Origin of the sequence: Trichococcus ilyis (assembly GCF_900109135.1) — a bacterium.
In the GTDB taxonomy this organism is placed as follows: domain Bacteria; phylum Bacillota; class Bacilli; order Lactobacillales; family Aerococcaceae; genus Trichococcus; species Trichococcus ilyis.
Genome location: NZ_FNYT01000019.1, coordinates 1 through 57,671 on the forward strand (window position 1 = coordinate 1; position 57,671 = coordinate 57,671).

At 48.6% G+C, this 57,671-nt stretch carries 52 protein-coding genes and 1 pseudogene (1 of these 53 running past the window's edge); 47 read left to right on the top strand and 6 right to left on the bottom strand.

Annotation, left to right across the window (positions count from 1 at the left end):
• Positions 1–233 (top strand): hypothetical protein (locus BMX58_RS14855; protein ID WP_207501392.1); only part of this gene is annotated, 233 nt, incomplete at its 5' end.
• 112 nt (positions 234–345) lie between these two features.
• On the opposite strand, the gene BMX58_RS09480 is transcribed toward BMX58_RS14855, so the two are convergent.
• Positions 346–2,487, bottom strand: a complete 2,142-nt coding sequence (locus BMX58_RS09480) for an LTA synthase family protein (protein ID WP_068620950.1) — start codon at positions 2,485–2,487, stop codon at positions 346–348.
• 261 nt (positions 2,488–2,748) lie between these two features.
• On the opposite strand from BMX58_RS09480, the gene BMX58_RS09485 reads away from it, so the two are divergent.
• Complete coding sequence (locus tag BMX58_RS09485) at positions 2,749–3,402, top strand: VanZ family protein (RefSeq protein ID WP_068620952.1); 654 nt, start codon at positions 2,749–2,751, stop codon at positions 3,400–3,402.
• Positions 3,399–4,583, top strand: a complete 1,185-nt coding sequence (locus BMX58_RS09490) for a class I SAM-dependent rRNA methyltransferase (protein WP_068620954.1) — start codon at positions 3,399–3,401, stop codon at positions 4,581–4,583. The genes BMX58_RS09485 and BMX58_RS09490 overlap by 4 nt, the downstream gene beginning before the upstream one ends.
• A 61-nt stretch (positions 4,584–4,644) precedes the next feature.
• Here the strand turns inward: BMX58_RS09490 and BMX58_RS09495 are convergent, their stop codons facing one another.
• On the bottom strand, positions 4,645–5,913 hold the full coding sequence (locus tag BMX58_RS09495; protein ID WP_239420507.1) for a BaiN/RdsA family NAD(P)/FAD-dependent oxidoreductase: 1,269 nt from the start codon (positions 5,911–5,913) through the stop codon (positions 4,645–4,647).
• Between the two features lie 351 nt (positions 5,914–6,264).
• Between BMX58_RS09495 and BMX58_RS09500 the strand changes: the two genes are divergently transcribed.
• The 3 genes from BMX58_RS09500 (at position 6,265) to BMX58_RS09510 (ending at position 11,543) form a co-directional block, all read left to right on the top strand.
• Positions 6,265–6,792 (top strand): nitroreductase family protein, encoded by a 528-nt coding sequence (locus tag BMX58_RS09500; RefSeq protein WP_068620958.1) that lies wholly within the window; start codon positions 6,265–6,267, stop codon positions 6,790–6,792.
• Between the two features lie 221 nt (positions 6,793–7,013).
• A complete protein-coding gene (locus tag BMX58_RS09505) occupies positions 7,014–7,715 on the top strand; it encodes an ABC transporter ATP-binding protein (protein ID WP_068620960.1) in 702 nt (233 codons plus the stop codon).
• Between the two features lie 12 nt (positions 7,716–7,727).
• A complete protein-coding gene (locus BMX58_RS09510) occupies positions 7,728–11,543 on the top strand; it encodes an ABC transporter permease (RefSeq protein ID WP_068620962.1) in 3,816 nt (1,271 codons plus the stop codon).
• Positions 11,544–11,598: 55 nt separating this feature from the next.
• Here the strand turns inward: BMX58_RS09510 and BMX58_RS09515 are convergent, their stop codons facing one another.
• Complete coding sequence (locus BMX58_RS09515) at positions 11,599–12,105, bottom strand: FUSC family protein (RefSeq protein ID WP_068620964.1); 507 nt, start codon at positions 12,103–12,105, stop codon at positions 11,599–11,601.
• A 405-nt stretch (positions 12,106–12,510) separates the two neighbouring features.
• Here BMX58_RS09515 and BMX58_RS09520 point away from each other — a divergent pair, with 405 nt between their 5' ends.
• From BMX58_RS09520 to BMX58_RS09570, 11 genes are all read left to right on the top strand, one after another.
• Positions 12,511–13,659, top strand: coding sequence for an ABC transporter substrate-binding protein (locus BMX58_RS09520; RefSeq protein WP_068620966.1), 1,149 nt, complete (start codon positions 12,511–12,513; stop codon positions 13,657–13,659).
• A 211-nt stretch (positions 13,660–13,870) separates the two neighbouring features.
• Positions 13,871–14,749 carry a branched-chain amino acid ABC transporter permease gene (locus tag BMX58_RS09525; RefSeq protein ID WP_068620968.1) on the top strand — a complete coding sequence of 293 codons (879 nt, stop codon included), beginning with the start codon at positions 13,871–13,873 and terminating at the stop codon, positions 14,747–14,749.
• Between the two features lie 9 nt (positions 14,750–14,758).
• Positions 14,759–15,745 (top strand): branched-chain amino acid ABC transporter permease, encoded by a 987-nt coding sequence (locus BMX58_RS09530; protein WP_068621261.1) that lies wholly within the window; start codon positions 14,759–14,761, stop codon positions 15,743–15,745.
• Positions 15,745–16,518, top strand: a complete 774-nt coding sequence (locus BMX58_RS09535; protein WP_068620970.1) for an ABC transporter ATP-binding protein — start codon at positions 15,745–15,747, stop codon at positions 16,516–16,518. Before BMX58_RS09530 ends, BMX58_RS09535 begins: the two co-directional genes overlap by 1 nt.
• 37 nt (positions 16,519–16,555) lie before the next feature.
• On the top strand, positions 16,556–17,224 hold the full coding sequence (locus tag BMX58_RS09540) for an ABC transporter ATP-binding protein (protein ID WP_068621263.1): 669 nt from the start codon (positions 16,556–16,558) through the stop codon (positions 17,222–17,224).
• A gap of 4 nt (positions 17,225–17,228) precedes the next feature.
• Positions 17,229–17,882, top strand: a complete 654-nt coding sequence (locus tag BMX58_RS09545; protein ID WP_068620972.1) for a CBS domain-containing protein — start codon at positions 17,229–17,231, stop codon at positions 17,880–17,882.
• Between the two features lie 425 nt (positions 17,883–18,307).
• A complete protein-coding gene (locus BMX58_RS09550) occupies positions 18,308–18,844 on the top strand; it encodes a hypothetical protein (protein WP_068620974.1) in 537 nt (178 codons plus the stop codon).
• Positions 18,845–18,989: 145 nt separating this feature from the next.
• On the top strand, positions 18,990–19,841 hold the full coding sequence (locus BMX58_RS09555) for a M15 family metallopeptidase (protein ID WP_084253743.1): 852 nt from the start codon (positions 18,990–18,992) through the stop codon (positions 19,839–19,841).
• A 38-nt stretch (positions 19,842–19,879) separates the two neighbouring features.
• Positions 19,880–20,500, top strand: a complete 621-nt coding sequence (locus BMX58_RS09560) for a glycoside hydrolase family 73 protein (protein ID WP_068620976.1) — start codon at positions 19,880–19,882, stop codon at positions 20,498–20,500.
• A 211-nt stretch (positions 20,501–20,711) separates the two neighbouring features.
• Positions 20,712–21,842 carry a 5-(carboxyamino)imidazole ribonucleotide synthase gene (gene purK / locus BMX58_RS09565; RefSeq protein WP_068620978.1) on the top strand — a complete coding sequence of 377 codons (1,131 nt, stop codon included), beginning with the start codon at positions 20,712–20,714 and terminating at the stop codon, positions 21,840–21,842.
• A 45-nt stretch (positions 21,843–21,887) separates the two neighbouring features.
• Complete coding sequence (locus BMX58_RS09570; RefSeq protein ID WP_068620980.1) at positions 21,888–22,544, top strand: GntR family transcriptional regulator; 657 nt, start codon at positions 21,888–21,890, stop codon at positions 22,542–22,544.
• Positions 22,545–22,645: 101 nt separating this feature from the next.
• Here BMX58_RS09570 and BMX58_RS09575 read toward each other — a convergent pair whose 3' ends face one another.
• Complete coding sequence (locus BMX58_RS09575; protein WP_068620982.1) at positions 22,646–22,876, bottom strand: hypothetical protein; 231 nt, start codon at positions 22,874–22,876, stop codon at positions 22,646–22,648.
• 330 nt (positions 22,877–23,206) lie between these two features.
• Between BMX58_RS09575 and pcrA the strand changes: the two genes are divergently transcribed.
• The 8 genes from pcrA (at position 23,207) to BMX58_RS09615 (ending at position 34,319) form a co-directional block, all read left to right on the top strand.
• On the top strand, positions 23,207–25,495 hold the full coding sequence (gene pcrA, locus BMX58_RS09580; RefSeq protein ID WP_068620985.1) for a DNA helicase PcrA: 2,289 nt from the start codon (positions 23,207–23,209) through the stop codon (positions 25,493–25,495).
• A gap of 19 nt (positions 25,496–25,514) precedes the next feature.
• Positions 25,515–27,545 carry an NAD-dependent DNA ligase LigA gene (ligA, locus tag BMX58_RS09585; RefSeq protein WP_068620987.1) on the top strand — a complete coding sequence of 677 codons (2,031 nt, stop codon included), beginning with the start codon at positions 25,515–25,517 and terminating at the stop codon, positions 27,543–27,545.
• A complete protein-coding gene (locus BMX58_RS09590) occupies positions 27,538–28,671 on the top strand; it encodes a CamS family sex pheromone protein (protein WP_084253744.1) in 1,134 nt (377 codons plus the stop codon). Before ligA ends, BMX58_RS09590 begins: the two co-directional genes overlap by 8 nt.
• 170 nt (positions 28,672–28,841) lie before the next feature.
• Positions 28,842–29,147, top strand: coding sequence for an Asp-tRNA(Asn)/Glu-tRNA(Gln) amidotransferase subunit GatC (gatC, locus tag BMX58_RS09595; protein WP_068620989.1), 306 nt, complete (start codon positions 28,842–28,844; stop codon positions 29,145–29,147).
• Positions 29,144–30,598: an Asp-tRNA(Asn)/Glu-tRNA(Gln) amidotransferase subunit GatA gene (gene gatA, locus BMX58_RS09600; protein WP_068620991.1), complete on the top strand. Its 1,455-nt coding sequence runs from the start codon at positions 29,144–29,146 to the stop codon at positions 30,596–30,598. The genes gatC and gatA overlap by 4 nt, the downstream gene beginning before the upstream one ends.
• 12 nt (positions 30,599–30,610) lie before the next feature.
• Positions 30,611–32,041, top strand: coding sequence for an Asp-tRNA(Asn)/Glu-tRNA(Gln) amidotransferase subunit GatB (gene gatB, locus BMX58_RS09605; protein WP_068620993.1), 1,431 nt, complete (start codon positions 30,611–30,613; stop codon positions 32,039–32,041).
• Positions 32,042–32,442: 401 nt separating this feature from the next.
• Entirely contained in the window at positions 32,443–33,474 is a 1,032-nt protein-coding gene (locus BMX58_RS09610; RefSeq protein ID WP_068620995.1) for a diacylglycerol kinase, read from the top strand.
• Between the two features lie 434 nt (positions 33,475–33,908).
• The gene (locus BMX58_RS09615) at positions 33,909–34,319 is read left to right on the top strand and encodes a DUF6568 family protein (RefSeq protein ID WP_068620997.1); all 411 of its coding nucleotides are present in this window, start codon (positions 33,909–33,911) and stop codon (positions 34,317–34,319) included.
• Between the two features lie 79 nt (positions 34,320–34,398).
• On the opposite strand, the gene BMX58_RS09620 is transcribed toward BMX58_RS09615, so the two are convergent.
• Entirely contained in the window at positions 34,399–34,797 is a 399-nt protein-coding gene (locus BMX58_RS09620) for a VOC family protein (RefSeq protein ID WP_068620999.1), read from the bottom strand.
• A 220-nt stretch (positions 34,798–35,017) separates the two neighbouring features.
• On the opposite strand from BMX58_RS09620, the gene rlmD reads away from it, so the two are divergent.
• The 22 genes and pseudogenes from rlmD to BMX58_RS09735 all read left to right on the top strand — a co-directional run bounded on the left by rlmD (position 35,018) and on the right by BMX58_RS09735 (position 56,697).
• A complete protein-coding gene (rlmD, locus tag BMX58_RS09625) occupies positions 35,018–36,400 on the top strand; it encodes a 23S rRNA (uracil(1939)-C(5))-methyltransferase RlmD (RefSeq protein WP_068621001.1) in 1,383 nt (460 codons plus the stop codon).
• A 267-nt stretch (positions 36,401–36,667) separates the two neighbouring features.
• Positions 36,668–37,426, top strand: a complete 759-nt coding sequence (locus BMX58_RS09630; RefSeq protein ID WP_068621003.1) for an SAM-dependent methyltransferase — start codon at positions 36,668–36,670, stop codon at positions 37,424–37,426.
• Entirely contained in the window at positions 37,411–38,148 is a 738-nt protein-coding gene (locus BMX58_RS09635) for a DUF3784 domain-containing protein (protein WP_068621006.1), read from the top strand. The genes BMX58_RS09630 and BMX58_RS09635 overlap by 16 nt, the downstream gene beginning before the upstream one ends.
• Before the next feature lie 73 nt (positions 38,149–38,221).
• The gene (locus BMX58_RS09640; RefSeq protein ID WP_068621008.1) at positions 38,222–38,683 is read left to right on the top strand and encodes a DUF3788 family protein; all 462 of its coding nucleotides are present in this window, start codon (positions 38,222–38,224) and stop codon (positions 38,681–38,683) included.
• A gap of 56 nt (positions 38,684–38,739) precedes the next feature.
• Positions 38,740–39,186, top strand: a complete 447-nt coding sequence (locus BMX58_RS09645; RefSeq protein ID WP_131814067.1) for a hypothetical protein — start codon at positions 38,740–38,742, stop codon at positions 39,184–39,186.
• Complete coding sequence (locus tag BMX58_RS09650; protein WP_068621012.1) at positions 39,170–39,652, top strand: DUF7000 family protein; 483 nt, start codon at positions 39,170–39,172, stop codon at positions 39,650–39,652. Before BMX58_RS09645 ends, BMX58_RS09650 begins: the two co-directional genes overlap by 17 nt.
• Before the next feature lie 58 nt (positions 39,653–39,710).
• The gene (locus BMX58_RS09655) at positions 39,711–40,121 is read left to right on the top strand and encodes a PH domain-containing protein (protein WP_068621014.1); all 411 of its coding nucleotides are present in this window, start codon (positions 39,711–39,713) and stop codon (positions 40,119–40,121) included.
• A 104-nt stretch (positions 40,122–40,225) separates the two neighbouring features.
• Positions 40,226–40,966 carry a tRNA pseudouridine(38-40) synthase TruA gene (gene truA, locus BMX58_RS09660; RefSeq protein ID WP_068621016.1) on the top strand — a complete coding sequence of 247 codons (741 nt, stop codon included), beginning with the start codon at positions 40,226–40,228 and terminating at the stop codon, positions 40,964–40,966.
• 478 nt (positions 40,967–41,444) lie between these two features.
• Positions 41,445–41,921, top strand: coding sequence for a DUF2975 domain-containing protein (locus tag BMX58_RS09670; protein WP_068621020.1), 477 nt, complete (start codon positions 41,445–41,447; stop codon positions 41,919–41,921).
• 194 nt (positions 41,922–42,115) lie between these two features.
• Complete coding sequence (locus BMX58_RS09675) at positions 42,116–43,444, top strand: MATE family efflux transporter (RefSeq protein WP_068621022.1); 1,329 nt, start codon at positions 42,116–42,118, stop codon at positions 43,442–43,444.
• 256 nt (positions 43,445–43,700) lie between these two features.
• Complete coding sequence (gene pflB, locus BMX58_RS09680; protein ID WP_068621023.1) at positions 43,701–45,971, top strand: formate C-acetyltransferase; 2,271 nt, start codon at positions 43,701–43,703, stop codon at positions 45,969–45,971.
• 324 nt (positions 45,972–46,295) lie between these two features.
• Positions 46,296–46,754 carry a nuclear transport factor 2 family protein gene (locus BMX58_RS09685; protein WP_068621269.1) on the top strand — a complete coding sequence of 153 codons (459 nt, stop codon included), beginning with the start codon at positions 46,296–46,298 and terminating at the stop codon, positions 46,752–46,754.
• Positions 46,755–46,758: 4 nt separating this feature from the next.
• On the top strand, positions 46,759–47,721 hold the full coding sequence (locus BMX58_RS09690) for an SDR family NAD(P)-dependent oxidoreductase (RefSeq protein WP_068621271.1): 963 nt from the start codon (positions 46,759–46,761) through the stop codon (positions 47,719–47,721).
• Entirely contained in the window at positions 47,714–49,318 is a 1,605-nt protein-coding gene (locus tag BMX58_RS09695) for a phytoene desaturase family protein (protein WP_068621025.1), read from the top strand. Before BMX58_RS09690 ends, BMX58_RS09695 begins: the two co-directional genes overlap by 8 nt.
• A gap of 233 nt (positions 49,319–49,551) precedes the next feature.
• Entirely contained in the window at positions 49,552–50,523 is a 972-nt protein-coding gene (gene rsgA / locus BMX58_RS09700; protein ID WP_239420503.1) for a ribosome small subunit-dependent GTPase A, read from the top strand.
• Between the two features lie 19 nt (positions 50,524–50,542).
• The gene (locus tag BMX58_RS09705; protein WP_068621030.1) at positions 50,543–50,863 is read left to right on the top strand and encodes a DsrE/DsrF/TusD sulfur relay family protein; all 321 of its coding nucleotides are present in this window, start codon (positions 50,543–50,545) and stop codon (positions 50,861–50,863) included.
• A gap of 53 nt (positions 50,864–50,916) precedes the next feature.
• Entirely contained in the window at positions 50,917–51,084 is a 168-nt protein-coding gene (locus BMX58_RS14690; protein WP_157077218.1) for a hypothetical protein, read from the top strand.
• A gap of 20 nt (positions 51,085–51,104) precedes the next feature.
• Positions 51,105–52,784, top strand: a complete 1,680-nt coding sequence (locus tag BMX58_RS09715; protein WP_068621035.1) for an SWIM zinc finger family protein — start codon at positions 51,105–51,107, stop codon at positions 52,782–52,784.
• 278 nt (positions 52,785–53,062) lie between these two features.
• Positions 53,063–54,163 (top strand): IS200/IS605 family element RNA-guided endonuclease TnpB, encoded by a 1,101-nt coding sequence (gene tnpB / locus BMX58_RS09720; RefSeq protein ID WP_068621037.1) that lies wholly within the window; start codon positions 53,063–53,065, stop codon positions 54,161–54,163.
• A gap of 129 nt (positions 54,164–54,292) precedes the next feature.
• Positions 54,293–54,910 (top strand): annotated as a pseudogene (locus BMX58_RS09725) (family 1 glycosylhydrolase); the annotation flags it as partial.
• Positions 54,911–55,218: 308 nt separating this feature from the next.
• On the top strand, positions 55,219–55,830 hold the full coding sequence (locus BMX58_RS09730; RefSeq protein ID WP_068621039.1) for a hypothetical protein: 612 nt from the start codon (positions 55,219–55,221) through the stop codon (positions 55,828–55,830).
• Positions 55,831–55,884: 54 nt separating this feature from the next.
• A complete protein-coding gene (locus BMX58_RS09735; RefSeq protein WP_068621041.1) occupies positions 55,885–56,697 on the top strand; it encodes an ADP-ribosylglycohydrolase family protein in 813 nt (270 codons plus the stop codon).
• A gap of 275 nt (positions 56,698–56,972) precedes the next feature.
• Here the strand turns inward: BMX58_RS09735 and BMX58_RS09740 are convergent, their stop codons facing one another.
• Positions 56,973–57,671, bottom strand: partial view of a LysR family transcriptional regulator gene (locus BMX58_RS09740; protein WP_068621043.1) — the 3' portion only. 171 nt of this gene lie beyond the right edge of the window; 699 of the gene's 870 nt are visible here — the last part of the coding sequence; its start codon lies beyond the right edge, outside the window — the gene reads right to left on this strand; the stop codon is at positions 56,973–56,975.

The window sequence follows — 57,671 nt, forward strand, 5'->3', positions numbered from 1 at the left end:
CATCAAAACCTTTATCCGAAGGATTGAACAATGGCTGCATCGCAGAATCAGACAACTCATTCTTAAACGATGGAAAAGCTCCCGTACGAAAATTGACAGACTATCCAAGCTTGGTCTCGACAAAGATAGCGCAAAGCGCGTCGGATTCTCCAGAAAGAAACACTGGAGGCTCTCCAAAACGCCTGAAGTTCATCGGGCACTTACGACGAAAAGGCTCCACCATTGGGGCTTAATTTCATTAAGTCACCTGGCAGAGTCTGCTTACTCAAGATACTGAACCGCCGTGTACGGAACCGTACGCACGGTGGTGTGAGAGGTCGGAGCCTAAAGGCTCCTCCTACTCGATTATTCTTCTGTTTCTGGCTGTCCTGCTGCAGCTTCCGCGGCAGCGGCTTTGTTGGCCGGGAACTCTGGAGCATCCGTCCGATACAACGGAACGCTGGACACGCCATTGTTTGTGTAGTACAAGGAAGTGTTCAATTCGCCTAATTCTGCGATGTCCTCTTCCAGTTCGGCTGGAGAATCCACGAAACTGTGGAGGCTCTTGTCGACTGGGACGAATCCATCCGGCGTATAGAAGCGAAGCAAGTCGCCATTGATGATCTGATCCGAAATCGCCAGCTGTATTTCAGCTTCAGCCCGGATTTCGGCGACTTTTTGGATCACTTCTTCGGTCTGATAAGCAAGTGTGCCCGTTTGGGTGTGGTAGACATTGTTTCCTAAAATGGTGTATTCGCTTGTCACGATGCTGCCGTTACGGAAAGCCACGATTCCTTCATGTTCCGCTGACAACAGATCCTGCCCAAGTTGGACATAGGATGAGGTGTCGACACCCAAGAGGTGCATCACGGTAGGCAAGATATCGATCTGTCCGCCGTAAACGTCACTGATTTGGCCGGTGCCGGAACCCGGGTTGTGGATGATGAACGGAATCCGTTGCATCATGGCATCATCATAGGCACTCCATAAATCAGGATTCGCTCCGATCAGTGGAGCCAAGGTTTCGTTGCGTGAGCTGGAAATACCGAAGTGGTCGCCGTACAAAATGAAAATCGTGTTGTCGTAAAGCCCTGCGTCCTTCATGTATTGGAAGAATTCAGCCAAGGCTTGATCGGCATAATGGACGGTATTGAAATACCCGTCAATCGTTTCATCGCCGGTATCCAGAGCGAACGTGCTGTTCATCTCGTCTTCAGGGAACGGAAAGTGGTTCGAAACGGTTATGAACTTCGCATAGAAAGGCTGCGGCAATTGTTCTAGATATTGGGCCGATTCCTGGAAGAACAGCTTGTCCTTCAATCCGTACTCGACCGAATTTTCATCCGTCAGTGTATAACTGCTGTCAGCATCAAAGAAATAGTCGTAGCCGAAAGATTTGTAGACATTATCGCGATCCCAGAAAGAACCGACATTGCCGTGAAAAACAGCTGATGTATAGCCAAAAGTGTTGCTCAGTATGGCCGGGGCCGATTGGAACGTATTGTCGGCACCAATCTGGGTGAACGCGGATCCTTGCGGCAAGCCGAACAGGGAGTTGTCCAGCATCAATTCGGCATCACTTGTTTTTCCTTGCCCGGTCTGGTGGAAAATGTTGCTGTAGCTGTAGGAATCGTTGCTGTGGTACAGACTGTTCAGGAAAGGCGTCACTTCTGTCGTTGCGCCCGTTTCATCGGTAAGCGACAAGTCGATCAGGAATTGCTGCATACTTTCCAGATGGATGTATACGACGTTTTTGCCTTCCGCTTGTCCAAAAGTGGTTTCGTTCGGTTCAGCATAATGTTCAGCCAAGTAATCCAGGACGGTAGCCATATCCGAGCTGTCCGCGCTTGCGCGGACTTGGTTGGCTTGGGCAGTCTTGATGCCGTCATAAAGCGTGAAGACGTTGATGCCCAAGTATTTCACGATATAGTTGCGGTCGAAGGTTCTTGTCAGCAACTGAGGACGGCTGATTTCAGCAAGCCCCAGATTGGCGGCGAAAAGCGCAATCGAGGCGGCAACCGTCGCAAAGGCCCATCTTTTCTTGAAGATGCGTTCGTCGCGGTTCTTGCTGACGAATTTCTTGTAGACATAGACGAGGACGAAAGAATCGATCCAATAAAACAAGTCGATCGGCTGCATCATGGCGATGACGCCCGAGCCCAGGTTCTTGGTCGCATTGGCGGAGCCGAAAATGGTTTTGATCGTCAAAAAGTCCGTAAATTCACGGTAATAGACGATATTGGAGAACAAAAGAGTCGAATTCAGCAGGTATAGAGCAAGCAGGCTTCTGTAGCCCTTTTTGGGATTCTTGACGAAAAGCGAAATCCCCAGAATCAATAAGGTTGTGGCAATCGGATTGATGAAGAGGATCAGCTGTTGGAACCAGCCGTCCACGCCTAATGAGAAGGCTGTATGGTAAGCGAAATAGGTCTTCAGCCAAAAAAGGACGACGGCGAAGAGAAAGAATCCGAAACGTGTCTGCAGCAGTTTGGTCAGTTGTTGTTTCAAAAAAGAAACCTCCTATGATATCTTTGGAACACATGTAAAGTTCATGTGAATGTTTTAAGTTAGTGTGTCTTGTTTGTGAATTTTATGTAAAAAGAGCTAGTGTCATTATATTCTGAATGGTTTTGATAGTCAATCGAAGCACCGTAAAGATTTTCCTAAGTTTTTGTCAAGAACGGTTGCTTTTTTACGGATTTTTCGAGAAAATAGGTCTTTCAATGTATCTGGTCAAAGGAACGAAAGTGACAAAGGTGAGCATAGATTATGATATTTTTACAAGGGCTGTATGAGCGGGTGGCTGCTTCGTTGGAATCATCCATCAATCATTTTCCGCTTATACATTTAGTTTTCAAAAGCGTCGACAAGACGATTCTGTATTATTTGATTTGGCTGGTGCTGAGGGCGGCGTATCTGTTGCACAGACACCGTAAGACTGGCAAGAAAATCCCTTTATATAAGGAAGGCTTGCTCCATGCCCTCTTCGTTTATATCGTGCTGTTGCTGCAATTGACGGTTTTCCGCAATGAGGAGACTTTTTGGACAGTCGAGTACCACAAAATCGATTGGTCGGCCATCCACTGGTTGCCGTTTGTGGATACGATCAAACTCTTCTACGGGGATTCAGGTTTTTCGGCCTGGTACAACTCATGGGGGAATGTCGTCTGGTTTATGCCGTTAGGCTATATGGGCCCGTATCTGTTCGGGAAAAAATGCAGTTTCCGCAAAGTGGCAGCAGCCGGCTTTCTATTTTCCGGCATGATCGAGTTCCTCCAGCTGATTTTTCAGACCGGCGTGACGCATATCGACGATGTCTTCTTCAATACGCTGGGTGCCGTGATCGGCTACGGCATCTGGGTGTCATCAAAAAATTACAGAAGTGCAAAACGGATAATTGACTATAAAGGAAGAAAAATATGAAAAAGAAAACAATCACGCAACTAAGCGCAAAAAAAATCAAGGCAGGGAATCCTTTGCTGCAGCCGGAAGATTTTCCGAATGAGCTCAGTTTTGAGGAGGGCGAAATCGTCGAGCTGGTCGACTCCCGCCAAGCGTTCGTCGCCAAAGCCTATTTGGCCAAACAGAACAAAGGCGTAGGCTGGGTATTTTCGTTGAACAATGCGGATAATTTCAATGCGGCGTTCTTCAGACAGCAGTTCGAAAAAGCGAAACATGCCCGCTCAAATCTTCAGGCCGATCCGGAAACGACGGCTTATCGCCTATTCAATGCGGAAGGCGACGGCATCCCCGGTGTCACGATCGATCATTACGCTGGCTTTGCCGTGTTCTCTTGGTACAGTGAAGGTATTTTCCGTTACCAAACCGCCATCACCGCAGCCTTTCAGGCGATTTTTCCGGAAGTGAAAGGCATCTATGAAAAATTCCGTTACCAACGGAACGACGGCCTGATCAGCCGCTTCGTCAGTGGCGAAGCGGCCCCGGCGCCTCTGATCGTGAAGGAGAACGGCATCAACTATGCGACCTATCTGGACGACGGCTTGATGACGGGGATTTTCCTCGATCAGCGCGATGTTCGCGGCGCACTGACGGAGCGTTATGCGGCAGGCAAGCGGGTGCTGAATACCTTCAGCTACACCGGCGCCTTCTCGGTTGCGGCAGCCATGGGCGGGGCAATCGAAACAACGAGTGTCGATGTTGCGAACCGCTCATTGGAACGGACCAAAGAACAATTTGCCGTCAATGACTTGGATAACGAGAATCAGAAAATCTATGTCATGGATGTGTTCGATTTCATCCGCTACGCGATCCGCAAAGAATTGCAGTATGATGTGACCATCATCGATCCGCCGAGCTTTGCCCGCACCAAAAAGCGGACTTTCTCGGTCACGAAAGACTATACGCAATTGCTGGAGGAGCTGATCCAGATCACTGCACCGGGCGGTACGCTGATCGTCTCTTCAAACGCAGCCAACTACAAGGAAAAGAATTTCAAGCAGGACATCGCCCAAGCCTTCAAAAACAGCCGATGCGATTACCGTATCCTGGAAACCTTCCATCTGCCGAGCGATTTCGCGGTTCCGGCCGGCAGCAATACGAGCGATTACCTGAAAGTCTTCATCATCAGGAAACTAGCCAAATAAAAACAAGGAACGGAGCTGCCTCAAAATGAGGTGGCTCCGTTCCCTGTTTTTAGGAGTGCTGCTATTCTTGGATGTCCGCAGCGGCATGGTGCCCGGCAGCGTGCCCGGTCACAAAGGCCCCAGTGATGTTGTAGCCGCCCGTGTAGCCGTTGTAGTCGATCAGCTCACCGCAGAAATAAAGACCGCGCGTCAGTTTGCTTTCCATCGTCTTCGGATTGATTTCCTTCGTGGAGACGCCCCCGCCGGTGACGAAAGCTTTATCCAACGGATGCGTGCCGTTCACTTCGAAGGAGAAGTTTTTGCAGAAATCGGCGAAAGCCTTGATTTCTTTCGGCGTCAATTCCTTAAGGGCCTTTTGCGGATCGATGGCTGCCTGGCTGCAACCGAAAAGCAGATAGCGCTCCGGCATCAGATCTTTCCAGCCGTTTTTGACGCTCTTTTCCGCTTGATCCTTGACGAGCTTCTGCAGACGCTGCTCGACGGCGCCCAATGAAAGTTCCGGCAGGACATCCAGGGACATCGTGACGGTTTCGGATTTGTCGCGCTTCATCGTCTGATGGACAAACATTGAACAGCGCAAAGCGGCAGGTCCGGACACGCCGAAGTGCGTGAAGATCATGTCCATCTGGTGGGATACCACCGTTTTGCCTTTTTTGTTTTTGATGCTGAGGGCGACATTGCGCAAGGATAGTCCTTTCAGTTCGCTCGAGCGGATGAAGTCCGCATCGGACGTGATCGGTGCTTCGGTCGGGTACAGTTCCGTGATGGTATGTCCCGCAGCTTTGGCGAATTTATAGCCGTCGCCTTTGGATCCGGTGCGCGGCAAGGCTTTCCCGCCGGTCGCCAGGATAATCCGATCCGCCGGGAGGATTTCGCCATCTTCCAACTGAACACCGGCCACTTGCCCGTTTTCGATCAGGATGCGTGCCACTTTGATGTTGGTCCGGATCTGGACCTGCAGCCGTTTCAATTCCTCAATGAAGGTCTCAAGGATAGTCCTGGATTTGTCCGTGACAGGGAACATCCGGCCGTGATCCTCTTCTTTCAGGGCGACCCCGCGTTCGATAAAGAAGGTCATGATGTCGTATTGATTGAACTGGGTAAAACTGCTGTGCAGGAATTTTCCGTTCCCGGGAATGTGCCGGATGATTTCCTCTTCGGGACGGTTGTTGGTGACGTTGCAGCGCCCTCCGCCCGTCAAAAGCAATTTTTTCCCGAGACTGGGATTTTGTTCGAGGAGCGTCACTTCAGCCCCTGCTTCGGCTGCGGTGCAAGCCGCCATCAGGCCGCTTGAGCCTCCGCCGACAATGATGATGCGTGTTTTCATAATGATTTATTTTCTCCGTTCTTTTGCTGCACTTACTTTATCACAGATATGTCCATCTGCAAACGGCTTTCTTTCCAAAATGGTCACGAAAAAAATTGTTTTCCTTCATTAAATATTCAAAAATCATGGCTATACTGTATCCATACCCAAAGATAATCTTTTCTTTTTCCTCTTCTGCACCCGCAGAAGAACTCCTCCCTCCTGGACGGAAACGGGACCTGGATTGCTGAACAGCTAAGCAGCAATCCTGCAGAATGAATTTTGCTGCAGCTCCCGATTTCCGTTCATTTTTTTTGCCTCAGAGGGTATAATAGCCGTAGAGCACAGTTATTTTTGAGAAGTGAGGGAAATGAAATGGATTTTACGAAAGTGATGCACACAAGACAAACAACACGCAGCTTCCAGACGTTCAAGCTATCGCAAGGACAAGTGGAAATGATGCTGCAGGCCGGACAGAATGCGCCGATCAGCCGCGGCCGCTTTGAGGATTACCATATCACGGTCATAAAAAATTCGGAAATATTGGCAGCGATTACATCAGCGGCCAAGCAAGTGACGGGAGACAGCGACAAAGACCCATTGTACGGAGCGCCTGCCTTTTTCGTAGTTTCCGTCAAGGAACCGACTAACCCCGGCAACATCGCAAGCGCAGCAGCAATCATCGAAAATATGCACCTGCAGGCAACCGCAGAACTGTTGGGCAGCTGCGTTGTGATGGGCCTTATCAGGAACGGCACGTTGGCTGCAGAAGGGATCCGCGAAAAAATACAGATTCCGGAAGGCTTCACACCTGTGGCCGGACTGTTGGCGGGTTACCCGCACGGCTATCTGCATGAACGGCCGCGCACATTGGGAAAAATCGCCAGCAACATCGTGGATTAGAACGGTCCAGGCACTGAAAAACGACCTCAGGAGAAACATTCAGGTTTCCCGGGTCGTTTTTTGCATACCGTTCAGCGGCGGGCATGCTACACCATTCAGGAACCGGTTGCATATCCGCTCCCGTTTGTATACGATAGGAGTATCACGATAGGTAAATATAGTGCGGATAATTTTTCGCGAAGCTTCAAAATAAAATCGACCAAGAAATGAAGGGATGCATAATGGCTTACATTTCCTTAAAGAATGTCAGCAAATTCTACCAGATGGGCGAAACGCGGATCACAGCCAACGACAAGATCAGTTTCGACATCAATGAAGGGGAATTTGTCGTGATACTTGGGCCCAGTGGAGCCGGAAAATCCACAGTTCTGAATATTCTCGGCGGGATGGATGATGCCGACGAAGGCCACATCAGCATCGATGGGGTGGACATTTCCCAGTTCACTTCAAAAGCTTTGACGACCTACAGAAGGCGGGATGTCGGGTTCGTCTTCCAATTCTACAACCTGGTGCCTAACCTGACCGCGAAGGAGAATGTGGAGCTGGCCTCGCAGATCTCTCCGCATGCCCGCGATGCTGCCGAGGTTATGCGCGAAGTGGGACTGGGCGAACGCATGGACAATTTCCCGGCGCAGCTCTCCGGAGGCGAACAGCAGCGCGTGGCCATCGCCCGCGCCTTGGCGAAGCAGCCCAAGCTGTTGCTTTGCGATGAGCCGACCGGTGCGTTGGATTACGAAACGGGCAAACAAGTGCTCAAGTTGCTGCAGGACACGTGCCTCGATACCGGAACAACCGTCATCGTCATCACCCACAACCAAGCCATCGCAGCTATGGCGAACCGGATCATCGAGATCAACAATGCCAAAGTAAGAGCGATCCATGAGAATCCGCATCCGAAACCCGTATCAGAAATTGAATGGTAGGAGGGGGAGACGATGAAGAAGAAGGCGCTTTGGAAAGATATCTGGATAGAGATAGGCAAAAGTAAGGCGCGCTTTCTCGCGTTGTTGGCCATCATCACCTTGGGTGTGGCCTTTTTTGCCGGCATCAAAGCGGCGGGCCCGGACATGCTGGATACCGCCAACCGATATTATGAGGAAAAAAATCTGTATGATCTGAAAGTTTTGTCCACTTACGGATTGGAAGAAGCGGACATCGCCATTCTGGCGGAAACCGCCGATACGGCTGTCCATCCGATGCGGACGGTGGATATCGAAATGGAGGGCAGCGACTTCCTCGTGAAAGTCTTCCCGCTGCAGACGGGTGCCAATCCGGTCAATGCCTATGCGGTCGTCGAAGGCCGGCTGCCGCAGGAAAGCGGCGAAATCGCGCTGGATGCGAAACAAAATCTGATGGATACCTATCAGATCGGGGATAAGATCACCTTCCGCCATGAGTCCGCTGAAGGTCTCAGCGAGGAGGAAAAAGGAAACCGGATTGCCTTGAAAGAGCAGGAATATACCGTCGTCGGCTTTGTCGATTCGCCGATGTACATCGAAACGATGATGCGCGGCTCCACGAACGTCGGCAAAGGCAGCCTGGATGCTTTCGTAGTCGTGGCCGATGAGGATATACTCGGCAGCATCTACACGGAGGCTTACCTGACGATCGACCCAAAAGCGGCGGAAACGGGCTACACCGACAGCTATGATGAGCAGGTGGACAGCCTGGCCGACCAGGTGGAGCTCGCTTTGAACGGGAGGCCGATGGAGCGCATCAACGAAATCCGTGCTGAAGGCCAGCAGAAGATCAAAGACGCGGAGGATGACCTGCAGGAAGGGAAAGACAAACTGGCGGAAGCCGAACAGGAACTGCAGGATGCCCGCCAACAACTGGATGAGGGCATAGCAGACTATGAAGAAAATCGCCGATTGTTCCTGGAGGAGATCGCAGCGGCCGAGAACAGCTTAGCCGCTAGTCAAGCCGAAATCGATGCGGGCATGGCCGACTATCGCACAGGTCTGGCGACCTATCTTGAAAACAAAGCACTCTACGACGAGGCGAAAGCGGCCTGGGAGTCGCAAAAAGCCTCCTTGCAAGAGCAGAACGGTTCGGACGCTTCTTTGGAAATGTTGTTGGCGAGCCTGCCCGATACACCGGAAGGCAACGAAATCGCTGATTTGGCCCAAGCATTGCAGGATGGTCAAGCCGAAATTGAAGCGACACAAGCAGCACTGGAAGCCAAAGGAGTGGAACTGCAGGAACGGGCAACCGCCTTGGCGGCAAAAGGCGAAAAGTTGCTGGCTGAGCAGACGAGCCTGGAGAGCGACGGAGTGGCTTACCAGAATGAATTGGCCAGCTTCACAGCTGACTTGACAGCTTTCGCAACAGAAAATGCAGTCAAACAAGCGGATTTCGCCGCAAGGCAAGCAGCCATCGATGCCGAAAGAGCAGCTTTGGCAGGTTTGGATCAGGAGGCGGACCCGAGTGTGGCGGAACGCTTGGCGACATTGGAGGCTCAACAGACAGCTTTGGATGCGGAAGAAGCCAATCTGGCGCAGGCTGAAGCGGATATGGCGATTCGCCAAAGTGAACTGGAACAAGAGGGTGCTTCCTTAGCGAGCCGTCAAGAAAGCTTAGCGGCCGCAGCCGCCGCTTTTCAGACCGAACGGGCAGCTGAAGAGGCTGCGCTATCGGAAGAACAGCGCCTCTTGGAGGAAGCCGGCGCAGCATTGGCTGCCAAAGGGGAAGAATTGCTGGAACAGCAACAAGTGCTGGAAGAGAAGCTGACGGCATTCATGGCAAATGCCGAAGCCCAAATCGCAGCCGCGGACGCTCAGTTCGCCGAACAAGGGACAGCGCTGGAGAACGGCAGATTGGAATTGGCAGCGGCGTTGGCCCTACTGGAAGATGGCCAGGCGCAGATCGAGAATGGCCGGGCCCAATTGGCAAGCCAACGCGCGAGCGGTGAAGAGGCTTTGGCTGAAGCTTGGCAGGAAATCCAACAGGGTGAGGCAGACTATCAGGAGGGTTTGGCCACTTTTGCAGCCGAGCGAGCCGATGCAGAAATCGAGATAGCCGATGGAGAACGGCAGGTCGAGGAAGCGAAGCAAGCCTTGGCCGATCTGGTCGGACCGGTCTACTATGTGACCGATCGATCCAGTAATCCTGGGTATCAGGAATACCGCGACAATGCCGACCGCATCTCTGCCATCGCAGAGATTTTCCCGGTGTTTTTCTTCCTGATTGCGGCTTTGGTGAGCTTCACGACGATGGCCCGGATGGTGGATGAACAGCGCCAACAGATGGGGACGCTGAAAGGACTCGGTTACAGCGATTTCGACATCGCCAAAAAATATTTGATCTATGCAGCGATCGCCTGCATCGTGGGGACATCCCTCGGTCTTGTGGCCGGATACAACATCTTTCCGGCGGTCATCTTTGATGCGTATGGCTCCATGTACAGGCTGCCTTCCGTAAAGATCACCTATTACCTGTCCTATGCACTGATTTCCGTAGCCATCGCGCTGCTCTGCACCATCGGGCCTGCAGCATGGGCAGCCCATACGTCACTCCGGGAAAATCCGGCAGCGATGATGCGGCCGAAAGCGCCGAAGAACGGCAAACGGGTCCTCTTGGAACGCGTGACGTTCATTTGGGATCGCCTGAGCTTCAACTCGAAGATCACGGTCCGCAACTTGCTGCGCTACAAAGCGCGCAACCTGATGACGATATTGGGGGTGGCCGGCTGCACCGCTTTGATCTTGACCGGGTACGGCATCAAAAATTCCATATCGGGATTGGCGGACACGCAATTCAATGATGTGATGCGCTACAACGCAATCACAGCGCTCCGTCCGGAAGCGAGCGAGGAAGAGATCACCGCTTATGATGAGCTGATTGCGGAGACTCCTGAGATTACCGACCACCTCAAAGTTGTTCAGGAGAGCTACAAACTCGATAAAAAAGGGGTGAACCTTCAGAATGTCACTATTTTTGCTCCGCTGGAAACCGATAATCTTTCCGATTTCGTCAGCCTGCGTGACCGCAAAACGCAAGAACCAATCGCACTGACGGATGAGGGAGCCGTCATCTCGGAAAAATTGGCGAACTTGGCAGGCGTAGGACCAGGGGACAGCATCGAAATCCGCAATGATGAAATGCAGACCTATCAGGTGCCGATCGAGGCCGTTACCGAGAACTACGTCAATCATTACATTTACCTGACGCCGACCCTCTATGAAGAAATTTTCATCCAAAGCGCGGAACCGACAACAGACCTCTTGTTGTTTGATGAACCGGAAAGCTGGGAACGGGGCTTCGGATCCGAAGCGATGCGGGAAAAGGCTGTCGCCTTGGTGACGTTCATCAACTCCGTCGACCGCAGTTTCGCGGAAACGCTTGGAAGTCTGGACATCGTTACCTTGGTGTTGATCGTGTCGGCAGCGGCATTGGCTTTCGTGGTCCTGTACAGTCTGACGAATATCAATGTATCGGAACGGATCAGGGAACTTTCGACCATCAAAGTTTTGGGTTTCTATGATATGGAAGTGAGCCTGTACATCTACCGGGAGTCCTTGATTTTGACTTTGTTGGGCATCCTGTTCGGATTTGTGTTAGGGAAAATATTGAGTACAGTCGTGCTCAAAATGGTGGAAATCGACTTCATGATGTTCCCGCCGACGATCATGCCGATCAGTTACCTGTATTCAGGCCTGTTGTCGCTGCTTTTCTCGAGCATTGTCATGCTGATCATGCACCGCAAGCTGAAACAAGTGGACATGATCGAGGCACTGAAATCAGTGGAATAACAAAAGATGCAGGAAAGAGGTCGGGATTTTGTCCCGGTCTCTTTCCTGCAGATGCTCAGTTTTCGGAGGGTGTCTGGTCAGTTCCCGGCAACAGGTGGTTGACTCCGATGGCGATGGAAGTGCCGATTACGGTATCCAGGACCCGTTGAACGGCATAGGCGACTTTTTCGGTATCTTCTATATTATAGAAAACAACAAGGAAAGTCGCCGTGGCCCCGACGATAGCCGTTGACAGGTCCAAGATGTTGCAGACCGTGATCAGGATAATGATGGCGATGATCGTGCCGAATAAGTCCACGGAAAAATCCAGCCCCAGCAAATCCTTGACTGCGATCAAGGTGACTCCCAGGATGCCTGCCACAGTGTTGCCTCCGACACGGCGGATTCCATGATGGAAGGATTGCTTGCAATCTTCACGCAGCGCAAAGACTGCCGCCAATCCGGCCAGCATAGGAGAACCTCGGTCCAACAGCTTGAACAGCAGGACGCACAAGCCGACAGCGATGCCGGATTTGGTCGTACGCATGCCTACGCGGAACTTCTCCTTATCCAAATGCAACATAGTAAGTACTGCACTTCCTCTCGAAATGAAATAATATCTCAATCATAAGCATTTTTGGATTTTTATCAAGTCATTTTCGAATTATTGTGCAAATAATCCACCCGCATTTGCCGATTTGTCCAACGTGTATTACTGGAAAATGAGAGAAAAGGAACGGCCATTTTTGGACGAAAAATGGCGATGATCTGACAGGGTGTTTTCCCATAAATGTTGCAACGGCAGCCTTTTTTGGTAGGGTAAAAAAAGAACATTCGCTTTTTGCCAAAAAAGGGCAAAATTGGGTTGCTTAAATTGTCAGAATATTCTATACTAATGACATTAAATTTTAAGGAGAAGGATGAGGGACTTTTCTTTGAATTTGCAACAAATCATTAATATATAGTGAGATGGGGAGGAATATTTTAGATGAAAAAGAAAATATTGATGGGCTTGGCATCTGTATTCTTGCTTGGCGCATGCGGCAATGGTGCGACAACCGAAGAGAGCGATACAATCAAATTGGGTGGTAACTTCGAATTATCAGGCGGTGCCAGTGCATACGGCACACTGATGGATGAAGGGATCAAAATGGCTGTTGCGGAACAGAATGCTGCAGATGGCTTATTGGGCAAAGAGATTGAATATATATCTTACGATAACAAATCCGAGCCTTCAGAATCCACGTCGGTTGCGACGCGTTTGGCTACCGAAGATGGCGTCGTAGCGATCATGGGACCTGCTACAACAGGTGCGGCAAACGCACAATCACCGGCAGTCACAAGAGCGAAAGTACCGGCGATCCTTCCGGCTGCTACCGGCGATGCCGTAACGATGGATGGCGATTCTGTCTTGGAATACGTATTCCGCGTATGTTTCCAGGATTCTTTCCAAGGTAAAGCATTAGCTGAATTCGCCCAAACAGACTTGCAAGCCACAAAAGCAGTCATCTTGGTGGACAACTCGACTGACTACGCAATCGGCTTGGCTGATGCGTTCAAAGAAACTTTTAAAGGCGAAATCGTAGCCGAAGAAAACTTCACAGCCGGCGATACAGATTTCAAAGCGATCCTGACGAACATTGCGCAAATGGACTACGATGTCATCTTCTTGCCTGGCTACTATGAAGAAGGCGGACTGATCATCAAGCAAGCCCGCGAAATGGGCATCGCGCAACCGATCCTTGGACCGGATGGCTTCGCTAACTCAACATTGGTTGAATTGGCCGGTGCCGACAATGTCGATAACGTATTCTACGCGAGCCACTTCACTCCGAACAGTGAAGACCCTAAAGTACAAGAATTCTTGGCTGCTTTTGAAGCTGAGTACGGCAAACCTGCAGATTCGTTCGCAGCTTTGGCTTACGATGCTGCGCAATTGGTATTCGATGCAATCACGACTGCTGACAGCACAGATCCTCAAGCAATCACGGATGCTTTAGCGGCAACTGAAGATTTTGAAGGCGTGACGGGTACATTCTCATTCGATGAGAATCACAACCCTATCAAATCCGCTTTCGTTATTGAATTACAAGATGGTGTAGAGGTCGGCAACTCTGTTGTGGAACCAGCTAAATAATAGGCTGCTTTCAACAGTGCGGCTTTGAAACCTGAATAGACCGTTTGATTCTAAAGTAACACAATGAGGTGCTGGCAGAATTTGCTTAGCACCTCTCTTTATGTTGAAAAAAGAAACCCTCGTCGTGCGTGAATAATAGTAAACTATAACCGAACAATACAGTATAATGAAAGAAAGACTTCTGCGCAGCAGGAGAAAAGAGAGGTGTAAAATGGAAAATTTAGTTCAACAGATGATAAACGGGATATCGTTGGGAAGCATCTACGCTTTGATCGCGCTAGGGTACACCATGGTATACGGTGTCATCAAATTGATTAACTTTGCCCACGGGGATATTTATATGGTGGGCGCGTACCTTGGATATGCTTTGATCCAAAACGTTGGTCTCGGCCTTTTCCCATCCATCCTAATTTCGATGATTTTTTGTGCCATTTTAGGGGTGGTCATTGAAAAGATCGCCTACAAACCATTGCGCGGCGCCACCAGGGTAGCTACGCTGATCACAGCCATCGGGGTGTCCTATTTGTTGCAAAATGTCATGATCTATCTTATGGGACCTGAAGTGAAGGCCTTTCCGACGGCATTGAAGGTCCAAAACTGGACATTCGGCGGTGTGACGATCAACTCGCAGCAGATCCTGATTTTCCTGACGACGGTCATCCTGATGATTGCTCTGCAGGTCATCGTGAAATACACGAAGATGGGGAAGGCCATGCGTGCGGTCAGCACCGATCCTGAAGCGGCACAATTGATGGGGATCAACGTGGATAACGTCATCTCCTTCACGTTCGTGTTGGGCTCTTCTTTGGCAGGAGCGGCAGGCGTATTGGTCGGGATCTATTACAACTCGATTTCGCCATTGATGGGTGTGACACCGGGTCTGAAAGCTTTCGTTGCGGCCGTATTCGGCGGCATCGGCATCATTCCCGGGGCCATGGTCGGCGGTTACGTCATCGGGGTCATCGAGACGCTGGTCAGCGCCTATGGCGGATCGATGTTCAAAGATGCCGTCGTATATCTGATCCTGATCATCATCCTGATCGTAAAACCTTCCGGAATCTTCGGGAAAAATACAAAAGAGAAAGTGTAGGTGATAAAAATGAAACAATTCAATAAAACAAATCTAGGTTGGCTCATTCTTATCGCTGTGATGGCTGTCGTCTTGTTCGTCGGCGTCAGCACGAATGTCATTTCTCCGTTCTATCAGATCACTTTAGTGACCATCATGATCAACATCATCCTGGCGATCGGACTGAATCTGGTCATCGGCTTTTCCGGCCAGTTCTCCCTGGGGCATGCCGGTTTTATGGCGATCGGTGCATACAGCGGTGCCATCATCGGCGATAGGATCGAAGGCTTGGCCGGCTTCTTCGTCGGCTTGTTTGTGGGCATGATCATTTCGATCGTCGTGGCTTTGATCGTCGGTATCCCGACGCTCCGTCTGAAAGGCGACTACTTGGCGATCGCTACTTTGGGTGTTGCGGAAATCATCCGTATCCTGATCCTGAACATGGGCGAATTGACGAACGGCGCCCGCGGAATCAGCGGCATTTCATTCCCGTTCGAGTCGAACACCAGCTTCATCATGGTTTTGTTCCTGATTTTGATCGTGACGACCATCATCACTGTCAACTACATCAACAGCAGTCCAGGTCGTGCGACCATCGCCATCCGTGAAGATGAGATCGCGGCCGAATCGATGGGGGTAAATGCGACGACTTACAAAGTCATCGCCTTCATGATCGGTGCGGCAACAGCCAGCATCGCAGGCTCCATGTACGGCACTTATTTCAGCGTCATCAATCCGAGTGATTTCACTTTCCAAAAGTCGATCGACGTGCTGATCATCGTCGTGTTCGGCGGCATCGGCAGCGTAACCGGAACCGTCGTTGCGGCGGTTGTGCTGGGTGTCCTGAATACGTACCTGCAATCGTTCGGTGAATTGCGGATGATTTTCTACGCTCTGGCCATCATCGCCATCATGGTGTTCCGTCCAGGCGGTTTGTTGGGCAACCGTGAATTCACGATGTCCGGTTTGTTGAATCGTCTTGCGAAAAAAGATTCTGTCAAGAAGGAGGTCCAGTAATGAGCCTATTGGAAGTAAAAGAGTTGACCAAAAACTTCGGCGGTTTGGCCGCGGTTTCCAATGTCGATTTCACGATCGAAGAAAATGAATTGGTCGGTCTGATCGGCCCCAATGGTGCTGGCAAAACGACTTTCTTCAACCTGCTGACGGGCGTTTACGTTCCGACGGCAGGCACGATCGAATTGGAAATCGACAACAAAAAAGTGCTGCTGAACGGCAAGGCGCCGTATAAAATTACGGACCTCGGTTTGGCGCGTACTTTCCAGAACATCCGTCTCTTCAAGGAATTGACGGTCATCGACAATGTGCTGATCGCGATGCACAGCACCATGGGTGAGAATACTTTCCACAGTTTGCTGCGCACGCCGACTTACTACCGCAAGGAAGCGGAAATGCGCGAGAAGGCTCTGGAACTGTTGGCCATTTTCGAATTGGAAAAGAAATTTGATGTTTTGGCGAAAAATCTTCCTTACGGCGAGCAACGCCGCTTGGAAATCGTCCGTGCCCTGGCGACGAATCCGAAAATCCTCTTCCTGGATGAACCTGCAGCCGGCATGAACCCGCAAGAGACGGCGGAATTGACCGCTTTGATCCGCAAAATCCAAAAAGACTTCAAGATCACTGTCGTTCTGATCGAGCATGATATGTCCTTGGTCATGAATGTTTGCGAAAGAATCTATGTATTGGAATACGGCCGTCTGCTTGCCAAAGGAACGCCGGAAGAAATCCAAAAAAATCCAGCCGTAATCAAGGCTTATCTGGGAGGCGACTAACGTGCTGAAAGTAAAAAATCTATCCGTGCACTATGGCATGATCCAGGCCATCAAAGACATCAGCTTTGAAGTGAACGAAGGCGAAATCGTAACTTTGATCGGGGCCAACGGTGCTGGAAAATCCACCATTCTGCGGACGATTTCCGGATTGGTAAAACCGTCCTCGGGTGAAATCGAATATCTGGGAAACCCGATCCATAATGTGGCGACCAGAAAAATCGTTGAACAAGGGATCGCCCAAGTACCGGAAGGCCGCCATGTCTTCAAAGGCTTGACGGTCCAGGAAAACCTTGATCTGGGAAGCTTCACCCGCAAAGATAAGCAGAATCTTGCCGGCGATCTGGAGGCGGTATTCGAACGTTTCCCGATTCTGCGCGAAAGAAAAAATCAGGATGCAGCCACTTTGTCCGGCGGGGAGCAACAGATGTTGGCGATGGGACGCGCTTTGATGACAAAGCCGAAGCTGTTGCTTTTGGATGAGCCTTCGATGGGTCTAGCGCCTATTTTCATCAAGGAGATTTTCCATATCATCCAAGATATCCAGAAGCAAGGTACGACAATCCTTTTGATCGAGCAGAACGCCAACGTTGCGCTGCAGATCGCGAATCGAGGCTATGTATTGGAGACGGGAAATATCGTGTTGACCGGAACCGGGGAAGAATTATTAGCAAGTGACGAAGTTCAAAAAGCTTACTTAGGAGGCTAAAAAAATGGATGTACAAAGCTATATGTCAACGGATTTAGTAACGATTCAACCTTCAACAAAAATCATCGAAGCCTTGGATTTGATGAAGAAACACAATATCCATCGTCTGCCGGTCGTTCAGGGCGAGACCATCGTAGGCCTGATCACGGAAGGCATCATCGAGCGCAACACGCCTTCAACAATGACCAGCCTGGATATGCATGAAGTCAATTATCTGTTGAACAAAACGACAGTGGCCGATATCATGGAAAAACGCGTCGTGACGATCAATAAAGAAGCTTTGTTGGAGGAAGCAGCCGTGACGATGCGCGAGAATGGCATCAGCGTCTTGCCGGTAGTAGAACCAGGCAACCGCCTCATCGGCATCATCACCGAAAAGGACATCTTTTCCGCCTTCATCGATGTGCTGGGCTACTACACACCGGGCGTCCGTGTTGTCGTCAATATCCATGAAGACAAGAAAGGCGTGCTTGAAGACCTGACGGATATCTTCTCCGATGAGAACATCAATATCCAGCAAATCGCGACTTACCGCAAGATGGGCTACGTCCAAGTCGTCGTCCAGTTGGAAAGCAAAGACATCGACGGCATTCGTGCCCGACTGGAAGAGCACGGCTACGAGATCGGCTCCATCATCTACAAACCAGAAAGAGCATAGGATACGATGAATCCCGCTCTAGAAATCGAGCACTAAGAGGAAATCCCCACCGCGACCTGGTTTTGGTCGCGGCGGGGATTTTTGGGATTCAGAGTTCGACTAATAGTGTGTGATGAATCCCGCCCCGCGACCCAAAAGCTTAAAAATGAATCAACCGAGGGGCTGTCTCAATGAGACAGTCCCGTTTTTGTCGTTCTCCGGTGAGCGCTGCCTCAACGGAGGTAAGTCCGATTGTTGCCGCTATTCTCCGGTCGGCAGACCGTTCACCGGAGCTGAGGCCGGGCAATTCGCGCTTCTCCGGCCAACGGGTTCATTACGAAGAAGCGCTGTCTCATTTCAAGGCAACCTCGATTTTTTTAGCAAATGATTTCTTTTATCACGTAATAAGTGTATAATAAGAACATGAAAGATTGGAGGTTACACAGATGAATAATGCACTTATAACAATTGTCTTGTATACGATCAAAGAGCAATACGTCAGTGAAAAAGCTTTTTATGCCAATCAACTAGGGATCTCGCCACAGAGCTGGGATCGCTGGAAAAAAGGAGAGCATGGTTTAAAACCCGAGAACATGCAGATCATTTCCAAGCTGTTCACCGATTATGAATGGATGCTTGTCCAGAAGGTCTGCCGCAATGCCGAGATACTTCCTGAAGTAGCCGAAAATCCGGTGAGGGAATATCAATTCCTCAAGTACCAAGTCGCCAAAAAATGGATCGCGACCGAATTGGCCGATTTCAAATGGTACACCACCGAAGAGACTGTCCATGATTCCGAAACCCATAAACCGGCGATCACGACTTTACGGCTTGAGTGCAACTATGATTTCTGGAGCTACAAAGACATCATCGATCTGCGCCTGCCGAGCATCATCCGCCACCAGATCGATTCGAAAAAAATCAATCTGCTGGAATGGATCAATGAAAACACACCCGATACGATCGAAAAAATCATCGAATAACAAGATACAGAATGGGAAGCCGAGATGAAACTATCTTGGCTTTTCGCGCGTTTCAGACAGAAGGCTTACTTTTTAGGTGTGGATTACTCTCGGGATATGCTAAAATGGGCATAGCAAAAAATTAGATACCAAAAGAGGTCAGAAGATGGAAACGAAAAAAAAATGCTCCAAAAATCCTAGGAAGTACGCACAGAAGTTGCGTTTTCTCGCGGGACTCTTGTTGGCTATGCTCGTTTTCACAGGCTGCACAACCGGGGACGATGAAGCCTTAAGCAAGCAAGAGCATGCGATGACGAGCGACTCTTCCGAAGCCTCGCAAACTTCTTCAGAGGATACTCAAACAGAAGTCGCGTCCAAAGTGATTGTCACACCGGCCGCTTCCTCAACCGATTGGAATCTGGTTCTGGTGAACAGAGAAAATCTGCTCGCTGCAGAAATCGTAATGGAGTTCTATTTGACCGAAAGCGGCTATCCGGTCGACAGCAGAATAAGGGATCCGTACTTGGCCTTGTTGGAAGCCGGAAAAGCGGCGGGAATGGATTTCACGATGATTTCAGGTTACCGCTCCATCGAGCAGCAACAAGCAAATTATGACGTCAACTATCAGAATTATTTGGCAGCGGGATTATCCGAAGAAGAAGCCCGCGCAAAAACCGAAGAATACATCGCTCTGCCCAATGCCAGCGAACACACGACCGGACTGGCTGTGGATATCACGTCGACGGCTCTAGCCAACCAAGCAGGAAGCTCTGGTTTGTTCCCGGATTTGGAGAACTATCCGGAAGGGCTGTGGCTGAAAGAAAATGCACCCAAATTCGGATTCATTCTGCGCTATCCGAAAGCGAAAGAAGCTATCACCGGCATCAATTTTGAACCGTGGCATTTCCGTTATGTAGGCGTGGAAAACGCTCTTTACATGACCGAAAACAATCTGACGTTGGAAGAATACGTAGCAATCCTGAAGCAAAATGAAGCGCTCGGTGCCGGCGGACAGTAAGCCGGCAGAGCACCGAAACACAACCTACGGAGGAACTTATGGCACGAAAGGGAAAGCGGACCCGCAAACAATCGCAATCGGCATCCTCTCAGGCCGTCAAAATTTTATTTTTTTTGTTGATCAGTTTTATGGGCAGTCTGTCGTTGATCGGTGATTTTTCTCCGATTGTGCCTGAAATTCCGGAGCACGGCAACAACCAAGGGTCCGATTTCATCGCCACCGTCGCGCCGGCTGCACAGCAGATGCAAGCCAATTACGGAGTCCATGCCAGCATCAGCATCGCTCAAGCGATCCTCGAATCGGATTGGGGAGAGAGCGAGCTCTCTGCGGTCTACAACAATTTGTACGGCATGAAGGGCGACAATCCGGCCAATACGGTCCTTCTGACGACCAACGAATACTACAACGGCCAGTGGGTCACCATCCAAGCGAACTTCAAGGTCTACGGCAGTTGGGCCGAGTCGGTTCAGGATCATGCCTTGCTTTTCGTCAATGGCACGACCTGGAACCCGGACCAGTATGCCCCTGTCCTTCAGGCGACAACCTATCAGGAAGCAGCCCAAGCCCTCCAGGATTGCGGGTATGCGACCGATCCGGACTATGCCTCCAAATTGATAGCGGTCATCGAACAGAATGGATTGTACGAATATGATTTCTGAAAAATGTGAGCAGAAATGCGCGGACAGACTGGGTCCTTTCGAGGGGCAGCCTGTCCGCGCATTTTTTGATCCGCCCGCCTGATTTTTGACGGAAATTTGACAAAAGAGCAGTTTTTGCATGGCGACATTCGTCGAATATAGTGATAAAATGATTTGGTAAAGACTTTTTTAGCGAATTCTAATGAATAATCCAAGAGAGTAGTGTGATTGCATGCCAAATCAAATTTTACCCGGGAAAACAATCGGGATTATCGGCGGAGGACACGTCGCCCGTATGATAGCTTTGGAAGCCAAAAAATTGGGCTACCAAATAGGCATCTTGGACACCGATCCGGACTGTCCGGCTGGGCAAATAGCTGATTGGCAGATAACCAAGAAATATACGGACTTCGACGCGCTGACGGATCTCGCAGCAAAATCGGATGTCCTGACTTTTGAATCCGAAGCCGTGGATACGATGCTGCTGACACAGATAAATCCTTATATCGCCATACCGCAGGATCCGGACAGTCTCTCCATCACCCAAGACCGGTTGATTGAGAAAGCCTTTCTGGAATCCTTGAATATAAATGTAACGCCTTACGCGACGATAACAGCCGTGGAAGATATGGAAGAAGCGGTCAAAAGCATTGGATTTCCGTGTGTGCTGAAGCCGATCCGCGTCGAGGCGGCTGCGCCTGTGCAGCATCTTTTGTACAGTGAAGATGACTTTGGAAGGGCGGCTGCCTTGCTCAAAAAAGGGACCTGCATTTTGGAGGCTTGGATCCCATTCGAAATGGAGTTGGCCATAACCGTCGCTCAGGATATGAATAAGGTGTTCACATCATTCCCTGTCACGGAGACGATCTACCGAGAGCAAAAACTGGTGAAGACGATCACGCCTGCGCGCGTAGGCGGAAATATCCAAAAAGAGTTGGAGCATATCGGCAAGCTGGCTGCCAAGGCCATGAATCTGGTCGGTCTTTTGACGATCGAAACATTCATGACTTCGTCAGGAACGCTGTATGTGAACCGCTTGGTCGTCAGACCCCACCATTCCTGCAACTATTCGTTGGATGGCTGCAGTATCTCGCAATATGAAGCCTTGGTCCGCTGCATCTGCGGATTGCCCGTTCCGGAAATCCAACTTTATGATACAAGCGTGACTTTCAACATCATGGAAGAAAAGCTTGATGAAGCATGGATCCTTTTGCTGACCAAACCGGACTGGCATTTCCATTTTTACGGAAAAAAAGAACACCGCGCGAAACGGAAGATGGGGCACGTCACATTATTGGGCGATAGCCCGGATATCCTCATTAAGGAACTGGAAGAAAACGGGTTGTTAGAATCAAAGGCGTAGCGGCTGCCAACGTGCGCTCTCTGAGGTGAAGGAAGGGCTTGGATCATGGAGGACAGATTATTTAATAAAGCTTATGATTACATAAAAGACAAGATCGACAGCGATTGCTGGCAGCCGGGAACCAAAATGACCGAACAGCTCATTTCGGAAGCTTTGTTCATGAGCCGGACGCCGATCCGCAAGGCGCTGCTTTTGCTGGAAGAAGAAGGATTGGTGAAATCCATCCCCTACAAAGGCTATCTAGTGGCCGAGAAGAAGATTTCCAATGCGGGCTTGCTGGAACGACTGGAACTGATCGGCGGGCTCATCATGAACTACCTGCAATACCTGAAGCAAAACGATATCGCCTTGGACCATCAGGCTTTTGAGGAGATACTCGAAAAACAAGAGGAGTACTTGGATTACCGGGATGCGACAGGATACTTCAAGAACGAATACAGAATCTTTGAGACGTTCATCGCCCGAAGCGAGAACCAATTCCTGAAGAAAGTGATCTTGACGACTGCCCATGACATCCACAGTTCCTATTCCGACAACAGCGATCTGATGGATGAAGAGCGTTACCAAAGTGAAGCGCAGTTGCTCGGCATATATAAAGAAATAGCTGTCTGCATGCGCAACAAGGATTACGAAAAAATGGGCGAGTACATCCTTTTCTTCTTCGAAACGCTGAAGGACTCAAACGATATCCTGGCCCAGTAGGCCGACAAAAAAACAGAAATTCCTGCTTCCGGATCATGAGGTGATCCGGAAACAGGAATTTTTTAGTGGCTTGAAGAATCATTCAGGGGGCGGCAGGCAGATCAGTTCCGTCTTGGCGCACGGGGAGAGGCGACGCCCTCATTGGTGGCGACAGGTGTGCCGGAGACTTTGTTGTTCTCAGGATCCGAAACAAGCAAATGTTGCTCCCGGGAATCGCGGAGACCTTGTGCGACCTCCCTGGAAAGAGTTTGCGAATAAGGAATTTGGAATGCCCAAATCATTAAGATGATAAACAAACTTACCAGATAAAACACTAACCCTTTTTTTGTCATGAAATCCACCCCTTAGGCTAATATCAAACAGGTTACTATCGGTATGCTGACTACTGTCTTCATTGTAACCCCTGCCATCCGGAAAAGGAAGTTTTTTTGCCATCCATGAGCAAAAAGCTGGCCCCAGGAGAGGATAAGAACCGCAGAGGCAGCATGGCGAACAAGGGTTAAAAACTATGTAAAATATCAGGGGATTCATTGATAGCCAGGCTCTAAAATGATAGACTAAACCATGATGCAAATCAGAATCGACAAGGCTGAAAGATTGCCTTGATCCCATAAAAACAGAACAAACCCATACACTCCGAAACGAAGGCAACAATAGAAAGGATGGCAATTGTGCAACAAAAACACGACCTCATAAAAGGAATGAACCCAAGGCAAGCGGAAGCCGTTTTGGCGACGGAAGGGCCGCTATTGATCATGGCGGGTGCAGGCAGCGGCAAAACACGCGTACTGACCCATCGCATGGCCTATCTCTTGGAAGAGAAATCAGTAAATCCTTGGAACATCTTAGCCATCACCTTTACGAATAAAGCGGCCAAAGAAATGAAAGAACGGGTCATCCGCTTGGTGGGTACGGTCGGCAACGACATGTGGGTATCCACTTTCCACTCCATGTGCGTGCGGATCCTCAGAAGAGAGAGCGAACAGATCGGTTATGCCCGCTCGTTCACCATCTGCGACCAGAGCGAAACCGAAACATTGATGAAACGCATCATCCGCGAAAAAAATCTGGATTCCAAAAAATTCGATCACCGCATGATCCTGGGAAGGATCAGCCAAGCCAAAAATGAACTGCAGACGCCGAAGGAATTCAGCGAATTCGCCGGTGGATACATCGACAACATCGTCTACGAATGCTACAAGGATTACCAAAAGGCGCTCGAAAACAGCCAATCGATGGACTTCGACGACCTGATCCTGCTGACGGTCAAACTCTTCAAGGAGCATCCCGAAACGCTGTCCTACTATCAAAATAAATTCCATTACATTCATGTTGACGAGTACCAGGATACCAACTATGCCCAATATCAGTTGGTGCAGCTGTTGGCCAGCAAATTCAAAAACATCTGCGTAGTCGGCGATGCGGACCAAAGTATCTACGGTTGGCGCGGTGCCGACATGGAAAATATCCTGAACTTCGAAAAGGATTATCCGGACGCAAAAGTGGTGTTGCTGGAACAAAACTACCGCTCCACCAAAAAAATACTGCGTGCAGCCAATGACGTGATCCAAAACAACGTCAACCGGAAAGAAAAAGAACTGTGGACAGACAATCCGGAAGGCGATAACATCGTCTACTTCCGCGGCCAGTCCGAACACGACGAAGCGCGCTATGTCATCACGAAGATGCTCAAGGAAGTCCGCGAAAACAAAAGGCAATATGGCGATTTCGCCGTACTCTACCGGACGAACGCACAATCGCGTGTCATCGAAGAAAACCTCCTGAAGTCGAACATCCCTTACAAGATGGTCGGCGGGCGCAAGTTCTACGACCGCAAAGAAATCAAGGACCTGTTGGCTTATCTGCGCCTGATCGTGAATCCGGCCGACGACTTGAGCTTCGGGCGGATCGTGAACGTGCCCAAACGCGGAATCGGCGATGCCAGCGTCGAAAAACTGCGCGAATTCGCCGATATGCACAACCTGACTCTGCTGCAGGCAGCCCATGATGTGGCGCTCTCCAGTGTGTCCGGAAAAGCCGCGAAGGAATTGAAGAAATTCGCGACCACCATGGATAATCTGCAGAAAATGCAGGAATTCCTGCCGATCACGGAACTGGTGCAGGAAATGCTTTCCCAGACGACTTATCTGGAAGCGCTGGAAATGGAAAAGACGCTGGAGTCGGAAGCGCGCATCGAAAACATCAACGAATTCCTTTCAGTGACGCAGGAATTCGACAAAACGAATGCCGATAACCTGGATCTGACTTCCTTCCTGACCGATCTGGCCTTGGTTTCCGATCTGGATCAGATCGAGGAAGAACCGCAGAGTGAAGTGACGCTGATGACGATGCATGCGGCCAAAGGATTGGAATTCCCGATCGTCTTCATCATCGGGATGGAGGACGGCATCTTCCCGTCGTCCCGTGCCTTCATGGATGAGGACCAGATGGAGGAAGAGCGCCGCTTGGCCTATGTCGGCATCACGCGGGCGGAACAAAAACTGTTCCTGACGAATGCCTATTCGCGTACCCTTTATGGACGGTCGATGTCGAATCCGGCATCCCGTTTCCTGGATGAGTTGGACGGATCCGTTCTGGACCGGGAAGACAGTTCCGGATCCACAAGTACGCCAAGTTCATTTTCATCAAGGCCGGCAAGTTCAGGCAACCGCTGGAAAACCGCAAGCGATACGCGTCAAGAAAAAGCCTTCAGCCAGCCTTTTTCGGCCGGAGCACGCGAAAAAACGACGCAATCCGTCCAACAAACCGGAAACAGCGGCGCGGACAGACTGGGATGGGCTGTCGGAGACAAAGCCAGCCACAAAAAATGGGGCGTCGGCGTTGTCGTTCAAACAAGCGGAGAGGGCGACGGCTTGACATTGGATATCGCCTTCAAGAACATCGGCATCAAACGTTTGTTGGCATCCTTTGCTCCGATCGAAAAAGCCTAAAAAGAGGAGGAAAGCATCCATGGCGAAAGAAAGTTTGACCGAAGTCCAAGAGCGCATCGAGACGTTGAAGACGCTCCTTAACCGCTATAGTTACGAGTATTATGTGCTGGACAAGCCAAGCATTTCAGATAAAGAATACGATCAGCATTACCACGAACTGGAGAAATTGGAAAAAGCCCATCCGGAACTGATCAGCTCCGATTCACCGACGCAACGCATCGGCGACACGATCCTGCCCGGTTTCACGAAGGTCCAGCACGATTCACCGATGCTGAGCTTGGGAAATGCCTTCAGTCAGGAAGACCTGCTGCAGTTCCATCAGCGGATCAGCAAGCTGACCAATCGGCCCTTGCAGTACATCTGCGAGCTGAAGATCGACGGTTTGGCCGTGTCATTGAAATACGAAGACGGTTTGTTCATCCGAGGAGCGACGCGCGGGGACGGGAACACCGGTGAAGACATCACGCAGAACTTGCGGACGGTCAAAGCCATCCCGTTGCGCCTGAATGAACCGTTGACTTTCGAAGTCCGCGGGGAATGCTACATGCCGAAAGCTTCATTCGTCCAATTGAATGCGGACCGTGATGAAAAAGGCCTGGAAATTTTTGCGAATCCGCGCAACGCAGCTGCCGGCAGTCTGCGCCAACTGGATTCCAGCATCGCAGCCAGCCGCAACCTGAATATCTATCTTTACAGCGCCACCAATTTCGAGCAATTGGCTGTGGAGACGCAGGATGCGCTGCTGCAAAAATTGGCACAAATCGGTTTGCGGACCAATCCGGAACGCAGACTCTTCGATTCTATCGAAGAAGTCTGGGCCTTCACGGAAGAGATCGCAGCGAAAAGAAAAGACCTGCCTTACGAAATCGACGGCATCGTCATTAAAGTCAATGATTTCGTTGCCCAGGAAGAAATCGGCTATACGGTAAAAGCGCCGCGCTGGGCAATCGCCTATAAATTCAAGGCGGAAGAGGCCGAAACGATCGTGCGTGACATCGAATGGACAGTCGGCCGCACCGGCGTCGTGACCCCGACCGCCGTGATGGATCCGGTGTTCTTGGCCGGTTCCACAGTACAGCGCGCCAGCCTGCATAACGTCGACCTTGTCCGCGAGAAGGATGTGCGCATCGGCGACACGGTGGTGATCCACAAGGCGGGTGACATCATCCCGGAAATCCAGTATGTCCTCGTCGACCGCAGAGATCCGGAAAGTGAACCCTATGCCATTCCCGAGACGTGTCCTGCCTGCGCTAGCCACTTGGTGCATCTGGAGGATGAAGTGGCTCTGCGCTGCCTCAATCCGAAATGCCCGGCCCAAATAAAGGAAGGACTGTCCCACTTCGTTTCGCGCAATGCCATGAACATCAGCGGCCTGGGCGTTCGCGTCGTCAGCCAAATGTTCGAAAAAGGGCTCGTCAAGGACGTTGCCGACCTGTACAAACTGACGGAAGAAGATTTGTATCAATTGGATAAGATCAAAGAGAAATCCGCCCACAACATTGTGAAGGCCATTGATCAGAGCCGCGGCAACTCATTCGAACGCCTGCTGTTCGGTTTGGGTATCCGTCATGTCGGAGCGAAGGCGGCAGCCAGCCTGGCAGCGGAATTCGAAACCATCGACCGGCTGATGCTGGCGACAAAAGACGAAATCATGGCTGTGGAAGGAATGGGCGACATCATCGCGGACAGCGTCGTGGCTTATTTCCAATTGCCTGAAGTGCAGGACCTGATCGAAGAATTCCGGGCGAACGGCGTGAATCTGACTTACCTCGGCAAGAAAAAAGCTGATGTAGCCGCTGTCGATTCCGTTTGGAACGGCAAAACGGTCGTGCTGACCGGAAAGCTGACGCACTATACCCGATCGGAAGCAACGGAAATGATCGAAGCGCTCGGCGGAAAAGTGACCGGCAGTGTCTCCAAAAAGACCGACTGGATCGTCGCTGGGGAAGAAGCAGGCAGCAAATTGGAAAAAGCCCAATCTTTGGGCATCCCTGTCTGGACTGAAGAAGACATGGTGAAAAACTTGGAAAGAAGTGACAGCAGTGAATAAAGCGAAAAGCGTTATCTTGATGACTGTCTCCGGAGCAGCCATGTTTCTGTTGGCCGGTTGCGGACAGCTATCAGAGACGCAAACGACGGAGAACACAACCAAGACCGGTCCTGAGAAAGTGACGGTCCAAACGACCCAGAATCAGTTGTCGACCGATTATTACCCAGCCTTGATCGTCGACGGCAAGTACCAGTTCAGCCAGAACCGCGGTGTCAGCCTCTCGCTCAACTCAACAGCCAACATCAAAGACTTTGAAGCGGATCTGTTGGACGTAGCCAAAAATGTTTTTCCGACGGACCAATACTTCTTTCAGGAAGGCCAAGTCATCGATTACGATACGACAAGGTTGTGGTTGGGACGCTACAGCGACGCCAATCCGGACGGTTTGAACCCGACCGACAACGGCAGCACCGATGCAGCCACCAGAGAACCGATTTATCTGGAGCAGATCCTGGAGCAGGACTATATGATCCAGAATGAAAATGGCTTCGAGCTGGCCGGGATGGCTATCGGATTGGCGATGAATTCGGTCGACTATTACAAAGTGAACGATGTGCCGATGGAACAAGCCATTTCCCGCGACAAACTGGAAGAACAGGCAAAAAACTATGCAAATACGATCATTACCCGCTTGCGCCAGACCGAGGGCTTGGAAAGTATTCCGATCGTCATCGGCGTTTATGAACAATCGGCGCAGGACAGCCCGGTCGGCGGTGTTTATCTGTTCGAAGGCGTCTCCACGGAAGGGAATGCGGTCGGGGAATGGATCGCCCGCAATGAAAGTAAGGTTGTCTTCCCGTTGCAAAGCGGAGCGCAGACGGAAGAATCTTCCAATTTCGACAACTTCAAGAATGAAGTGCAGGATTTCTTCCCGAATCTGAACGGTATCGTCGGCGAGGGCAAATACATCGACGGGCAGTTGATGTCGCTCGAAATCGACATCACGACGCAGTTCTACGGGGAAACGGAAATCATCGCCTTCACCCAGCACGTAACGGATGCTGCAGGCCGATTCCTGCCTCAGAATATACCGGTTGAGATCACGATCGAATCGATCAACGGCATTGAATCATTCTTGACGAGAGAAACCAACAGCCAGGGATTCAGCTACCATATCTTCGATTAGGTCACAGTGTTTCCTTAATCAGGGCTGAGTGAAGCCATTCAGCTTTCAATGGTTTTCAGAAAGTGCGGGAAACGCGAGAAAACTCCCGCAAAGCGATGATTTTTGTGATAGAATAAAAAAGTATGTAAAAAAACGAAGCCTACACAACACGACAGAAAGAAGGGTATTACATGGCAATCACCGAAGAGCAAGTGCGTCACGTAGCAAAGCTGGCCAAGCTGGAATTCGCTCCTCACGAAATCAAACATTTTACCGAACAGTTGGGTGACATCATCGACATGGTGGAACAATTGGAAGCAGTCGATACAACGGATGTACCTGTGACTTCCCATGGCTATGCATTGAAGAACGTCATGCGCGAAGATGTAGCGGAACCGGGGACGGATCGCGATCTGTTATTCAAAAACGTCAAAACAGCAGAAGACGGCATGATCCAAGTGCCGGCAATCCTAGATAACGAGGTGGAAGGCGCATGAGTATTTTCAATGAAACGCTGACGAGCCTGCATGAAGGCCTAGTCAACAAAGAATTTTCTTCTGTGGAATTGACCCAAGCAGCCTTCAAACGCATCGCCGAAACAGACGGAAAAGTCGAAGCTTTCTTGGCTTTGAACGAAGAAGGCGCCCTGAAGCAAGCGCAAGCTGCGGATGAAAAAGGCTATGCGGACGGCAATGTCCTGAACGGGATTCCTTTGGGGATCAAAGACAACATCGTTACCGAAGGCGTGACAACCACTGCGGCAAGCCACATGCTGGGCGACTTCATGCCGATCTATGATGCGACGGTCGTCACCAAATTGAAGGAAGCCGGTGCAGTCAACGTCGGCAAACTGAACATGGACGAATTTGCCATGGGCGGAAGTACGGAAAATTCCTACTACAAAAAGACCAAAAATGCTTGGGACCTGACTAAAGTTCCTGGCGGTTCATCCGGCGGTTCCGCTGCAGCGGTTGCCAGCGGCGAAGTGGTCGCTTCCTTGGGTTCCGACACCGGCGGAAGTATCCGTCAACCAGCAGCCTTCAACGGCATCGTCGGCATGAAACCGACATACGGACGCGTATCCCGTTACGGCTTGATCGCTTTTGCATCCAGTCTTGACCAAATCGGTCCGATGACGCGCAACGTAACCGATAATGCCTTGTTGTTGGAAGCCATCAGCGGCTACGATAAACGTGACTCAACCAGCATGAATCTCGAAGTGCCGAAATTCAGCGCGAACCTGAACGGAAAAGTGGCAGGCATGAAGATCGCTTTGCCGAAGGAATATTTCCAGGAAGGTGTATCCGCTGAAATCCAGGCAGCTGTCAGAAAAGCGGCCGCCCAATTCGAAGAAATGGGCGCAATCGTGGAAGAAGTCAGCATGCCGACTTTGGCTTACGGAATCCCTGCTTACTACATCATCGCTTCTTCGGAAGCTTCATCCAACCTGCAGCGTTTTGACGGTGTCCGCTACGGCTACCGCGCAGACAATGTGAACTCATTGGATGAATTGTACATCAAGAGCCGTTCCGAAGGTTTCGGAATGGAAGTGAAACGCCGCATCATGCTGGGAACTTTCTCGCTGAGTGCCGGTTTCTACGATGCCTACTTCAAAAAAGCAGGCCAAGTCCGTACTCTGATCAAACGCGACTTCGCGAACATCTTCGCCGGCTATGATCTGATCCTGGGACCGACTACTACCACAACTGCTTTCGGTATCGGCGAAAAGAACGATGATCCGTTGGCGATGTACATGGACGACCTGTTGACTGTTACGATCAACTTGGCGGGTGTACCGGCCATTTCTGTACCGGGAGGGTTGTCTTCCGACGGCATGCCGATCGGGATCCAATTGATCGGGAACTACTTCGAAGAAGCGAAGATTTACCAAGCCGCTTATGCATTCGAGCAAGCGAATGACTATATCAACCAACACCCAAACCTGTAGGAGGAAGACATTATGAATTATGAAACAGTCATCGGACTGGAAGTCCATGTGGAATTGAAAACTGAATCAAAAATGTTCTCCCCATCTCCAGCACACTTTGGGGCGGAGCCGAACACAAATACAAACGTCATCGACTGGGGCTACCCAGGCGTCTTGCCTGTCATCAACAAAGGCGCTGTCGAATTCTGCATGAAAGCCGCATTGGCTCTGAACTGCGAAATCTCGACGGAAACGCACTTCGACCGCAAAAACTACTTCTACCCGGACAATCCGAAAGCGTACCAAATTTCGCAATTGGACAACCCGATCGGCCACGACGGCTGGGTCGAGATCGAAGTCGAAGGCGTCAAGAAAAAGATCCGCATTGAGCGCGTCCATCTTGAAGAGGATGCCGGCAAGAACATGCACGGATCCGATGGCTACTCCTATGTCGACTTGAACCGCCAAGGCACGCCGTTGATCGAAATCGTATCGGAAGCGGATATGCGCTCCCCTGAAGAGGCCTATGCCTACCTGGATGCCGTACGTCAAATCATCATGTACACCGACGTGTCCGATGTGAAGATGGAAGAGGGTTCGATGCGTTGCGATGCCAACATTTCGATCCGTCCCTTCGGCCAAGAAAAATTCGGTACGAAGACAGAACTGAAGAACCTGAACTCCTTCAACTTCGTCCGCAGAGGTTTGGCTCATGAAGAAAAACGCCAAGCGCAAGTATTGAACGCTGGCGGCGTCATCCAGCAAGAAACACGCCGTTTCGATGAAACGACCGGCGAAACAATCCTGATGCGCGTCAAGGAAGGCGAAAGTGACTACCGTTACTTCCCGGAACCAGATCTGCCAGGTTTGACCATCTCCCAGGAATGGATCGACCGCGTGAAAGCTTCCATTCCGGAAATGCCTGCAAAACGCCGCGAAAGATACATTTCGGAATACGATCTGCCTGAATACGATGCAATGGTCTTGACCTTGTCCAAAGATATGTCAGACTTCTTCGAAGGCGCAATCGCTGCCGGCGCGGATGCCAAATTGGCTTCCAACTGGTTGATGGGCGAAGTGTCCGCTTACCTGAACAGTGAGAAAGTGGAATTGGCCGCTACCAAACTGACGCCAGCGAATTTGGCCGGCATGATCAAACTGATCGAAGACGGCACCATCAGCACGAAGATCGCCAAGAAAGTCTTCCGCCTGTTGGCGACAAAAGGCGGCGACGCCAAATCCGTTGTCGAAGCAGAAGGCCTGATCCAAATGAGCGATCCAGCCCAACTTTTGCCGATCATCAATGCCGTTTTGGACAACAGCCAACAATCCGTCGACGACTTCAAAGCCGGCAAAGACCGCGCCAAAGGCTTCCTCGTAGGCCAAATCATGAAACAAACCAAAGGCCAAGCCAACCCAGGCCTGGTAAACCAACTACTAGCACAAGAGTTAGAAAAAAGATAGGATGTGATGATTCGCGTTTAGATACCCGGACGTTGGAGCACCCAGCGAAGTGAACCGCTTTTGTTCACTACGCTGGGTGTGAAACGGGAGCGGTATCTGCGAATCAGAACTCAACTAAGATAGAGCGTGATGAATCCCGCTCTAGGAATCGAGCACTAAGAGGAGATTACTGGGATTCAAAACGCATTTGCGTATTGCGAGATCAAAAAAAACAACTTCCTTCCGGAGGTTGTTTTTTTAATAGATTCACTCCAAAAAAATGCCAATAAAGCTATCTTTTTCCAAATCAACAATTAGTATTATTCTGATTTTGGTGCTATAATCATTAATTGAGTGGTTTGCCAAGCAAAGATGAATTGTGAGCTAATATAACAGATGAGCCTAGAAAGATGAGGAAAAGAATGAGAGCGAGAGTAATTTATAATCCTACTTCCGGAAGAGAAATGCTGAAAAAAAGCATGATTGATATTCTCCAAATTTTGGAAGAAGCAGGCTATGAGGCCAGTGCCTATGCCACGACTCCTGAACCCCTATCCGCAACCAAAGAAGCGGAACGCGCCGCTTTGGCCGGTTTCGATCTGATCGTTGCAGCAGGCGGGGACGGCACCGTAAACGAGGTCATCAACGGTATTGCCGGACTGGAACACAGACCGACAGTCGGCATCATACCTGCCGGTACCACAAATGACTATGCCCGCGCTTTGAAGATTCCACGCTCAAACTTGTTGGATGCGGCCCGTGTGATTGCGGCCGGCAATGCCATTCCTATGGATATCGGTCAATCGAATGATACTTATTTCATTAACATCGCAGCGGGCGGTTATCTGACGGATCTGACCTACGACGTTCCCGCAAAGCTGAAAACCATTTTTGGCTACCTCGCTTATCTGGTGAAGGGCGCCGAAAAGATTCCGCAGCTGAAACCGATGCATATGCGCATCGAGTATGAAGATGGGGTCTACGACGGTATGGCTTCCATGTTCTTTGTGGCCTTGACCAATTCGGTCGGCGGCTTCGAGACGATCGATCCGAACATCGTTTTGGGGGACGGCAAGTTTACCTTGTTTGTCGTAAAGACAGCGAACATCTTCGAAATCCTGCAACTGTTGGCCCAAGTGCTGAACGGCGGCAGGCATCTAGAAAATTCCAATGTCCTTTATACACATACCAGCTTTGTGAAAGCGGAATCCATGGATGGTTCACGCCTGATGATCAACTTGGACGGTGAGTACGGCGGCGATGCCCCGACCCTGTTCACGAACCATCAGCAACACATCAAAATCATCGGCAACACCTCCGATTTCGCTGATCCGATCGAAGAAGCGGATGAAGGCGTGCTTGAAGGTGCCGGCACAGGCTTCATGAAGGAAGTCGAAACCTTGCACCCGGATGAAGTGAACGATAAACGTTTGCCTTACGACGGCAAGGACTAAGAAAAAGCGGAACGGGTTCGTTCAGCCCTGAAAGAAATTTAGGAAATCTGTCCGCAACGTTCCCTACGGTCACCTTATACTGGGGCTCTAAGGGATGAATCCCAAAGAGCCCCATGCAACTGAGCATCGAAGAGCGCAATATGCTGAGAGACTTCCTGCGTCAGCAGGTTAGTCGAACAGTATCCTTGGCTCGCAGAGACAAGGGGTTCCTTTATAAATAATTTCCGAAGGGCTAACCCGTGGAGCTAGCCAACACTTTGGGATGCATGGCACATTTTGTTAATCTGTGATGCAAATTTTATTCTGAAAATTTTTTATCGATTCCTATATGTTTAAATAAGAATGCCCGGCCTCTCGGAGTTGTGACGAGAGCTGCCGGGCATTTTTTGCTATACTGGAAGAAAGCCATTCAAACGCAAAAGGGGACCTGCCATATGCCGAAAAAACAGAAAAGATTTTTGTCCGCATTATTATTGGGTGTGCTGCTGATGCTGTTTGCAGCCTGCGCAAAGGAGGCGGATTCCCCGATCATGGCGATAGGCGATGCAGCGCAATACGAAGAAGTGGTGGCGCAGGATGTGGCCTACCTGTATTTCGGCTTCGATGACTGCCCCTACTGCAAGAAATTCCGGCCGATCCTGGAGGGGGAATTGGCGGAAACAGGGCAGACCGCCTACTACTACAACACGAAAAAACGCGCCAATGACGCCAACTATGATGAAGTGCTGGATACCTTCGGCGTCGCGTTCGTGCCCGTCTTGATCAAACTGGAGGACGGCAAAGCGGTCGGATCAGTCAATCTGGACACCGTCGCCGACCTGCCGGTGTTGCTGGCGGAGGAATAGCGAGCGTGGCGGCTCGAGCTTGTCCGATAACCATAAAGAATGGGCTGCCTCCAAAATCGGGGGCAGCCCATTCGCATGTTCATTTCCACACCAATTGCCAAGTGACACCGAATTGATCGGTAACCCAAGCCACCGCGCGCAGCTCACCTACCGCTTCCGGCCCCATCATCACAACCCCGTCCACGGACAAGGAATCAAAGTAGTTGTCGAAGCTGGCTTCATCCTCGCAGTCCACGTAGAGCGAAACGGCCCACGTCATGTCCGGCAAAAAGTCCTCCTCCATGTCCATCGCCATGAAATCCTGCCCGTTCAAAACAAACTGTTCATTGACCACACGGCCGCCTTCCCCGTGTTCATCCTCATCGACTTTTGTGAGGGAGGTCACACTGGAATTCGGAAAAATGGAAACATAAAAGTGCATCGCTTCTTCTGCAGTCCCCGCAAACGTCAAAAAGGGAACAATCCGATGTCCGCTCATTTTGTCATCCTCGCTTTCTTCCTATACCCTTCAGAAACCCGTTTATACACCCTTATTATACTGAATAGCGGCGAAACTTCCTATCGATAAGACCGCATGCCCGCCGGAGTCATTATGAGAATTGGCTTATTTTTCCCAAACAGACGGGCTTGCTGTATCAGGTACCCGTCTTTTTTGGTATAATGGACGCGAATGAAAAATTAGGAACTGAGGAGTAACTATGAAAAAACAATATTCGGCAGCACCGGTAATCAAAAATGAGAAGATGACTGTCACGTTTGAGGACTTAACGTCAGAAGGATTGGGTGTCGCAAAGGTCGAAGGTTATCCCTTGTTTGTGGCGGATGGACTGCCGGGCGAACGGGCCAACATCAAGGTGACCAAAGTCGGCAAATCTTTCGGCTTCGCCCGCATCGAGGAAAGGCTGACAAGCTCTCCTGACCGCATCCCGACCCGCGACATCAAAGGCACACGCGTTGGTACGATGCCCCTGCAGAATCTGCGTTATTCCGCGCAATTGGCTTTCAAACAGAACAACGTCGAACAAGTGATGAAGCGCATCGCCAAAATGCCGGAAGTAGAAGTCAAACCGACAATCGGCATGGAAAATCCATGGGGATACCGCAACAAAGCTCAGATCCCTGTACGCCAAAAAGACGGCAAATTGGTCACCGGCTTCTTCCGCACGAACACACATGAATTGATCCCGATGGAAAACTTCCAGATTCAGGATCCGAAAATCGATGAAGCGATCGTAAAAGTCCGCAACATCCTGCAGGAATTCAACGTGAAAGCCTACGACGAGAAGAAGCACACCGGAAACATCCGCCACATCATGATCCGCCGCGGTTATTACACAGGCGAAATGATGGTCGTCCTGGTGACGCGCACGGCAAAACTGTTCCCGCAAAGCAAAATCATCCCGGCTATCTTGGAAGCTCTGCCGGAAGTGGTCAGCATCGTCCAAAACGTGAACCCGAAACAAAACAACGTCATCCTGGGTGACGAAACGATCGTCCTGCACGGCGCAGACGTCTACCACGACAAATTGATGGGCCATACCTTCGCCATCTCTTCCCGCTCATTCTATCAAGTGAACCCGGTCCAAACCGAAAAGCTTTATAAATTAGCGATCGAAGCTGCACAATTGACCGGCGAAGAAACCGTCATCGATGCTTATTGCGGAATCGGAACAATTTCCCTGTCGTTGGCCGAAAAAGCCAAACACGTTTACGCGATGGAAGTCGTTCCGGATGCCGTGAAAATGGCTGAATTGAATGCCGCAACAAACAACATCGATAACATCACCTTCGAAGTCGGCGCTGCCGAAGAAGTGATGCCAAAATGGGCTGCTGAAGGCGTCAAAGCGGATGTCCTGGTTGTCGATCCGCCACGCAAAGGCTTGGAACCGGCCTTCATCGAAGCCGCGTTGGAAATCGCTCCTGAGCGCATCGTCTACGTCAGCTGCAACCCGGCCACAATGGCACGCGACCTGAAATTGTTCCACGAAGGCGGCTATAGCGTAGGCAGCATCCAACCAGTGGACCTGTTCCCACAAACATTGCATGTAGAATCAGTTGTGGCGTTGACACGCAACAAATAAATAACAAAAAAACAGCAAGCCGCAAGGACCGTCAGAAATGGCAGGCCTTGCGTTTTTTGTGCGCCAAAAATGGGGTCGCGCTTAGTGGCGGCCGTCCAAAGGGGCTATAATGGTAGTGAGGGAAGGACCCGAGCCCTAGGCCGCTATGAAGAATTCCACTGTAGTGTGTTCTCAGCAGCAACTTGAAAATCGAACGCTGTTTTTTTCAGGCTATTGATAATAGATGGGTTACATCAACTTCATGAAGAGGATGAGGAGGATAACGGAATGAAAAAATATCCGCGAACAGAAAAATACGCTAGCGATTGTGTCAGTGCAAATTGGATGGGCCCCAATCCTTTATGGCTGCTGGAGGAATTGTGCGAACACATGGAGTTGAAGCCGGGCATGAAGGTTCTTGACATGGGTTGCGGAAAGGGCCTCACTTCAGTGTTTTTGGCGAAGGAATTTGGCGTGACGGTATTTGCCAACGATTTGTGGATCAGCGCGACAGAGAACCTCAAACGCTTTGAGGAAGCCGGCGTAGCCGATCTGGTGTTTCCCATCCATGCGGAAGCACATGCCCTGCCTTATGCCGAGGGATTCTTCGACGCTGCCATAGCAATAGACAGCTACCACTATTATGGCGCGGATGAAGCTTATTTTCCCTGCACGTACGCAAAGTTAGTGAAGCCAGGTGGCCAATTTGGCATTGTGGTTCCGGGTTTGACGCACGAATTTGAGAAAGGCTATCCCGATACGCTTAAAGAGCATTGGGAGGGGGAAATGTTCAGCTTCCACAGCAAGGGTTGGTGGCGGCATCTTTGGGAAAAGACCGGCATCGTTGAAATCACAGCCTGTTACGATATGGAAGGACCTAAAGAAATATGGCGACCGTGGGCAAAATGGGCAAAAGCCAATCTCGGTTTCAATGATGTGGAATTTTTGGATTCCGACACTAATGATGACATTGCGCTGATTGTCATGAGCGCTACCAAACAACAAAATCGATTAATTTCAGGAAGTTCACCATGTGGTTCAATATAATATTGGGCATTTTCTTCATCGGCATAGGGTTGGCGGTTCATGTTTTTAAATGGTACTTTTTGATTTCGGGCTATAACACTATGCCCAAAGAGAAAAAGGCCAACGTCGATACCGCAGGGCTCGGACGTCTGATGGGGATATATGCCTATATTAATGGTGGCGTTTTTATTTTTATGGGTGTGCTGCAGGCTTTGGGATTCAAACCCGTTCAGACGCCAGCTTTTGTATTTTTCATTATTTCCACAGTTTATTTATTGGTCAAGGCTCAAAAATATGACGGGAATATCTTTGATCAGGACGGAAAAATCCGGAAAGGGGCAGGAAAGCAATTAGCTGTGCCTGCAGCCATCACCGTTGTCACATTCATCTTTGTTGCTGTTCTGCTGTTTTTTTCATCCCGCTCAACCGAGGTCAGTGTTTTTGAAGAAGGCATAGAAATCCATGGCATGTATGGCGAAGTCTACACTTGGGAAACCATCGAGTCTGTAGAGCTGAAGGAAGAATTACCCACTATTGAAATGCGCACCAATGGTTCAGCTCTGGGTTCAAATTTGAAGGGGCATTTCAGAACAAGAGAATTGGGTTCAGTGAAGCTATTCGTTGATGCCCAAGAGCCTCCTTTCATTTATCTGGAAACTGATGGCGGAATCACGATCTTTAATCTGGAGAATGCAGATGAAACCAAAGGGATTTTCGAAGAAATTCTAAGTCGTAGAGATTAAAAGGCGGTTAGTGTTTAGTGCAAAAAGTGCAGGGTTTTGCAGAAAAAATCAAAATGGCGGAGGATTTTGTCTTATGAAACCAACCAAACAACAATTGCTCAGAAATCCCGACATAAAGCCCACAAGCGACGTTATTGCGGAAGCGCTTGGCGAAGCGAACAACGCCTACGTTAAGTTCATCGGCGAACTTGCGAACCACGAAATTCAAATGGAATGGCGTTACTACAGCGACGGGAAAGCCTGGCTTGCGAAAGGACTCCATAAGTGGATCGGTGTTCGTGGCGGCAAAAATGAAGTAACCGTTTTTTGGCTATCGATTTGGGACGGTTTTTTCAAGGTAACCATCTATGTCCCGGAAAAAGATCGTGCGGATGCATTTAGACTGCCGCTTGCTGATGAAGTCAAGCGATTGCTGGCGGATTCGGAACAAACGGGTGGGAAATTGAAGTATTTCCCAGTTGTTTTCGAAGTGCGTTCGGAGGAAATGCAGGCAGCAGTTTATACCCTTGCCGATTTCAAAATAAGCATAAAGTAAAACGGAATCAGGCGAAGAAACAGGAAACCCAAATGCAGTATCTTAAGGAAGAAAACATGAAAGAACTACAATTCTCGATCGAAATCAAGGCAGCAAAAGAAAAAGTCTGGGCAACGCTTTGGGAAGACACATCCTTCCGCGACTGGGCAAACATCATCGATGAAGGAACATACATGAAGGGCGCAATGGAAGAAGGCAAGGAGATCCAGTTCCTGTCCTCCGTCAATGGTTACGGTGTGACGAGCCTGGTGGAGAAACTCGATCCGAATGCGTTCATATTGTTCAGGCACAGTGCGGACACCCAAGCAAGCGGACAGCAGGAGCGCGAAAAAGAATGGACCGGCGGCACAGAAAGTTATACTCTTACCGAAAAAGATGGCGTCACGACGTTGCTGGTCAAAACTGAAGTCCCATCAGAAATGGAAGAAGTATTCACTGTCAGGCTACCAAAAGTCCTGGAGCGCATCAAAACGCTGGCGGTGAAGCATGAAGAATCTGAATGAATTGATTGAAGGTTATACGAATCATTTGAAACAAGGCGAAATTCAAATTGCCTACAAAGGAATAATGGAATTTTTGGGCAAATTAAGAGCTGCGTTTATCAAAAATCATCCGGATTACGATGTTAGCAGTATCTATCAAGGCTATATGGATATGTCCTATTTTTCTTTGAGCACAAAATCATTAAAAGCACAAGGTTTGAAAATCGCGATTGTCTATTTGCATGAAAAGGGAGTTTTTGAAGTGTGGCTTTCCGCCCGGAACAGGGATATTGCAAAAGGGTACGCATCTATACTAAACCGTAACATTTCGGATGATACGAACGTTTTTCATGACAGTAACAATCCGGATGCTATCATTGAATGCGTATTGACGGCCACACCAAATTTTGACGATCAAACTGCGTTGATCGAGACTATCGATCAAGGTGTGGAAAAATTCGTAACCACAATAATCGAGCGCTTGTAAAGGGATTTCGAAATTGCCCTTAGTGTCGACAACTATGAGGCGATAGAGAGGTAATGGAATGAGAGTGAAGTCAAAGATAGACGTTTGGATTGGAATTGTAATATGGGGAACTGTATTGATCATGTTGGTTAGCTTGATTTATGTACCGCAAAATGAAAAAATCTTTGGGTATGTAGTTGTTTTTCCAATGATCACCTTTATGCTTTGGATATACTTCGGTACATATTATGAATTCAGGAATGAATACCTTTACTGCAGGAGTGGGCCGTTCGTAGAAAAAATAGTCTACGAAAAAATTAAATCGGTTAAGCTTTCGCAGAATCTGCTTTCTTCAATGGCATTATCAAGGAAACGCATTGAAATCCGGCAGCACGGCAAGGGTTATATCACAGGTACGACATATATATCGCCTGTGAGCCGCGAAGAGTTTATGATGGAACTGATAAGCCGATGCAAAAATACAGAATAACAGTGCAAGGCGTTTTGCGTTATTATTCGGCAACGAAATCGGGTATAATACGTAAAGTACATGGCAGCAACAAGAAACAGAATCAGATAATTAAGGGAGATAAAATGCGAAACATAAAAATGACGATCGAATATGATGGCGGCAGATACCTGGGCTGGCAAAGGCTCGGGGATTCGGACAAAACCATCCAGGGCAAAATAGAGAATATCCTGTCGGAAATGACGGGAAGCAAGGTTGAAATCATCGGCTCGGGCCGGACGGATGCCGGAGCCCATGCCAGGGGACAGGTAGCCAATTTCAAGACGGAATCGAAACTGGAGTTGGCGGCGATGCAGGAATTTCTGAACCGGTACCTCCCGCAGGATATTGTCGTGAAAGAGCTGGAGGAGGTTCCGGAAAGGTTCCACGCCCGCTATCACGCTGCCGGAAAGAAATACAGCTATTATGTCTGGAATAATGTCGTGCCGTCCGCTTTCGAGCGCAAGTACAGCTATCATTACCCCGGAAACCTTGATGTCGACAGGATGAACGAGGCTTGCCGCAAGTTGGTCGGAACCCATGACTTCATTGGCTTCTCTTCACTCAAAAAATCAAAAAAATCGACGGTAAGGACCGTCAATGAAATCACGATTAGCAGGGAAGGCAATCTGCTGCACTTTGAGTTCATCGGCGAAGGCTTCCTCTACAACATGATCCGGATCATGATGGGGACGCTGCTGGAGATCGGGGCAGGAACAATGGAGCCGGAATACATCGACGCCATCTTCGAAAGCGGAATCCGGAGCGATGCCGGGATGACCGTGCCTTCGCAGGGTCTGTTCCTCGATGAAGTTTATTACGATTAATAAGGCCCGTCTGCCGCATGCTGGAAATAACCACTTGGAATGCTAGCTATGATAAGAAGCAGTCATGGGAGGAAAACTGATTTTGTGGGCACTACAGATAAATTTTATGGGATAGCGAATTTCAATAAGAATGATAAGGTTGTTTCAGAACTGGTTCATAACGGATTCGATCAAGAACAGCTCGGCGAATTGATGCTAAGAAATAAGGAATCAAAAGAATTTTTAACCGTTACGGTTTTTCAGATTGAATTCATCCGATCAGAATAAAACAGAAAGCCGCAAGGACCGTCAGGAATGTGACGGGCTTTGCGGCTTTTGGCGTATTGACAGGATCTTTGTCCCAAAGCAAATTACTTCAAAATAGCTTTTTAATTGCGGATTTTCGGGCAATAAAAATATTAATTAACGATATTAATTTATTGTTAAACGATAAATGGTGTGTTAGAATTATTTTATCAAAAACAGCGAGGTGTTTTAAATGCAGGTTAAACAAGGTGCAACCACTTTCTTAAAGGGAATTATTTTATTGTTTGGAATGGTGATGCTTGCTTTGTGTTTCTATTGGTTGCCTGTGATAGCCATCAGAGAACCGAAAGCACACCCAGGGGACTACTCGCTTTATCCCTTATTGATATTTGTGTATGGATGCTGCATTGCATTTTCTGTTGCCTTGTACCAATCTTTTACACTATTAAACTACATTGAAACGGACAAGGCATTCTCCGAGTTCTCTCTTCAATCTTTGCAGGTCATAAAGAAATGCGGGTTTACAATCATCTTCTGCATCGTGTTAGCGATAGCAACCTTAAGGATAATTGCTGAAGTATCAGGGGATGATGCGGCAGGTCCTATATCATTAAGTCTGATGGGGATTTTGGCAACAAGCAGCCTAACTGCTGTTGTGGATGTGCTTCAAAAACTCTTAAAAAATATTATGGATACAAAACAGAAATGAGTCCATCGTGCCAAGTAGGAAGTGCCAGGACATTGACAACTAGTCTCCGAAAAATTATAATCAAATGATATCAATCAAATAGATAACCCTCTTTTTGCCACCGGGCAAGGAGTTCAAGGTGTTCAGAAATATTCCGTAGGTCTTTGAAGGAATGTTTCCGGGACACCTTTTTTATTTTGAAAGGAGCATGCAATTTGGAAAAAACATTACTGAGGAACTTTTCAAAGTACGTCAGCCTGAATATTTTGGGGATGATCGGGGTGTCGTTCTACATTTTGGCCGACACGTACTATATCGCGAAGGCGTTGGGGGCGACCGGGATCGCGGCGCTGAATTTCGCCATTCCGGTATTCAGCATCATCCACGGCATCGGTTTGATGATCGGCATCGGCGGGGCAGCCCGTTACGGCATCCTGAAATCCCAAAACAACGAGAAAGAGGCTGAAGGGGTCTTTGCGCGTGCGCTCAAGCTGGGCGTTGGGATAGGCTTGGTGTTTGCCCTGCTCGGTTTATTCGGTTCGAAACTATTGTCTTCGGTTCTGGGGGCGGATGCGGTCACACTGCCTCTGACGCATGCCTACATGGCAACGATCATGGGTTTTGCGCCGTTTTTCATCCTGAACAATACGGTGCTGGCGTTCGTCCGCAATGACAACAATCCCAAACTGGCCATGCTGGCGATGCTTGGCGGCAGTGTTTCGAACGTCATCCTGGACTACATTTTCCTGTTCCCGTTCAATATGGGCATGTTCGGTGCCGCCTTTGCGACGAGCCTTGCCCCGATCATCAGCCTGGGCATCCTCTCGCTTCATTTCGCAAGAAAGAAATCCCGCCCCGCCATTTTGGAGCACAAGCTGACGCTCCCGGGGGTCAAAGATATCCTCAATCTGGGCTCCTCCACTTTCGTCATGGAAGTGTCCTCGGCGGTAGTGCTGACGACTTTCAACATGTTGATTCTGGGGCTCGAAGGGAACAAGGGCGTTGCCGCCTACGGAATCGTCGCAAATATTGCCTTTGTGGCGGTCGCGATCTTCACCGGACTGGGGCAGGGCGTGCAGCCGCTCATCAGTAAATATTATGGTCTGAAGGATCGCAAGACGGTTCGGCGCGTGAACCGCTATGCACTGTTGACGGCGGGCTTCATCGCTGTCTTGATTTACCTGGGGACCTTCTTCAACTCGGCAGCGTTGACCGGCCTGTTTAACAACGAAAATGATCCGGTGATACTAAAGTTGGCTGACAGCGGAATGAAAATCTATTTTCTTGGATTTTTCTTTGTAGGAATCAATATCGTGACGGCGATGATACTTAGCGCAACCGAAAAGGGACGGGCCGCTTTTGTCCTTTCGGTTCTGAGGGGACTTGCGGTTATCGTACCGATGGCAATCCTATTGAGTAGCCTTTGGGGAATGACAGGGATCTGGTCATCATTTGTGCTTTCCGAGCTGATCGTTGCCGGATTTGCACTTTATTTAACGACTGCCACCGAAAAGGGAACCATTGCTTATGGAAATCAGGACTGAATCTATAGGATATTAAATGTGTAATTTTTATCGTATAGAGTGAGGATACCAACGAAAAAAGGGTGAAGACCGTTAGAATTTTTCAGTTATACAACAATTGATACAGTTTAGCGTCTGATTATATAACAGATACATCCCTATTTAAAAGCTTTTTTAACTTTTTTAAAAAAAATTAGGATAACTGTTATAAAATCATTCGTGATGGTGTATAATGTGAATATAAAAACAAACTGCTGAGATGCGGAGGAATTAGTTTATGAGTAATGCATGGCGTGGCTTTAAAGGTTCTAAATGGCAAGAAGGTATTGATGTTCAAGAATTCATCAAAGATAACTACACAGAATATGTTGGCGATGACAGTTTCCTGGAAGGACCTACAGAAGCGACAAATGAGTTATGGCAAGAGATCATAGAACTTAAAAAACAAGAAATCGCTAATGGCGGGGTTTTGGATGCAGACACTTCTGTTGTCAGTACAATAACTTCTCATCCGGCTGGATATATCAACAAAGATTTAGAAAAAATCGTTGGGTTACAGACAGAAAAACCATTGAAACGCGGCTTGAACGTTTATGGTGGTATCCGTATGGCAGAAACAGCATTAAAATCTTACGGTTATGAGCTTGATCCGGAATTGGATGAGTTTTATACAGAACATCGCAAAACGCATAACCAAGGTGTCTTTGATGCTTACGATGACGACATTCGCATGGCTAGACGCAACAAGATCGTTACAGGATTGCCCGATGCTTATGGTCGCGGCCGTATCATTCCAGACTTCAGACGTATCGCATTGTACGGTGTTGATTACTTGAAGAAACAGAAACTGAACGACTGGAACGCATTGCAAGCAAAAACGTATACTGAAGAAGACATTCGTTTGCGTGAAGAAGTTTCAACGCAATATCGTGCATTAGGCAAACTGATTGAATTAGGCAAAATTTATGGCTTCGATATCAGCAGACCGGCAGAAACTGCACAAGAAGCAGTGCAATGGGTTTACCTGGGATTCTTGGCCATGGTTAAAGAAGACAATGGTGCTGCACAAGGTTTAGGACGTATTGCAGAATTCTTGGATATCTATATCGAGCGTGATCTCCAAGAAGGTACTTTGACTGAAAAAGAAGCGCAAGAATTGATTGACCACTTGGTAATGAAAGTGCGTATCGTTCGTCAACTCAGAACACCAGAATACGAAGCTTTGTTTGCGGGAGACCCAACCTGGGCAACATTGACATTTGCAGGTATGCTTGATGACAACAATTCATTGGTGACAAAAAATACCTTCCGATTCTTGCAGACACTCTATAACATGGGGAACGCACCAGAACCTAACATGACTTTGATGTGGAATGAAAAACTTCCTAAAGGATTCAAGGATTTCTGTGCAAAAGTAAGCATCGATACAAGTGCGATCCAATATGAGAATGACGATGTTATGCGTCACTATTATGGAAGTAATGACGTTTCAATCGCTTGTTGCGTAAGCCCGACAGCAGGGGATACAGGTAGTTCTATCCAGTACTTCGGTGCCAGAGCGTCCCTTCCTAAGATCTTAACGTATGCCGTTACGGGAGGTTACGATGAGAAAAACAGAAGTAAAGTTATCGATGGCCTAGAACCGATCACAGATGAATACCTGGACTATGACACGCTGATGGAAAAAATTGATGCTGTCATGGATTGGGTAGCGACAACTTATGTGAGAGCATTAAACATCATCCACTACATGCACGACAAATATGCATACGAAGCTGTTCAATTCGGCTTGCTGGATACAAAACTTCACAGAATGATGGCTACAGGTATTGCGGGTATCGGATTGGCAACTGACTCAATGAGTGCTGTTAAATATTCCAAAGTCCGTGTCGTTCGTGACGAAGAAGGCTTCCCGATCGACTATGTCGTTGAAGGAGAACAATTCCCGACATTCGGTAACAACGAAAAAGAAGCGGATGAAATTGCTGACATGCTGATCAAGAAATTTGTCGGCAAGTTGAAAGCTCAACCTACTTACCGTAATGCTGAAATCACAACTTCTATTTTGACGATTACTTCAAATATCGTTTACGGAAAAGCAACAGGCGCCCTATTCAGTGGACAAGATGCGAAATTCAAAGGCTACAGAGAAGCATTCACGCCATTGTCTCCAGGAGCTAACCCAAGTTACAGCAGTCCTTACAAAGGTGCATTGGCAGCATTGAAATCAGTTAGTACGATTGATTTCGAAGACGTTAAAGATGGTTCTTCTTATACATGGGCAGTTCATCCGAAAGCATTAGGAAAAGAACGTGACGTTCAAATAGAGAACTTAACGATGCTGTTGGACGGATACTTTGGAAAAGATGGCGGACATCACTTAAACGTCAACGTATTCTCCAAAGAAGGACTGGAAGAAATGTTGAGAAATCCGGAGAATTATCCGCAAGCTACCATCCGCGTATCCGGTTATGCGTTGGAGTTAGCAAAAGCAACGAAAGCACAAATTGCTGACTTGCTCGAACGCGTTATTCATGATTCATTCTAATCAAAATAAGAAACAAAGTCTGTCTTCGCGGCAAGGTCATTAAAGACAGCAAATTGACAACTGTAAAAAAGTGAGAATGCATTCACAATTGAATGCATTCTCGCTTTTTTTTTTCATTTTTGTGCGGTCGAGGCCAAATGGTTGAATATTACTCAGATATTCGACAATTTTGAGCACTACGCTGAGCAGTTCTTCTGATTTCTGATCGCCAATCCCGCTGTGAACCGTTAAATGTTGGTGAACTTCGTCACTAGGATGTTGGAAACAATATGCTAAAATAAAAGTAAAGAGCGAATTCAAAATATGCAGAAAGAGATGATGTATATGGAAGAATTTAAACCGGAAAGAGAGTTCAGACTGACGCTGGAAGTTGTAAAAGAACTCTGGTCAAAAACCTATAATACCAATGGAAAGCCTGATTGGTCACACATCTTACCTTATTATGACGATACTATCTACTTTAAAGACACGATACAGGAAATCAGAGGGATTGTGGCATTTAAGGAAATGACGGATAGACTGACAGAACGATCAAAAGATTTGGGTATGAAACTAGTTAAAGCTGTGCAGCAGGGGAATGATATATTCATCGAATGGGAGATGACGATCAGCTACAAGAAATATCCTAGTTCCATCCTATATGGACTTTCAAGATTAACCATAAATGAGCAGGGTAAAATTATTGAGCAACGGGATTATTATGATCTTTGGGGAGATATATTTGATAACATCCCGTCATTCGGTAATAAATACAGAAAATTCATGAAGAAAAAATTTGGGTGACACTATGAAAACTAATGGGATAAAGTTCGGGAAATATTTTAAAGAATATCGTTTGTCCGATGTGCTGGCAATGATAAAAAATAATTCTAAGCGCCCGCTGATCTGCTCGGATGCCTGCAAAGGCAAGTTGGTCGTCATAACTGGAGCTACTTCCGGAATCGGCTATGCCGTTGCCAGAAAGTTTGCCTCAAAAGGTGCAGATTTGATTTGTATCAACCGAAATAAAGAGCGCTCAGAAGCTTTAAAACATGAAATTGAGAGCGTGAACAAAGTCAAGTGTGACTACATTTTAGCTGATTTCAGCAGCATGGATGATACGGATAAAGCTGCGCATAGTTTGTTGGAACTTGAAAAACCGATTGACATTATTATTCATAATGCTGGCATTTATCTTACAAAACGACAAATCACTTCAAATGGAATCGAGAAAGTCTTTATGGTAAATTACCTTTCGTCTTTTATCATGAACTATATCTTAAAAGAGAAACTAATATCCCAGGGAAAGTGTCGGATTATCTTGGTAAACTCAGAAGGGCACCGCTTTGCGGCTTGGGGGATGCGTTTTGATGATCTCGATTGGTCAAAAAGACATTATTCCGGTTTGAAAAGCTACGGTACAGCCAAACTCGCTGAACTCTTAGCGATGATAAAATTTGATGAGTATTTCCGAGGATCGGGTGTAACCATCAATGCCATGCATCCCGGAGCTGTAAAAACAGCCACTGGACAGGACAATGGACCATTATACAAATGGTTCAAGAAGAATGTATTGGACAAAGCATTGCAGCCTGTTTCGGTTGCAGCAGAAGCGATATACTATTTAGGGGTTTCTGAAGATCTGGATACATGCAGTGGTGAATTCTTCAATCTGACAACTCTTGAAGAACCTGCTCCCCCAGCGCTGGATATTGAAAATGCAAAAGTTCTGTGGGAAATAAGTTTGAAAATGGGGAATTTAAATGAATAATGCAGAACAGAAAAAATATGATGCCATAATTGTAGGCGGCGGACTTGCAGGACTTACATCTGCGGTGTTTCTTTCTCAGGCAGGCAAGAAGATTTTGCTGATAGAAAAAAACGCCGAATTTGGTGGCTTGGTCAATTCATTTGAAAGGGACGGTTTTGTTTTTGATGCTGGAGCCAGAGCCATATTAGGAGTCGTTTTGGCGATGCTGAAAGACTTGAATCTTGATATTGAGGTCGTCTCAAGCAAAGTTTCCCTTGGCGTAGAGGATAAAATCATCGGCATTGAAGGCTCGAATTCTGTTGGCGAATACAGAGATTTGTTGGTGAGCCTCTATCCTGATAGCGTAGGGGATATTGACAAATTCATAGAAGTCATGATCAGAATAATGAAATTGATTGATATTATCTATGGTATTGATAATCCATTATTTAAAGATATCAAGAGAGATAAGGAGTACGTAATAAAAGAACTTTTGCCATGGCTGCCGAAGTTTATGTTTGCAATGAGCAGGATCGAAAAGCTTTCCAAGCCTTGTGATGAATATCTTAAACAACTTATTAAAGATCCTTCCCTCATAGATATCATTTCACAACATTTTTTTAAAGGCACACCGACATTTTTTGCTTTGAGTTATTTCACATTGTACAGCAGCTATGTGTATCCGAAAGGTGGGACAGGCAAGCTTGCCGAAGCATTGGTGGAAAAAATCCAAGCATTGAATGGTGACATACTCCCGAATACGTTTGTAAAAAAAATCCATTCCGACCAACAGGTGATTGTCGATGAAAACAACAACGAATACTATTATGAAGACCTTGTTTGGGCTGCAGACCTAAAAACTTTTTACACTATCACTGATTTGGGTAACCAGGCTCCGAAAATAAGTGAAAAGTTTGAAACAACAAAAGCATTGATGGCAAAAGGCAGGCCCAGTGAATCTGTCTTCTCGCTCTATTTGGAAGTTGATTTGCCGGTGTCTTATTTTAAGGACTCCTTCAATGGGCATCTGTTTTACACACCATCCAGAAAAGGGTTGGGCAACATCAATAAGAGTGAGCTTAAGGGAATGCTGGGAAAATGGGGAGAGACGGATAAAGGAGAAGTTCTTTCCTGGCTGGATCGTTTCCTGGAATACAACACTTATGAAATAGCGATCCCGGCTATGAGAGATTCTGATTTGGTCCCGGAAGATAAAACGGGTTTAATAATCAGCCTGCTTATGGAGGCGGAATTGTTCGATAAAGTCGAAGAATCGGGCTGGTATGAGGAGTTCAGAAGGGAAACTGAAAATAAAATAATCAGCGTGCTTTCTGAAAGTTTATGTCCCGAGTTAAAAGATAAAGTGGAGAAGCAATTTTCCTTTACACCTTTAAGTGTTGAAAATCGAGTCGGAAGTGCTGGTGGGGCAATCGTGGGCTGGTCTTTTGAAGCCCCGATCCCGGTTGTCTATAAAATGCAGCAAGTGAACAAATCAGTGCTTACGCCGATTCCGAATATTTATCAAGTAGGGCAATGGGCCTATAATCCAGCCGGAACACCTACATGCATTATCACAGGTAAATTAGCTGCTGATAGGATAATTAAAAAACACAAATAATATACTGAGGGTCAGTCCCTGTTTTCATTGTTGAAGGTGGAATGGATGATATGCCTTCAAAGGGTGTACACTAGTATCAAAGATTAAATCAAGTAGATTAAATTTACTAAATATGAGGTAAAGGGATCATCACTGATAAATTTACAAATTTAGGCTTCGCGGACAGGTTCGCGCAGGAGGCGACCCTTTATCCAGACCTGCATCCGGCAAGAGTCATCGCGCAGTACAAGGAATTGTACCGGGTCGCGACCGCCGAATCGGAGCTGCTGGCCGAAATATCCGGAAAAATGCGTCATGCCGCAGCCGAAATGTCGGACTATCCGGCGGTCGGCGACTTTGTGCTGATCGACCGCAATGAGGCAAGCCGGGACCATGCCATCATCCATCATACGTTGACCAGGAAAAGTGTGATCATCCGGAAAGCTGCCGGGAAAGCCCATGATGTCCAGGTTGTGGCGGCGAACATCGATATCGCGTTCATCTGCATGTCGCTCAACAACGATTTTAATCTGCGCAGGCTCGAACGTTATCTTGCGATCGCCTGGGACAGCGGGGCAACGCCGGTGATCGTGCTGACGAAGGCGGATCTGTGCGCGGATATCCCGGAAAAACTGCGCGAAATCGAAACGATCGCTTTCGGTGTCGATGTGCTGGTCACATCGAGCTTGAGCGAGGACGGATACACAGCCGTCCTGAAATACATTGTGCCGGGCCAGACCGTCGTTTTCATCGGCTCATCCGGTGTCGGTAAATCGACTTTGATCAACCGGATCCTTGGGGAGGACCTGAACGAAACGCGGGAAATCAGAAAGGACGACAAAGGACGGCATGCGACGACCCGACGCGAATTGTTCCTCGTTCCGACAGGCGGCTGCATCATCGATACCCCGGGGATGCGCGAACTCGGTTTGGAAAGCGCAAACCTGACGAAGACCTTCGTCGACATCGACGAACTGGCGGCGCAGTGCAAATTCAAGGATTGCAAGCACGAAAAGGAACCGGGTTGTGCCGTCCAACAGGCGATCACGGAGGGCAAACTGACCGAAGAAAGGCTGCAGAGCTATCTGAAACTCAAGAAGGAAGCCAAGTACGAGGGCCTGAATTCCAGACAGATAGAGAAGGAAAAAATCAACACAATATTTGCCGATTTCGGCGGCATCAAGAATGCCCGAAATTTTGCCAAATCAAAGAATAAAGACAAATAATAAATTTGGAGGAATCACAATGAAATTAGGGATCATCATCGAAACAAAGGAATACGAAAAATCATGGAACGCCATGAGGTTTGCTGTGACTGCGAAGAAGACCGGCCATGAAGTGAAAGTCTTCCTGATGGGCGAAGCCGTCGAAATCGAGAACATGACCCACGAAAAATATGACGTAGCCGCACAAGTGCAGGCTTTTGCCGAACTGGACGGTGAAATACTGGCTTGCGGCACGTGCCTGAAGTCACGCAACATGGAAGGCTCGGACGTTTGCCCGATCAGCACCATGATCGACTGCGTCCAGATGGTCGAATGGGCAGATAAGGTCGTTACTTTCTGAGGAAACCTATGAAACATTCTGCAAATAAACAGAGCAATAAGAACAGAAAACGGATGAAAGAAAAAGAAATTGTTGAATATGGCAGTGATGAAAATTTTTTCTTTATAGTCGATTACACTCCCGGCGGAACTCCTTACGGCATCACATGGGAACAGGCAGCAGAAGATGGACTTTTGGATTCTGAGGAAACGAATGAACCTGATCAGGACTTTCCTTTCTAGGACAGGGGTGAAAAACAACAGTGAATATCAACAATTTTCAAAATCTCATCAACCGAACCATTTTGGATAGAGGATACAATTATTATATGGGCGGCAATGTGGATGAGGATTATGTTCGAAGGGGCAACACCTACCTTTTTCAGGTTGAAGGACGCGACAATTATGAAGTGACAGTAGAGATTGACGATATGGGAGAAATCATCCACTCCGAATGTGATTGTCCTTACGATCTTGGCCCTGTATGCAAGCACGAAGCGGCAGTATTTTTTCAGCTCGCCGAAATCATCAACAACGGAAGCGTCAAATGGGACACAAAGGAGGCCTCAACTAAGCAACCCGGAATCGAAGAGGTATTGAACAGTCTCCCTAAAGAAGAGTTGATAAAAATAATAATGGCTATATCCTTTAAAGATGCAACATTAGAAAAAAGTTTGCTCGTGACGTATTCGAAAGGGGATAGGGAAGAGGAACTAGCGAAATGTGCCAAGTTTATGCAAGCCGTCGTCAGAAAATATGCAGGCAGAGGCGGAGTTATTGAATACCCAAAAGTCAGTGCTTTTGCGGATGAGATAGGGAGTCTCCTGGAAAAGGCGAAAAAAACTGAAGACAGCCTATTAGCTTTGGATATCATTATCCTGCTCCTTCATGAAGCAGTGGAAGCCTACCAATACGCAGATGATTCTTATGGCGATATAGGAGGGCTTGTCTCGGATTGCTTTGAGGTGATGGAAGATCTTGTCCTCGGCGAAAAACTTGCCGCTAGCTCCTTAAAGCAAAAACTGTTCAATAGACTCTTGGAAGACAGTGATGGCGCAATCTATGAGGATTGGCAAGAATACACAATCGATATTCTCAGATTGTGCGCGGAAGTTGCGGATACAGAAGAGTTAAGAGTCAAGCTAAAGAGCAAAATAATGGCCTATTTCAACAACAGCACTACTGATGACTATCGAACGTATTATACTGAAAGGTTGCTGCACATTTTGCATAGATTGCTTGTCGTCTATGGGACAGAAGCTGAAGCGGTGCAATTCGAGGAGGATAACAGTGCATACGCATCCTTCCGGAAGTTGCTGATCGAGAGAGCCAACAAAGAGAAAAACTTCGAAAAAGTCATCGCACTGGCGCTGGATGGGGAAAAATCAGACAAAGGATATGCTGGCAGAATATCCGATTGGAAGGAAATCCGCTACGATGCTTACAAAAAATTGTCCTTAAAAATTGAACAGGCGCGTTTGGCAAAGGAACTGCTTTTTGATGGCAAATTTGACTATTATCAGGAACTTAAAGAGTTGAATACCGAGGATGAAACAACGTTTTATAGCAAATTAAAAACGTCTTTGAAAAACGATCAGCGTTGGCAAGCCAACAGCGTGTATCTTAGTCTGATTAAATATGAAAAAGATACGGATGAAATCATGGCGTATGTCAAAGAACATCCACAATACATCGTAGATTATGCAGACCTATTGAAGGAAGACTATAAGGATGATGTGGTGATTCTCTATGCGAACCATATAAGATCCGCAGCTGATTCATCCTCGAAAAGAACTGCCTATCAAGATGTCTGCAGCCTGATCAGACGGTACCAAAAAATTGCCGGAAATAAAAGTGCAACTGGATTGGTGAACGAACTGCTTCTGCGTCACAAGAAAAAGCGTGCTTTCGTGGACGAACTCGGCAAGATAAATTCTGTATAATTTCTGTTTCGCTATTGAACAATCCCGTTAATATCGTATGATAAAAGTATCTTCTTAGGAAAGGTACTTTTTTTGTTGCATATGGTTGGTGACGCATACAAAGGGTGCCTTTGCAGGATTACCATAACGTGTAGGGTAAGGAGCAGGTAATTTGAAATTTAGTGCTGCCGCATTCTCGTGACTTCAGTCATGAGTTAGGCAGCAAGGTCTGGTTTCATTCTTCTAAGTTTGCGAACGCATGTTCGCGGGTGTATAATGAAGCCAAAGAGGTGAGCGTCATGCTAAAAGCCTATCAGTACCGTTTGTATCCCAATCAGGAACAGAAAATCTATTTCGCCAATTGTTTTGGCTCCGCACGGTTCATCTTCAATCAGATGTTGGCTGACCGAAAGGAAATTTATGAAGCATACAAAGACGACAAGGAACTGCTGAAATCCATCAAGCCGAGGACCTATACGTCCTTCAAAGAAGAATTTCCATTCCTGAAAGAAGTGGACAATTTGGCTCTGGCAAATGCCGGCCAAAACCTGAATAAAGCCTACCAGAACTTCTTCCGCGACAAATCCGTCGGTTTCCCGAAATTCAAAGCCAAGCACAAATCAAGGGCTTCCTATACCACCAACAACCAGGGCGGAACCATCCGCATCGAAAACGGAAAAATCAGACTGCCGAAGATTGGTTCCGTCACAATCAAACAGCACCGGGATTTTGATGGGCTGATCAAGTCCTGCACCGTTTCCATGAATAAGGCCGGTAACTTCTTCATATCCATTTTGGTGGAACAGGAAACAACAGAATGGCTGCCGGCGGAACACAAAATCGGCATCGATCTCGGCATTTCCGACTTCGCCGTCACCACAAACGATGCGGGCAACAGTGAAAAACACCCGAACCCGAAATGTCTGTGGAGGTCCGAAAAGAGAATCAAGAAAGCCCAACGCGCCTTGTCGCGTAAGCAAAAAGGCAGCAAGAACCGGGAAAAGGCACGCTTGGTTCTGGCCAAGAAACATGAAAAGATTGCGAACCAGCGTAAGGACTTCCTGCACAACCTCTCCAACCAAATCACGGACGAAAACCAAGTCATCGTGATCGAGACGTTGCGGAGCTCGAATCTGATGAAGAACCACAAACTTGCGAAAGCAATCGGGGATGTCAGTTGGTTCGAATTCAGCCGACAGTTGATGTACAAAGCGGAATGGAAAGGCCGGACGCTCATCAAGGCGGACAGGTTCTATCCGTCCAGCCAAATCTGTTCCGCTTGCGGACACCGCGACGGCAAGAAGGCCTTACATGTCCGTGCTTGGACCTGTCCGAACTGCGGCATAACCCATGACCGGGACATCAATGCCAGCAAGAACCTCTTGGCTTTGGCCAAGTAAAAGAAAACCAATGAGGCAGGGACTGCCTTTTGAGCCTACTCCATATCCATTCCCGCTGTCTGCAAAGACATGCGCAGGCAAGGAAGGAGTTCGTAGGAAGCTCGCGACTTAAGTCGTGAGTAGTTCACGAAATACGAACGGGGAGGCATCGTGCTCGAAGATTCGCCGGAAGACTACGAGCTTCTCGAGAATTATCCGGCCGATTTCCTGAGCTTCTCGTGTTACGGCTCGACGACCGTCACCACGCACAAGGAGGACTTGGAAGGCGGCAATCTGTTCAATGGCGTGACGAATCCATATTTGCAAACGAACGCGTGGGGCTGGGCCACCGACCCGGCTTGTCTGAGATTGGCGCTCAACACCCTTTTCGATCGTTACCAAAAACCGCTTTGGATCGTGGAGAACGGCATCGGCTGGGACGACAAGGTTGAAGCGGACGGCAGCATCCATGATGATTACCGGGTCGAATACTTGAGACAGAACATTCAATCGATGGATGATGCCATCAACATCGACGGTGTCGACTTGATGGGCTACACCATGTGGGGCTGCATCGACCTTGTCAGCGCCGGAACGGGCGAAATGAAGAAACGCTACGGTCTGGTCTACGTCGACCGCAACGATGTCGGTGAAGGAACATTGGCAAGAAGCAAAAAAGACAGCTTCTATTGGTACAAAAAAATGATCGCTTCCCAAGGAGCGGATTTGACTGACCTCCCTTCAAACGAGGCTTTGGCAGTCAACTAAACCGTCCTTGTCACGGGTAATCTCAATTTAAACAGCATGAAGCTCCCCATCAGAAATGATATTGGGGAGTTTTTTGTTGTGAAATAAAGCTCCTTCTAGTCGGTAAAATGGTAGAATGAGGTCAGATAATGAGAGGGCTTACTTGAACCGGAATAACATTATTAGAATGCAAGGACAGCCAAAAATTGTTTGTTCCCGAGGGCCTATTTCCCATACTTACCTTTTAGTGCGTAATTTACAGCCTGGAAATTCGTGCTAGACTGATGCTAAGAACAGCACAAATAAATCATTCAAAGGGGAAGAAAAGTATGAACGTAGCCATGAACGCAGAAAATTTTATCCCGGTAAATTCCTTCATCAGCAACATTGATTTTGACGGAACCGAAGTGCTCAGGGTCATCAAAGATCCGAAAATCGAAGCTTTTGATGAGCCGACCTACGCGAAAGTGAGCGGCAGCACGTTCAAGAACGGCACTGTCGAGGTGAAAGTGCTGAGCCGTCTGTTGCCTTACGCTCCAGAATTCGCCAGGGGCTTTCTTGGCATCGCCTTCCGCATCAACGGAAATGACGAGCAGTTCGAATCGCTTTACATCCGTCCTACGAACGGCCGGAATGAGAGCCAATTGCGAAGGAACCGCTCCACCCAATATTTTTCGTACCCTGATTTCAAATTCGACCGTTCCAGAGCCGAAAGTCCGGGCGAGTACGAATCATATGCTGACATGGGGTTGGATGAATGGATCGAACTGAAGATCAAGGTGGAGGGCGAACATGCGGAACTGTATGTGAACAATTCGAAGTATCCAGTATTGGTGGTCAACGACCTGAAGCTCGGGCCGGATGCGGAAGGCGCCGTTGCGCTTTGGGTTGAGGAAGGCACGGAAGGCTTCTTCAAGGACCTGAAGTTCAATCCGAGCTGAGGCAGTAATTTTTTGATGACTCCGCGGAAAGTTCCGGGAAGGGGAGGGATTCCTATGTTGGGCGCGATCATCGGGGACATCGTCGGTTCCCGTTTCGAGTGGCACAATCACAAAGACAAACATTTTGAATTGTTTACGGAGGATTGCCGGATGACGGACGACAGCATCATGACGCTCGCAGTTGCCAAGGCCCTGATGGAAACGGAGAAGGCAAGCGCACGCGACAGCAATGATTATGATCCCTTGCTTGCAAGAATGAGTGTCACATATATGCAAAAATTCGGGCGCCGTTATCCCGAGTGCGGCTTCAGCCGGGCTTTCTTCCAATGGATCGTCAGCGATGACCCGCAGCCATACAACAGCTTCGGCAACGGAGCGGCGATGCGGATCAGCCCGGTCGCCCATACCGCAAAGTCGGAAGAAGAAGTTCGCCGACTTTCCGCAGCGGTAACCGGGGTATCGCACAACCACGCAGAGGGCCTCAAAGGTGCGGAAGCCACCGCGATGGCTATCTATTTGGCGCGCTCCGGTTCATCCAAAGAAGAAATCAGGAACAGGATCGGCGCCAACTATTACACGCTGGGTTTCACGCTGGACGGAATCAGGGGCGCCTACCGCTTCACCACCGATTGCCAAGCGACTGTCCCACAGGCGATCGAAGCTTTCCTCGAATCCGCTTCGTACGAGGATGCCATCCGCAATGCGGTTTCGCTGGGAGGGGACAGCGATACGTTGGCCGCCATTGCCGGTGCGGTCGCGGAAGCCCATTACGGGATTCCGGAACAAATGAAACAACGGGCGCTGGCCTATTTCGATCCGGAATTGCTTTCGGTATATCAGGATTGGGTTCGCTTCACAAGAAACTAAAAGTCGATAGAAGAGGCTGGTACACAACCCCAGCCTCTTTCGTCGTTATCCGCTAATTTTTTCTCCGTCATTCTTCAAAATCGATAACGGTATTTTTCTTCTCCGGCGAACGAAGGCCTCGCCGGCGTTCAGGCTGCATGCCGCTTGCGACCTCCGATAAGCGGTGCTTCTTCGGAGGTGAGGCCGAAAGTTACCGGTGTTCTCCGGAGAGGGATCTTTCCCCGGAGGTGTGCACACATTCCGTTGATCTCCTTCGATTGGCTTTTTTTGGTGTGTCAAGGCAAAGAAGTGGTGTTGCGCATCAAAAAGGCAAGGAAGTGCTTGCAGGCGATCGGCAAGGTCTGCTGTTCCTTCATGACGAGGCCGATTTTTCTCGTGACAGCCGGTTCGATTGGGAGAATGGCGACATCGTAATTCGTCTTGCGCAAGACGAGTTCCGGCAGGATGCTGATGCCAAGGCCCGTTTCGATCATCGACAAAATCGAGTAGTCGTCGTGGACGCGCAAGGTGATGTCCGGTTCCAGCCCGAGCGCGCGGAATGCCTCCAACGGTTCGCTGAGGTTGCCTTCCTCCAGCAGCAGGAACGGTTCCTTCGCCAATTCCTCCAGCGTGACGGAAGGGCGGGCAGCCAAGGTGTGGTCTGCCGGGACTACGGCACGCAGTTCGCCTTCTTTGATGAATTGCGTTTCCAGTCCGCTGACGGCGTCTGGATTGACGAACCCGAAGTCGACTTCGCCGGTCCGCACCCATTCAGGGATGCTGGTGTAATCGCCCTGATGCAGGACAAAGCGGACTTTGGGATAAAGCTCCTGGAAGTGCTTGATCAGGCCCGGCAGCCAATGGCAGGAGATGCTGGAGATGGTTCCGATGCGGATAAGCCCCGTTTCCAACCCTTTGATTTCATCGGCTTTTTCCTGCATCGCCTGATGCTGAAAAACGGCCCGCTGGATGAACGGGTAGAGTTCTTCGCCTTC

Excerpts from the sequence above, each read along its gene's own strand:
- BMX58_RS09575 (WP_068620982.1), bottom strand. The coding sequence starts at position 22,876 with ATGACAAAAAAAGGGTTAGTGTTTTATCTGGTAAGTTTGTTTATCATC.
- BMX58_RS09615 (WP_068620997.1), top strand. The coding sequence starts at position 33,909 with ATGCCGAAAAAACAGAAAAGATTTTTGTCCGCATTATTATTGGGTGTG.
- BMX58_RS09510 (WP_068620962.1), top strand. The coding sequence starts at position 7,728 with ATGAAGAAGAAGGCGCTTTGGAAAGATATCTGGATAGAGATAGGCAAA.
- BMX58_RS09730 (WP_068621039.1), top strand. The coding sequence starts at position 55,219 with ATGAACGTAGCCATGAACGCAGAAAATTTTATCCCGGTAAATTCCTTC.
- rlmD (WP_068621001.1), top strand. The coding sequence starts at position 35,018 with ATGAAAAAACAATATTCGGCAGCACCGGTAATCAAAAATGAGAAGATG.
- BMX58_RS09500 (WP_068620958.1), top strand. The coding sequence starts at position 6,265 with ATGGATTTTACGAAAGTGATGCACACAAGACAAACAACACGCAGCTTC.
- BMX58_RS09655 (WP_068621014.1), top strand. The coding sequence starts at position 39,711 with ATGAGAGTGAAGTCAAAGATAGACGTTTGGATTGGAATTGTAATATGG.
- BMX58_RS09735 (WP_068621041.1), top strand. The coding sequence starts at position 55,885 with ATGTTGGGCGCGATCATCGGGGACATCGTCGGTTCCCGTTTCGAGTGG.
- BMX58_RS09695 (WP_068621025.1), top strand. The coding sequence starts at position 47,714 with ATGAATAATGCAGAACAGAAAAAATATGATGCCATAATTGTAGGCGGC.
- pcrA (WP_068620985.1), top strand. The coding sequence starts at position 23,207 with ATGGCAATTGTGCAACAAAAACACGACCTCATAAAAGGAATGAACCCA.
- BMX58_RS09520 (WP_068620966.1), top strand. The coding sequence starts at position 12,511 with ATGAAAAAGAAAATATTGATGGGCTTGGCATCTGTATTCTTGCTTGGC.
- BMX58_RS09630 (WP_068621003.1), top strand. The coding sequence starts at position 36,668 with ATGAAAAAATATCCGCGAACAGAAAAATACGCTAGCGATTGTGTCAGT.
- truA (WP_068621016.1), top strand. The coding sequence starts at position 40,226 with ATGCGAAACATAAAAATGACGATCGAATATGATGGCGGCAGATACCTG.
- pflB (WP_068621023.1), top strand. The coding sequence starts at position 43,701 with ATGAGTAATGCATGGCGTGGCTTTAAAGGTTCTAAATGGCAAGAAGGT.
- BMX58_RS09545 (WP_068620972.1), top strand. The coding sequence starts at position 17,229 with ATGGATGTACAAAGCTATATGTCAACGGATTTAGTAACGATTCAACCT.
- BMX58_RS09635 (WP_068621006.1), top strand. The coding sequence starts at position 37,411 with ATGTGGTTCAATATAATATTGGGCATTTTCTTCATCGGCATAGGGTTG.
- purK (WP_068620978.1), top strand. The coding sequence starts at position 20,712 with ATGCCAAATCAAATTTTACCCGGGAAAACAATCGGGATTATCGGCGGA.
- gatB (WP_068620993.1), top strand. The coding sequence starts at position 30,611 with ATGAATTATGAAACAGTCATCGGACTGGAAGTCCATGTGGAATTGAAA.
- BMX58_RS09610 (WP_068620995.1), top strand. The coding sequence starts at position 32,443 with ATGAGAGCGAGAGTAATTTATAATCCTACTTCCGGAAGAGAAATGCTG.
- BMX58_RS09690 (WP_068621271.1), top strand. The coding sequence starts at position 46,759 with ATGAAAACTAATGGGATAAAGTTCGGGAAATATTTTAAAGAATATCGT.
- BMX58_RS09685 (WP_068621269.1), top strand. The coding sequence starts at position 46,296 with ATGGAAGAATTTAAACCGGAAAGAGAGTTCAGACTGACGCTGGAAGTT.
- BMX58_RS09570 (WP_068620980.1), top strand. The coding sequence starts at position 21,888 with ATGGAGGACAGATTATTTAATAAAGCTTATGATTACATAAAAGACAAG.
- BMX58_RS09530 (WP_068621261.1), top strand. The coding sequence starts at position 14,759 with ATGAAACAATTCAATAAAACAAATCTAGGTTGGCTCATTCTTATCGCT.
- BMX58_RS09525 (WP_068620968.1), top strand. The coding sequence starts at position 13,871 with ATGGAAAATTTAGTTCAACAGATGATAAACGGGATATCGTTGGGAAGC.
- BMX58_RS14690 (WP_157077218.1), top strand. The coding sequence starts at position 50,917 with ATGAAAGAAAAAGAAATTGTTGAATATGGCAGTGATGAAAATTTTTTC.
- BMX58_RS09560 (WP_068620976.1), top strand. The coding sequence starts at position 19,880 with ATGGCACGAAAGGGAAAGCGGACCCGCAAACAATCGCAATCGGCATCC.
- BMX58_RS09650 (WP_068621012.1), top strand. The coding sequence starts at position 39,170 with ATGAAGAATCTGAATGAATTGATTGAAGGTTATACGAATCATTTGAAA.
- BMX58_RS09515 (WP_068620964.1), bottom strand. The coding sequence starts at position 12,105 with ATGTTGCATTTGGATAAGGAGAAGTTCCGCGTAGGCATGCGTACGACC.
- BMX58_RS09505 (WP_068620960.1), top strand. The coding sequence starts at position 7,014 with ATGGCTTACATTTCCTTAAAGAATGTCAGCAAATTCTACCAGATGGGC.
- BMX58_RS09490 (WP_068620954.1), top strand. The coding sequence starts at position 3,399 with ATGAAAAAGAAAACAATCACGCAACTAAGCGCAAAAAAAATCAAGGCA.
- BMX58_RS09540 (WP_068621263.1), top strand. The coding sequence starts at position 16,556 with ATGATCCAGGCCATCAAAGACATCAGCTTTGAAGTGAACGAAGGCGAA.
- gatC (WP_068620989.1), top strand. The coding sequence starts at position 28,842 with ATGGCAATCACCGAAGAGCAAGTGCGTCACGTAGCAAAGCTGGCCAAG.
- tnpB (WP_068621037.1), top strand. The coding sequence starts at position 53,063 with ATGCTAAAAGCCTATCAGTACCGTTTGTATCCCAATCAGGAACAGAAA.
- BMX58_RS09485 (WP_068620952.1), top strand. The coding sequence starts at position 2,749 with ATGATATTTTTACAAGGGCTGTATGAGCGGGTGGCTGCTTCGTTGGAA.
- BMX58_RS09620 (WP_068620999.1), bottom strand. The coding sequence starts at position 34,797 with ATGAGCGGACATCGGATTGTTCCCTTTTTGACGTTTGCGGGGACTGCA.
- BMX58_RS09535 (WP_068620970.1), top strand. The coding sequence starts at position 15,745 with ATGAGCCTATTGGAAGTAAAAGAGTTGACCAAAAACTTCGGCGGTTTG.
- BMX58_RS09555 (WP_084253743.1), top strand. The coding sequence starts at position 18,990 with ATGGAAACGAAAAAAAAATGCTCCAAAAATCCTAGGAAGTACGCACAG.
- gatA (WP_068620991.1), top strand. The coding sequence starts at position 29,144 with ATGAGTATTTTCAATGAAACGCTGACGAGCCTGCATGAAGGCCTAGTC.
- BMX58_RS09550 (WP_068620974.1), top strand. The coding sequence starts at position 18,308 with ATGAATAATGCACTTATAACAATTGTCTTGTATACGATCAAAGAGCAA.
- BMX58_RS09705 (WP_068621030.1), top strand. The coding sequence starts at position 50,543 with ATGAAATTAGGGATCATCATCGAAACAAAGGAATACGAAAAATCATGG.
- ligA (WP_068620987.1), top strand. The coding sequence starts at position 25,515 with ATGGCGAAAGAAAGTTTGACCGAAGTCCAAGAGCGCATCGAGACGTTG.
- BMX58_RS09670 (WP_068621020.1), top strand. The coding sequence starts at position 41,445 with ATGCAGGTTAAACAAGGTGCAACCACTTTCTTAAAGGGAATTATTTTA.
- BMX58_RS09645 (WP_131814067.1), top strand. The coding sequence starts at position 38,740 with ATGAAAGAACTACAATTCTCGATCGAAATCAAGGCAGCAAAAGAAAAA.
- BMX58_RS09640 (WP_068621008.1), top strand. The coding sequence starts at position 38,222 with ATGAAACCAACCAAACAACAATTGCTCAGAAATCCCGACATAAAGCCC.